Origin of the sequence: Paraburkholderia steynii, from assembly GCF_900100565.1 — a bacterium.
Lineage (GTDB): Bacteria > Pseudomonadota > Gammaproteobacteria > Burkholderiales > Burkholderiaceae > Paraburkholderia > Paraburkholderia terrae.
The window spans coordinates 1-57671 of record NZ_FNDI01000039.1; the positions used below are offsets into that span (position 1 = coordinate 1).

Annotated in this window: 47 protein-coding genes and 1 other RNA gene (1 of these 48 running past the window's edge); 13 read left to right on the forward strand and 35 right to left on the reverse strand. The window is 63.0% G+C overall.

The window, feature by feature from the left end; translation table 11 throughout:
• A partial coding sequence (locus BLT65_RS40655) for a transposase (RefSeq protein WP_143036658.1) occupies positions 1-201 on the reverse strand: 201 nt, incomplete at its 3' end.
• Positions 202-998: 797 nt separating this feature from the next.
• Positions 999-2015, reverse strand: coding sequence for a zinc-binding alcohol dehydrogenase family protein (locus BLT65_RS40660; RefSeq protein ID WP_091789393.1), 1017 nt, complete (start codon positions 2013-2015; stop codon positions 999-1001).
• A 166-nt stretch (positions 2016-2181) separates the two neighbouring features.
• Here BLT65_RS40660 and BLT65_RS40665 point away from each other — a divergent pair, with 166 nt between their 5' ends.
• On the forward strand, positions 2182-3138 hold the full coding sequence (locus tag BLT65_RS40665; protein WP_091789395.1) for a LysR family transcriptional regulator: 957 nt from the start codon (positions 2182-2184) through the stop codon (positions 3136-3138).
• A 55-nt stretch (positions 3139-3193) separates the two neighbouring features.
• Here BLT65_RS40665 and BLT65_RS40670 read toward each other — a convergent pair whose 3' ends face one another.
• The 5 genes from BLT65_RS40670 to BLT65_RS40690 form a co-directional block, all read right to left on the reverse strand.
• Positions 3194-3505 (reverse strand): hypothetical protein, encoded by a 312-nt coding sequence (locus BLT65_RS40670; RefSeq protein WP_091789398.1) that lies wholly within the window; start codon positions 3503-3505, stop codon positions 3194-3196.
• Between the two features lie 74 nt (positions 3506-3579).
• Entirely contained in the window at positions 3580-6447 is a 2868-nt protein-coding gene (gene ligD / locus BLT65_RS40675; RefSeq protein WP_091789401.1) for a DNA ligase D, read from the reverse strand.
• A 52-nt stretch (positions 6448-6499) separates the two neighbouring features.
• A complete protein-coding gene (gene ku / locus BLT65_RS40680; protein ID WP_091789480.1) occupies positions 6500-7474 on the reverse strand; it encodes a non-homologous end joining protein Ku in 975 nt (324 codons plus the stop codon).
• Positions 7475-7676: 202 nt separating this feature from the next.
• Positions 7677-8918, reverse strand: coding sequence for a cytochrome P450 (locus BLT65_RS40685; protein ID WP_091789483.1), 1242 nt, complete (start codon positions 8916-8918; stop codon positions 7677-7679).
• A gap of 126 nt (positions 8919-9044) precedes the next feature.
• Positions 9045-11009, reverse strand: coding sequence for a glycoside hydrolase family 28 protein (locus BLT65_RS40690; protein WP_091789404.1), 1965 nt, complete (start codon positions 11007-11009; stop codon positions 9045-9047).
• Positions 11010-11402: 393 nt separating this feature from the next.
• Here BLT65_RS40690 and serB point away from each other — a divergent pair, with 393 nt between their 5' ends.
• On the forward strand, positions 11403-12242 hold the full coding sequence (serB, locus tag BLT65_RS40695) for a phosphoserine phosphatase SerB (RefSeq protein WP_091789486.1): 840 nt from the start codon (positions 11403-11405) through the stop codon (positions 12240-12242).
• A gap of 93 nt (positions 12243-12335) precedes the next feature.
• Here serB and BLT65_RS40700 read toward each other — a convergent pair whose 3' ends face one another.
• The 12 genes from BLT65_RS40700 to BLT65_RS40755 all read right to left on the reverse strand — a co-directional run bounded on the left by BLT65_RS40700 (position 12336) and on the right by BLT65_RS40755 (position 27244).
• Positions 12336-13520 (reverse strand): cystathionine beta-lyase, encoded by a 1185-nt coding sequence (locus tag BLT65_RS40700; protein WP_042312218.1) that lies wholly within the window; start codon positions 13518-13520, stop codon positions 12336-12338.
• 40 nt (positions 13521-13560) lie between these two features.
• Positions 13561-14163 carry a hypothetical protein gene (locus tag BLT65_RS40705; protein WP_091789408.1) on the reverse strand — a complete coding sequence of 201 codons (603 nt, stop codon included), beginning with the start codon at positions 14161-14163 and terminating at the stop codon, positions 13561-13563.
• A 148-nt stretch (positions 14164-14311) separates the two neighbouring features.
• On the reverse strand, positions 14312-15496 hold the full coding sequence (gene bktB, locus BLT65_RS40710; RefSeq protein ID WP_091789411.1) for a beta-ketothiolase BktB: 1185 nt from the start codon (positions 15494-15496) through the stop codon (positions 14312-14314).
• 157 nt (positions 15497-15653) lie between these two features.
• Positions 15654-16580, reverse strand: a complete 927-nt coding sequence (locus BLT65_RS40715; RefSeq protein WP_091789489.1) for a sugar kinase — start codon at positions 16578-16580, stop codon at positions 15654-15656.
• Positions 16581-16583: 3 nt separating this feature from the next.
• Positions 16584-17975 (reverse strand): 30S ribosomal protein S12 methylthiotransferase RimO, encoded by a 1392-nt coding sequence (rimO, locus tag BLT65_RS40720; RefSeq protein WP_091789414.1) that lies wholly within the window; start codon positions 17973-17975, stop codon positions 16584-16586.
• A gap of 249 nt (positions 17976-18224) precedes the next feature.
• Positions 18225-19277 (reverse strand): DUF3800 domain-containing protein, encoded by a 1053-nt coding sequence (locus BLT65_RS40725; protein ID WP_244186987.1) that lies wholly within the window; start codon positions 19275-19277, stop codon positions 18225-18227.
• Between the two features lie 412 nt (positions 19278-19689).
• Positions 19690-20268, reverse strand: a complete 579-nt coding sequence (phaR, locus tag BLT65_RS40730; protein ID WP_007742570.1) for a polyhydroxyalkanoate synthesis repressor PhaR — start codon at positions 20266-20268, stop codon at positions 19690-19692.
• Positions 20269-20416: 148 nt separating this feature from the next.
• Complete coding sequence (locus tag BLT65_RS40735) at positions 20417-21157, reverse strand: 3-ketoacyl-ACP reductase (protein ID WP_091789420.1); 741 nt, start codon at positions 21155-21157, stop codon at positions 20417-20419.
• A gap of 178 nt (positions 21158-21335) precedes the next feature.
• A complete protein-coding gene (locus BLT65_RS40740) occupies positions 21336-22517 on the reverse strand; it encodes an acetyl-CoA C-acetyltransferase (RefSeq protein ID WP_007586439.1) in 1182 nt (393 codons plus the stop codon).
• A 191-nt stretch (positions 22518-22708) separates the two neighbouring features.
• The gene (phaC, locus tag BLT65_RS40745) at positions 22709-24697 is read right to left on the reverse strand and encodes a class I poly(R)-hydroxyalkanoic acid synthase (protein ID WP_208545885.1); all 1989 of its coding nucleotides are present in this window, start codon (positions 24695-24697) and stop codon (positions 22709-22711) included.
• A 427-nt stretch (positions 24698-25124) separates the two neighbouring features.
• The gene (gene pgeF / locus BLT65_RS40750) at positions 25125-25964 is read right to left on the reverse strand and encodes a peptidoglycan editing factor PgeF (protein ID WP_091789426.1); all 840 of its coding nucleotides are present in this window, start codon (positions 25962-25964) and stop codon (positions 25125-25127) included.
• Positions 25961-27244 carry an RluA family pseudouridine synthase gene (locus BLT65_RS40755; RefSeq protein WP_091789429.1) on the reverse strand — a complete coding sequence of 428 codons (1284 nt, stop codon included), beginning with the start codon at positions 27242-27244 and terminating at the stop codon, positions 25961-25963. The genes pgeF and BLT65_RS40755 overlap by 4 nt, the downstream gene beginning before the upstream one ends.
• 38 nt (positions 27245-27282) lie before the next feature.
• Between BLT65_RS40755 and BLT65_RS40760 the strand changes: the two genes are divergently transcribed.
• Positions 27283-28140 carry an outer membrane protein assembly factor BamD gene (locus tag BLT65_RS40760; protein WP_042312200.1) on the forward strand — a complete coding sequence of 286 codons (858 nt, stop codon included), beginning with the start codon at positions 27283-27285 and terminating at the stop codon, positions 28138-28140.
• Between the two features lie 114 nt (positions 28141-28254).
• Here BLT65_RS40760 and rlmD read toward each other — a convergent pair whose 3' ends face one another.
• Positions 28255-29679 (reverse strand): 23S rRNA (uracil(1939)-C(5))-methyltransferase RlmD, encoded by a 1425-nt coding sequence (rlmD, locus tag BLT65_RS40765; protein WP_042312285.1) that lies wholly within the window; start codon positions 29677-29679, stop codon positions 28255-28257.
• Positions 29680-29762: 83 nt separating this feature from the next.
• Between rlmD and BLT65_RS40770 the strand changes: the two genes are divergently transcribed.
• The gene (locus BLT65_RS40770) at positions 29763-30626 is read left to right on the forward strand and encodes an endonuclease/exonuclease/phosphatase family protein (RefSeq protein ID WP_091789432.1); all 864 of its coding nucleotides are present in this window, start codon (positions 29763-29765) and stop codon (positions 30624-30626) included.
• Between the two features lie 787 nt (positions 30627-31413).
• Here the strand turns inward: BLT65_RS40770 and BLT65_RS40775 are convergent.
• Genes BLT65_RS40775 through surE form a run of 5 tightly spaced genes read right to left on the reverse strand, consistent with a single transcriptional unit; the run spans position 31414 to position 36083 of the window.
• Positions 31414-32190, reverse strand: a complete 777-nt coding sequence (locus tag BLT65_RS40775; protein ID WP_042315127.1) for a 3'-5' exonuclease — start codon at positions 32188-32190, stop codon at positions 31414-31416.
• Between the two features lie 6 nt (positions 32191-32196).
• Entirely contained in the window at positions 32197-33291 is a 1095-nt protein-coding gene (gene rpoS / locus BLT65_RS40780) for an RNA polymerase sigma factor RpoS (RefSeq protein WP_042315126.1), read from the reverse strand.
• Positions 33292-33307: 16 nt separating this feature from the next.
• A complete protein-coding gene (locus tag BLT65_RS40785; RefSeq protein WP_091789435.1) occupies positions 33308-34246 on the reverse strand; it encodes a peptidoglycan DD-metalloendopeptidase family protein in 939 nt (312 codons plus the stop codon).
• A gap of 5 nt (positions 34247-34251) precedes the next feature.
• Positions 34252-35328, reverse strand: a complete 1077-nt coding sequence (locus BLT65_RS40790; RefSeq protein WP_091789438.1) for a protein-L-isoaspartate(D-aspartate) O-methyltransferase — start codon at positions 35326-35328, stop codon at positions 34252-34254.
• On the reverse strand, positions 35325-36083 hold the full coding sequence (gene surE / locus BLT65_RS40795) for a 5'/3'-nucleotidase SurE (RefSeq protein WP_042315123.1): 759 nt from the start codon (positions 36081-36083) through the stop codon (positions 35325-35327). The genes BLT65_RS40790 and surE overlap by 4 nt, the downstream gene beginning before the upstream one ends.
• 290 nt (positions 36084-36373) lie before the next feature.
• Between surE and BLT65_RS40800 the strand changes: the two genes are divergently transcribed.
• Complete coding sequence (locus tag BLT65_RS40800; RefSeq protein WP_091789492.1) at positions 36374-37348, forward strand: NADPH:quinone oxidoreductase family protein; 975 nt, start codon at positions 36374-36376, stop codon at positions 37346-37348.
• 78 nt (positions 37349-37426) lie between these two features.
• Here BLT65_RS40800 and BLT65_RS40805 read toward each other — a convergent pair whose 3' ends face one another.
• The 8 genes from BLT65_RS40805 to ffs all read right to left on the reverse strand — a co-directional run bounded on the left by BLT65_RS40805 (position 37427) and on the right by ffs (position 45458).
• Entirely contained in the window at positions 37427-38251 is an 825-nt protein-coding gene (locus BLT65_RS40805; RefSeq protein ID WP_091789441.1) for an ABC transporter permease, read from the reverse strand.
• 1 nt (position 38252) lies between these two features.
• Entirely contained in the window at positions 38253-39077 is an 825-nt protein-coding gene (locus BLT65_RS40810) for an ABC transporter ATP-binding protein (RefSeq protein ID WP_091789444.1), read from the reverse strand.
• A 136-nt stretch (positions 39078-39213) separates the two neighbouring features.
• Positions 39214-40251: an ABC transporter substrate-binding protein gene (locus BLT65_RS40815; RefSeq protein ID WP_007586488.1), complete on the reverse strand. Its 1038-nt coding sequence runs from the start codon at positions 40249-40251 to the stop codon at positions 39214-39216.
• A 72-nt stretch (positions 40252-40323) separates the two neighbouring features.
• Positions 40324-41568 carry a CaiB/BaiF CoA transferase family protein gene (locus BLT65_RS40820; RefSeq protein WP_091789447.1) on the reverse strand — a complete coding sequence of 415 codons (1245 nt, stop codon included), beginning with the start codon at positions 41566-41568 and terminating at the stop codon, positions 40324-40326.
• 71 nt (positions 41569-41639) lie between these two features.
• On the reverse strand, positions 41640-42236 hold the full coding sequence (gene recR, locus BLT65_RS40825) for a recombination mediator RecR (protein ID WP_042315131.1): 597 nt from the start codon (positions 42234-42236) through the stop codon (positions 41640-41642).
• A 142-nt stretch (positions 42237-42378) separates the two neighbouring features.
• Positions 42379-42705 (reverse strand): YbaB/EbfC family nucleoid-associated protein, encoded by a 327-nt coding sequence (locus BLT65_RS40830; RefSeq protein WP_007182071.1) that lies wholly within the window; start codon positions 42703-42705, stop codon positions 42379-42381.
• A 73-nt stretch (positions 42706-42778) separates the two neighbouring features.
• The gene (dnaX, locus tag BLT65_RS40835; protein WP_091789450.1) at positions 42779-45169 is read right to left on the reverse strand and encodes a DNA polymerase III subunit gamma/tau; all 2391 of its coding nucleotides are present in this window, start codon (positions 45167-45169) and stop codon (positions 42779-42781) included.
• Between the two features lie 190 nt (positions 45170-45359).
• Positions 45360-45458, reverse strand: an RNA gene (gene ffs, locus BLT65_RS40840) — signal recognition particle sRNA small type.
• Positions 45459-45892: 434 nt separating this feature from the next.
• Here ffs and trxA point away from each other — a divergent pair.
• The 7 genes from trxA to BLT65_RS40875 all read left to right on the forward strand — a co-directional run bounded on the left by trxA (position 45893) and on the right by BLT65_RS40875 (position 53232).
• Positions 45893-46219, forward strand: a complete 327-nt coding sequence (gene trxA / locus BLT65_RS40845; protein WP_007586494.1) for a thioredoxin TrxA — start codon at positions 45893-45895, stop codon at positions 46217-46219.
• A gap of 285 nt (positions 46220-46504) precedes the next feature.
• Positions 46505-47770 carry a transcription termination factor Rho gene (gene rho, locus BLT65_RS40850; protein WP_007586495.1) on the forward strand — a complete coding sequence of 422 codons (1266 nt, stop codon included), beginning with the start codon at positions 46505-46507 and terminating at the stop codon, positions 47768-47770.
• 157 nt (positions 47771-47927) lie between these two features.
• A complete protein-coding gene (locus BLT65_RS40855; RefSeq protein WP_091789453.1) occupies positions 47928-48428 on the forward strand; it encodes a MerR family transcriptional regulator in 501 nt (166 codons plus the stop codon).
• A gap of 71 nt (positions 48429-48499) precedes the next feature.
• The gene (locus BLT65_RS40860) at positions 48500-49336 is read left to right on the forward strand and encodes a M90 family metallopeptidase (RefSeq protein ID WP_091789456.1); all 837 of its coding nucleotides are present in this window, start codon (positions 48500-48502) and stop codon (positions 49334-49336) included.
• Between the two features lie 179 nt (positions 49337-49515).
• Positions 49516-49779, forward strand: a complete 264-nt coding sequence (locus tag BLT65_RS40865) for a type B 50S ribosomal protein L31 (RefSeq protein ID WP_042315117.1) — start codon at positions 49516-49518, stop codon at positions 49777-49779.
• A gap of 316 nt (positions 49780-50095) precedes the next feature.
• Entirely contained in the window at positions 50096-51850 is a 1755-nt protein-coding gene (locus BLT65_RS40870) for an ArnT family glycosyltransferase (RefSeq protein WP_091789459.1), read from the forward strand.
• 2 nt (positions 51851-51852) lie between these two features.
• Positions 51853-53232, forward strand: a complete 1380-nt coding sequence (locus BLT65_RS40875) for an MATE family efflux transporter (RefSeq protein WP_091789462.1) — start codon at positions 51853-51855, stop codon at positions 53230-53232.
• Positions 53233-53443: 211 nt separating this feature from the next.
• Here BLT65_RS40875 and BLT65_RS40880 read toward each other — a convergent pair whose 3' ends face one another.
• A complete protein-coding gene (locus tag BLT65_RS40880; protein ID WP_091789465.1) occupies positions 53444-53854 on the reverse strand; it encodes a carboxymuconolactone decarboxylase family protein in 411 nt (136 codons plus the stop codon).
• Entirely contained in the window at positions 53851-54264 is a 414-nt protein-coding gene (locus BLT65_RS40885; protein ID WP_091789468.1) for a MerR family transcriptional regulator, read from the reverse strand. Before BLT65_RS40885 ends, BLT65_RS40880 begins: the two co-directional genes overlap by 4 nt.
• A 173-nt stretch (positions 54265-54437) precedes the next feature.
• On the opposite strand from BLT65_RS40885, the gene BLT65_RS40890 reads away from it, so the two are divergent.
• Positions 54438-57671, forward strand: partial view of an alpha-2-macroglobulin family protein gene (locus tag BLT65_RS40890; RefSeq protein ID WP_091789495.1) — the 5' portion only. The gene runs 2820 nt beyond the window's last position; 3234 of the gene's 6054 nt are visible here — the first part of the coding sequence; it begins with the start codon at positions 54438-54440; its stop codon lies beyond the right edge, outside the window.

The window sequence follows — 57671 nt, forward strand, 5'->3', positions numbered from 1 at the left end:
AATGCGGGTCTGGGCAGGCGTCGCGCCTGCCTTTGGCGGTTCGGTCACCGCACCCTGCGGCTGGCGATCACCAAGCCAGCGACGCAGCGCCGTCTCGCCAATACCCAGCCCTCGTGCTGCCTTGGTGACCGTATAACCTTGTTGCAGTACCAGATTAACTGCATCTTCCTTGAACTGCGGCGAGAATTCCCTTCGTCCCATCGAACACCTCTCTGTTGGCTAGAAGTCTACCTTTTGAGGTGTCCAGGATCATTGGACCACTACAGCACCTACTTTTCTTTGCCGCCGCAAAGAAAAGTAGGCAAAAGAAAGCGGCTAACACCGCCAGTTCTTCTTCCTGCCTGAGGGCCCCCACAGGGTCTTACGCTTCACACGGCAATCACGTGACCCATGTTCGTTGCCGACGCTCTTGCGCTGCGCCTCACCCGCTTCACGCACCCGCGCTACTCCATGCCGTGCCAGGTATTCCACGGCCGCCCAGGTGGCAAACTGTGTGTAGGTTGTCGCGTCGTATAGCTTGGCGCTCTTACAGCGTGGAACGCCTGCGCTATCCGTCCGAAGTGAGGCATGTGAGGCACCACGGCCTACACACAGTTTGCCACCTGGGCGGCACATACCATTCGCTGCCGCTTGCCCGGGTAAGCGTGTTCGAAGCGGGTGAGGCGTTCGTTCGAAGCGATGGCAACCAGCACCGACCAGGGCACTGTCGTGTGAAGCGTGGGGACGTTGGGGGCCCGTGGATAAGAACAAGGGCTGGCGGTGTTAGCCGCTTTCTTTTGCCTACTTTTCTTTGCGGCGGCAAAGAAAAGTAGGTGCCGCCCCGCACAGGGGCGACGCCTGAAGCGCGCTAACAATTCGCGGATGCCAGCGCAAAGCCAAATAAACCAAACAGCGTGCGCAGCAAAACACCGCCTCGCGAAGGGATAAAAAATCAAACCGCAGGCGCCATCACCCCTCGCCGCACACGAAAAACCAGAAAAATCAGAAAAACAAAAAAATCAAAACCCACTCAACACGAGTTTCCCAATCGCCCGCCCCTCCTCCAGCATCTGATGCGCGCGCCGCAAATTCCCCGCATTGATCTTGCCAAGATCCTCACCCACAGTCGTCCGCAATGTCCCAGCATCAATCAACCGCGCAACCTCAGTCAGCAGCTTATGCTGCTCAATCATATCGGGCGTCCCGAACATCGACCGCGTGAACATGAACTCCCAATGAAACGCGGCGCTCTTCGCCTTCAGAAGCTCAACGGGAACAGGCCTCGCATTCTCGACAATCGTCGCAATCCCGCCCTGCGGCTTGATCACCGCAGCAGCCGCCGGAAAATGCCGATCAGTGTCGTTGAACATCAATACATAATCGACCTGCTCAAAACCGATCTGCTTCAACTGCGCAGGCATATCGCCAAAATGATCGACGATATGATCCGCGCCCAGCTCCTTCGCCCATTTCGCCGATTCCGGCCGCGACGCCGTCGCGATCACGGTCAGCTTCGCCAGTTGCTTCGCAAGCTGAATGCCAATCGAGCCAACCCCGCCCGCGCCGCCGATAATCAGCACCGACTTGCCCGCATCCACGCCCTGCGGTGACACGCCAAGCCGGTCGAACAACGCTTCCCACGCGGTGATCGCCGTCAGCGGCAGCGCTGCCGCATGCGTGAAATCGAGCGTCGCGGGCTTGCGGCCGACAATGCGCTCATCAACCAGATGAAACTCGCTGTTCGCGCCCGGCCGCGTGATGCTGCCCGCATAGAACACAGGATCGCCCACCTTGAACAAGGTCACGTCCGGCCCAACGGCTTCGACCGTGCCCGCCGCGTCCCAGCCGAGCACGCGCGGCGTCTTCTCGACCGTCTCCTTCGGCGCGCGCACCTTGGTATCCACCGGGTTCACGGAAATCGCCTCCACCTTCACGAGAATGTCGTGGCCGGCCGGCTGTGGTTTATCGAGTTCGATGTCGACGAGCGACTCGGGGTTGTCGATGGGGAGATAACGGGTCAGGCCAATAGCTTTCATGACAGCTCCTTGATTCGTTTGACGTTTTTCCAGAGATTTCGAAGACAACGGCGGGCAACGCATCTGAAACACCGCGCCAATCGCGTTGACTCAACTGTAGGAAATTCTTTACGCTGCGAAAACCAACATAATGACTGAAACATCTTCTGGAATTTCCGAATAATCAATGGATCCGATTCCCCAGGCGTCACCCGATGAACGCGACCGCCTCGATCTGCTCGACGTCGCGCTGTTCGTGCGCGCCGCGTTGCTCGCCAACGTATCCGCGGCGGGACGCGAGTTCGGGTTGTCACCCGCCGTCGCGAGCGCCCGTATCGCCAGTCTCGAACGACTGCTGGGCGCGCGACTGCTGCACCGGACCACGCGCCGCGTCAGCCTCACGCAGGAAGGCGAAGTCTTCATGACGCGCGCCGAAACGCTGCTCGACGCGGCCGCCGCCGCGCGCGCGTCAGTTGGACGCGGCCAGGCCGAGCCGCAGGGACGGCTGCGCGTGTCGATGCCGTCGTCGTTCGGGCGGCAGCATGTGTCGCCGGTGATTGCGCAGTTTCTGCGCCGCTATCCGGGCGTGAGCGTCGATCTGCGGCTCACCGACAAGATCGTCGATCTCGTCGATGCCGGCGTCGATGTCGGCATCCGGCTGGGCGCGCTGAAGGACTCGACGCTCATCGCGCGGCGGCTCGCGGCGAACCGGCGCGTGATCTGTTGCGCCCCGTCGTATCTGAAGGAGCACGGCACGCCGCATCATCCGTCCGATCTCGCGCAGCACGAATGCGTGATCCTCTCCGATCAGCGCGACTGGTCGTTCGTCACGCCAGCGGGACCGTTGACCGTGCGCGTCGGCGGCCGCCTGGCGACGGATAACGGCGAAGTGATCCGCGACGCGTTGCTGGCGGGATTCGGCATCGCGTTGAAATCGACGTGGGATGTCGCGCCATATTTGCGCAGCGGCGAACTGGTGACGGTGCTCGACGCGTATCCACTCGGAGAAACGGTCGCGATCTGGGCTGTCTATCCGTCGCGCGCGTTCGTACCGCCGAAAACGGTCGCGTTCATCGACTTCCTCGCCGCGCATTTCGGTGATCCGCCCTACTGGGACATCGAGCGGGACCGCGAGGCGAGCTAAGGCGCGCTACCGTAATGTCGTTGCCGTGCCCGTTGCGCGCGTATCGGTTTGCGGATCAGCGGCGCTTGCCTGTTTCGGCGGAATTCTCGTTGGCCTGCGCGTCGTTCTGTGTGCGTTCCTGATACTCGTCGCCGCCGCGCCGGTCGGTATCTTCGAGCCCGCGTTCCAGATCGCGATGCGCCTGCTTGCCGACGCCGCGCGGCTCGTGCTCCTGCTGCGAATCCGTGCTCTGATCTGCTTCATGCGGCAACGGCGCAGCCTGCTCGTTGAACGGACGTTTCAGCACGTTGGACTGATCGTTGCCTTCGGGGCGCGCGGTCTGCGCTTCGTGCTCGTCGCCCGTCGCATGTTGTTGCGATGTCTTCATGATCCTCTCCCTGATGTGCTCACGATGACGCTGATGCGTCTCGTGCTTTGCCGCTCGCTCCGTGCAAGCAGCGGTCAATCGTGCTCCGCCATATCCAGCCTACGCCGCATGGCGGCCGTGATGCGCTGCTTCGTCTTCGCGTAGCCGGCCCACGGGTCACTTTTCAGCGCGTCGAGCCGCTCGTGCAGATTCGCGATGTTCCATTGATCGCCCGCCGTCGTGCCGGGCACTTCGTCCCATGCGAGCGGCACCGATACGCCCAGCCCCGGCCGCGCGCGCAGCGAAAATGCGCAGACGGTGCTCGACCCACGGTTGTTGCGCAGATAGTCGACAAAAATCTTGCCCTGCCGATTCTGCGCGCCCATCTTCGCGGCAAAGTGCTTCGGCAGCGCCGCCGCCATGTGCTGCGCGACGGCTTGCGTGAACGCCTTCACCTCGTCCCAGCCGAGCTGCTTCGCGATCGGCACGACGACGTGCAGTCCCTTGCCGCCGCTCGTCTTGCAAAACGACGCGAGGCCAAGTTCTTCGAGCAGCTCGCGCGTGAGCTGCGCCGCTTCGATCATCCGCTTCCAGTCGAGCGCCGGGTCCGGGTCGAGATCGAACACCATGCGGTCGGGTTTCTCGATGTTCGCGGCCACGGCGTTCCATGTATGCAATTCGATCGTGCCCATCTGTGCGGCGCCGACCAGCGCCGCTTCGCTTTCGATAGTCAGCAGTGGTGGATGGTCCGGGTCCAGCCCGGGATGCTGCGTGATGTTCGGAATCGCGAGCTTCTGGCTGTGTTTCTGAAAGAACAGTTCGCCGCCGATATCCTCCGGTGCGCGCACGAGCGCGACCGGGCGATCCTTTAGAAACGGCAGCATCCACGACGCAACCGACGCGTAGTATTCGGCGAGTTCAATCTTGCGCGCGCCGGTGCTCTTGTCGATCACGCGGTCCGGGTGCGAAATGCGCACGCCGGAAATCGTCACGGTGGCTGTCTTGCTCGTCGATTTCGTGGCCGCCTTGCCTCGCGATTCCACGCCGCTTGTCTTCGCGCGCTTCGTTGCGGGCGTTGGCTCGACATCCGCAGTCTTCGACGCGCGCTTTTTCGCCGTCGATGTCTTCGCCTGACCGGCGTTCATCTCTTCCGTCATCTGTTGCACGTCGGCTCCTTTGCTTGGCGCTTCGTGGACGATCTGCTTCGCGGGCTTGTCGCTGCGCAAGCTGACGAACGATGCCTGCCGCACGACGCCGTCGCTCGTCCATTCCGCGAAGTTGCATTCGGCGACGAGTTCCGGCTTCACCCAATGCACGGGCGTCCGGCTTCGTTCGCGCGGCTCGCTTGCGAACGGCATTTTCTCTGTTTCGCGCGCGTCGAGTTCTTTCTTGATCGAACGCAGTTTGGCCGCGTCGAAACCCGTGCCGACGCGCCCCGCGTATTGCAGCTTGCCCTTCGTGTCGTAGACGCCCAGCAGCAGCGCGCCGAATGCCTCGCGGCTGCCCGCCGGTTCCGAATAACCGCCGATCACGAATTCCTGGCGGCGCCGGCACTTGAGCTTGATCCACGCAGGCGAGCGGCCCGACACGTAATAGCTGTCGCGCCGCTTGCCGATGATGCCTTCGAGTTGCATGTCGCATGCGCTCTTCAGCAACTGGTCCGCGTCGAAACCGAAGTCCTCGGAAAAGCGCAGCGTGTCGTCGTCGACGGTTTCGAGCAGCGCGTGCAGGATCGCGCGCCGCTGTTCGAGCGGCACGCCGCGCAGGTCGTAGCCGTTCAGATACGGCAGATCGAACAGATACAACGTGATGTCCTGCGGCCGCTGTGCGTCGAATGCGTTTTGCAGCGCCTGGAAGTTCGGCACGCCGTTGCTGTCGAGCACGACCGCCTCGCCGTCGAGCCACGCGCTATCCAGTCCGATGCGCGCGATCGCCTTGACTTGCTTGCTGAACTTCGCGGTCCAGTCGTTGCCTGCGCGCGTGAAGATCTTCACCGAATCTTTCGACGCGTGATCGATGCGCGCCAGCACACGGTAGCCGTCGAATTTGATCTCGTAGACCCAATCGTCGCCAGCGGGCGCGTTGTCGACGAGCATCGCCAGATGCGGCTTGAGCGCGGCGGGAAGCTTTGCCTTGACCGCCCCTTCTATCGACGGATGACTGGCCAGTTCGCGAAGCGATTCGGCATTGCGCGTCGCGACGATGTCGGGGCGGTCGGCGGGCGTGCCTTTGGATCTGCGTGATGCGGCGGCTTTCGTCGCCTTGATCGATGCGTTGGCGCGCTCCTCTTTGCTCTTCGATTTGCCTGCGGCGGCTTTGCCGGAGCTGCTTGTGCCGTTCATGCCGCCGCGCGCGCCCGGCGCATCCGACAGCACGCTGCCCTGCCGCTCTTCGAGCACGTCGAAATCGGCTTCGCTGCGCGCGTCGTCGTCGCGTTCCTTGATGAGCAGCCACTGTTCCTTGTCGCCGCTGCCGCGCATGTGGCTGCGCACCAGCGTCCACCCGCCGTGCAGCTTCTCGCCGTTCAGGTGGAATTTGAGCTTGCCTGCCTTGTATGCGTCGCGCGCGCCCGCTTCGCCGCCGGTCGGTTCCCACGTGCCGCGATCCCAGACGATCACCGAGCCCGCGCCGTAGTTGCCTTCGGGAATCGAGCCTTCGAACGAACCGTATTCGAGCGGGTGATCTTCGACATGCACGGCAAGCCGCTTGACGGACGGATCGAGGCTCGGTCCTTTCGGCACAGCCCAGGATTTGAGCGTGCCGTCGAGTTCAAGACGGAAGTCGTAGTGCAGGCGTCGCGCGTCGTGTTCCTGGATCACGAACGACAAGCTGTGCTGCTTCGTGGTCTTTCTTGCGGCTGTCGTTGTAACCTTCGCACGCTTCGCGCGCGCAGCGGTCCCCGACGGCTCCGGCGTTACATCGAAGCGGCGCTTGCGCTGATAGGTATCGAGCTTGTCGGCCATGATCGGTGTGCGCTTTGCGTTGCGTGGGCTTCGTCAGCAGCGCGATCCGTGATCAGGCTGCGCGGCGCTTGCGCGCAGCCGCGCTTGTGGTTTTGCGCGCGGTTGTCTTCGCGGTTGCCCCCGTCGCGCGGCGCGCCGCTTTCTTCGCGGGCGCGCGTCGTTTCGCGGGTGCCTCGTCTTCGTCGTCCGTGTCATCGCTGATCGCTGCGCGCGTGGCGGTCTTGCCCTTGCCGCCGCGTCCGAGGCTGCGCTTCAGCAGATCCGACAAGTCGAGAATATCCGCCGACCGAGGCGCTTCGCGCGGCGTTTCGATATCCATCACTTCTTCCGTCTTGCCGGCCTGCACCTTCTTGTCGACCAGCGCGAGGATGTCGTCGCGGAACGTGTCTTTGTATTCGGAAGGGTCCCATGTGTCGCTCATGTCGGCGATCAGTTTTTTCGCCATGTCCAGCTCGCGAGACGTCACGCCGGATTTCTTCGCGCTTTCGTCAGGCACCTTGAATTCGTCGAATGGACGTACTTCCGAGGCCCAGCGCAGCGTGTTGAGCGCGAGCATCGGACCGACAGGAATCAGCGCGGCCAGATGCTGCTTGTTGTGCATCACGACATTCGCGACGCCGATCTTGCCCGTCGCCTTCATCGCATCGCGCAACAACGCGTACACCTTCTCGCCCTTGCGGTCGGGCGTGAGGTAGTACGGTGTTTCGAGATAGAGAAACGGGATATCGGGAGCGTCAACGAACGCAAGGATGTCGACGGTCTGCGTCGACTCGGGATTCGCCGCGCGAATTTCCTCGTCGGTCAACACGACGTAGCGATCTTTCTCGTACTCGTAGCCCCGCACGATGTTCTCGCGCGTCACTTCCTTTCCCGTGCGCTTGTTGATCTGCCGATAGCCTATGGGATCGATCGAGCGCTTGTCGAGCAGGTTGAAGCCGACTTTTTCGGACTTGGTTGCCGGATACAGTTGCACCGGCACATGGACGAGACCGAAGCTGATCGCGCCTTTCCAGATCATATGAGCCATCGCGCGCTCCCGGAAGTTGAACTCCATGCGAAGCAGCAAGCGTGCCCAGCGCCGATGCGGGCCGCTATCCACGCCGCGCTATGCCACCAAGGGACGGTCGCAGCTACGCGACGCAATCCCGCTGTAAGTCTTGCCTCAGAGGCGGAAAAAGCTACGGATGCCGGAACACCGCTTTCCAGTCTGCGCTATCGGCCCGCAGATTTCACTCGACCGTACACGGCACGGCCGCATAGCCACGAAAGCGCACACGCCCGCCGCGCGTCGGCTCGCCGCTGATTCGATATGAAGGAAAGCGCCGCACAAAGCGTCCAATGGCGATGCGCGCTTCGAGGCGCGCAAGCGACAGTCCCGCGCATTGATGAATGCCGAAGCCGAATGCGAGATGCCGGTTCGGCGTGCGACGGATGTCGAAGCGGTCCGGTTGCGCAAACTGTTCGGGATCACGGTTCGCCGCGCCGATGCACAGCGTGACGGGCGTGCCCGCCGCCACCAGCACGCCGCCGATTTCCGTATCGAGCATCGTCATCCGGTTGCCGAGCTGGTTCGAACTCTCGAAGCGCAAGCATTCCTCTACGGCGCTTTCGATCAGCGCCGGCTCGCGCAGCAACGCATCGCGTTCGTCCGTCCATTCGCTCAACGTGACGAGGCCGTAGCCGATCAGATTGGTCGTCGTTTCATGGCCGGCGTTCAGGATGAAGATGCAGTTCTGCAGCAGTTCGACTTCGGACAACTGCTCGCCGCCCTCGCCCTTTTCGCCTTGGATCAGGCGTGTGAGCACGTCGTGCTGCGGGTCGCCAGGCGCGGCGCGGCGTCGCGCGACGAGATCCTTCAGATACGCGACGAATTCCGTCACCGCGCGATTGCCGCGCTCATGTTGCGCCGGCGTGAGCGAAGGTTCGAGCGCGCCGAGAATTGCAAGCGACCAGTCGCGCAACGGCTCGCGTTCGTCGCGCGGCACGTCGAGCAGATTGCCGATCACTTCGACGGGAATCGCCGCCGCGAAGTCGGCGATCAGATCGATCTCGCCGCGCTCCGCCGCATGATCGAGCAAGCCGTCGACGAGACGCACCAGCCCGTCCTCCATCGCGGCAATCGCGCGCGCTGTCAACGCGCCTGCGATCAGCTTGCGCACGCGCGTATGCAGCGGCGGATCGTTGAAGACGAGGCTCGTCGTGTGATGCTCGAAGAGCGGCGTGGCGCCGTACTTCGGTGCGAACTCGACTTTCTTGTCGGAACTGAACGTTTTCGGATCGCGATAGACGGCCTGCACGTCGCGATAGCGCGTGAGGAAGAGCGAGCCGTCCGGCATGCGCTTGACGGGCTCGTGCGTGCGCAGCGCGTGATAGACGGGATACGGGTCCGCGTGAAACGACGCGTCGAGGTGTCGCAAATCGAACTGGCGGGCGATGTCGGCATCGTTCGACGTCGCGTTGGACGGGTGCATGGGTGTCTCCTTTTTGATCTTCGCCGCGAGCGCGGCTGAATGTTTTGAGCCTTCAGTATGAACCATGCCGACGGCGTATCGCTTGCAGGGCGTGACGTCGATGCGCGTCACGCCCGCCTCGTTATGTTACGACTTCGCTGGGAACGGCACGAACGCCTTGCTGCAATCGACAGGCGACACCTGCGCGTCCGCCGCGCGCGTCAATGTCACCCCGCTGCCCGCCTGCAACGGCAACGTCGTGCCGCCTTCGCCAATCGAGAACTGTGCGTCCGCAACGGTCATGCTGAGCGGCGTCACATCCGCGACGACGTTGTTCAGCGAGATCAGCAACGGACTGACCACAGGCGGACTCGGGAATCCAACCGTTCCCGCCGACCAGCCGGAGCCGAGCAGAACCGGACTCGCCGAATTGAAGCCCTGGAACGTGTAGTTCGATGCGTTCACGATGCGTATGCCGTCGAGCGCGATACCTTGCAGGTTCGGATACAACCCGAGGCTTTTCGTGGGACTGTAGTACGGCGAGAAAATCAGCGCCTGCGGGTTCGACGTCTGGTTGCCGGTGCGAATGCACACATTCGAATAACGGATGTTCGACACGAGGCCGCCGCGGCTCCAGTCGGACTTGATGCGCAAGCCATTGTCCGCGCCGTCGATAGTCAGGTCATACACGTTCACGTTGCTCACGCTCGGGTACACGCCGCCCACGGGCGTCACGTCCGCGTTGGCCACGCCGTTGTCCGAGCCCGCCGACTCGCTGCCGATCGACATCCCATGCCCTTCGTAAAAGTGGCTGTGCGCGACGGTGATGTTGTACGTGCGGCCGTTGACGGGCGCGGTGCCGCCCTTGATCGCCATGTTGTCGTCGCCCGTGCGGATCGATGTGTACGCGATCAGCATGTTGCTCGCGTCGCCTGTGAGCTTGCCCGGGTTGCCCGGATTGCTCGTGATCGGCCCGGAACTCGCGGGGTCGATGCCGTCGGTGTTCTTTGCGTTGACGGTGCTGTACGGCACGCCTTTGTAGTTGTTCATCGCCTCGTAGGCGGCCGTCGGCGTGTAAATCTTGACGCCCCATGCAGTGAAACCCTGCACACCGCTCGGCACGACGTGAAACTTCGGCGCGTTCTGCAACGTCACCCGATACAGCGTGAAATTGCTGCCATTGTTGATCTGGATGAGACGCGGGTTGTTCTGCGACTTGTTCTGCACAACGTTCGCCTCATAGCCGATGTCCCACCAGCTCATCGCGGAGCCATCGGGGCGCTTGAGCAGATTGGGATCGTCGCGCACGCTGCTGACAAGCTGGCTGCCGCCGCGCCCGTCGATTGTGCCGTCGCCGACTACCGCGCTGTTGCTCGTCTTGGCGGCCGTGATCAGCGCGTTGCAGCCGTTGTCACTGGCAGTGATCAGGCCGCAGCTCGCCGTGCCCTGGGTCTTGTCGAACTGGCGCGGATCGCGCGATGCGAACAAGGTCACGCGCCTGTCGATCCACAGCGTGACCCCGCTCGGCAGATTCAGCGGGCCGGACAGGAACGCGTTCGCCCCATTCGCGCCCGACGTCAGACGCACGACCTTGTTCGTCGAAAGGCCTGTGCTCGCGGCGTTCGCGCATGCCGTCAGCGCGGCCTGGATGCGCGTGGTGTCGGGGGCCGTGTTGGCAGTGTCGGCGCTTTCGGGCAGCAGGCCGTTCGCCTGCGCTGTCAGTGTGGCGGGCAACGTCTGACAGATTTGTGCGGACGTCGGCAACGTCGGTTCGGGTGGCAGTGCGGCATCGAATGTAGCCGTGCCGACCTGGAAGCCTGGCGCGGGCGTGCCGCTTGCATCGCTGGCGGGGGCTGTGTCGGAGGCAGGCGTGGCGTCGGAGGCCGGCTGATCGGGTGTCGTAGCGCTGGCGTCACTTGCGCTGGAAGCAGCAGCGGGCGCAACGGCGCCGTTGTTGTCCACGTTGCCGCCCGATACGTCCGACGCGGCCGGCCCCGACCCACCGCCGCAGGCCGTGAGAATCAGCGCCGTCGACAGCGACGCAAGCCACGCCGAGGGCGCTCGCGCGGGTCGTGTCGGCGTCGATGCAAGATGTTTGATGCGAGTGTTCATGATCGCTCTGTTTTCCCTGGAATTTTCTAAGTCGTGCAATCGCGTCAGCAGACTTCCGACAGGCGCATCACCTTCGCCCGTCATCTGACAAGCCGTGCCATTTGCCGAGATGTTGTCAAACAACGCAGAGAATATTAGCGATCCGAATCAATAAAAAGCCATGTGGTAAACCCCGCTTGGTCCATCCATTCATTCCGTAGTACCAAGTATTATTAGCGGGATATTTATGAGATAACCTCGACCACTACGATCGCGTTCCTTGAAACTAAAACGCACTACGCGTCGATACCATCTGCAAGACGCACCACCCTCGCCTGCGCGGCCGCGTCGCACGGAACCGTTACAATGGGCGTTTCCCGTGCTTTCTTGCTGCTGCCCATTTCCCGCGTCGACATGAATCTCGTCATCCAAAGCCTCACGCCGCTTGCCGCCGAACATCACAAGCCGCTCGTCGCGCTGTCGCGCGGCTCGAAACTGTCCGTCATCGATCCGAGCGCGGTGCGCATCGAAAACGCCGACCTCGGGCAGCGCGCCGACCTCGACGTCTACTGCGGAACGCATGCGCTCGACTACGCGTTCGTCGAAGCGGGCCGACGTTTGACCGACTTCGGCCTCGTCGCCATGGACATGGATTCGACGCTGATCACGATCGAATGCATCGATGAAATCGCGGATTTTTGCGGCCTGAAGGCGGAAGTGGCGGCGATCACGGAAGCGTCGATGCGCGGCGAGATCAAGGACTTCAACGAGAGCCTGACGCGCCGCGTCGCGCTGCTGAAAGGCCTCGACGCAAGCGCGCTCGAAAAGGTCTACGAGCAACGTCTGCAACTGTCGCCCGGCGCAGAAAAGATGCTGGCGGGCGCAAAGGCGGCGGGCATGAAGACGCTGCTGGTATCGGGCGGCTTTACCTTCTTCACCGAGAAGCTCCGGGCGCGTCTCGGTCTCGATTTCACGCGCGCCAACACGCTGGAAATCGTCGACGGCAAGCTGACGGGCCGTGTGCTCGGCGAGATCGTCAACGCCGACGTGAAGGCGCGCACGCTGCGCGAAGCCTGCGACAAGCTCGGCATCGAGCCGACCCGCGCGATCGCGATGGGCGATGGATCGAACGATCTGAAGATGATGGCGGCGGCTGGCCTGTCCGTTGCGTTCCGCGCGAAGCCGGTTGTGCGCGACGCGGCGAGCGTCGCATTCAATCACGTCGGACTGGATGGACTGTTGCGGCTTTTCTGACCGGACGAAAACAAAAAAGGCCCGCTCGAAACCGAGCGGGCCTTTTTGCTTCTGGCTCGACGAAGCGCTACGAGCGCTTCACGCGCGACAGGTTCAACCCAGAGCGACGAGGCAACGCTCGATATCCGCGCGCAGATCCGCTTCGTCTTCGAGACCGACGTAGAACCGCACCAGCGTGCCGCGATGCGGCCATTGCGATTCGGTGCGCATCGACGCGACGTTGTACGGCATCGCCAGACTTTGCGCTCCGCCCCAGCTCCAGCCGAGCGAGAACAGTTCCAGCGATTCGCAGAACCTGTCGATCTGTTCCGGCGTATAGCGCGCGTCGAACACGACCGAGAACAGCCCGCCCGCGCCCGTGAAGTCGCGTTCGTAGAATTCATGGCCGGGACAATCGGGCAAGGCCGGATGCAGCACCACGGCGATTTCCGGGCGCGTCTTCAGCCACTTCGCGAGTTCGAGCGCGCTTTTATCGTGCTGCTCGAAACGCACTTTCATCGACGGCAGGCTGCGCAGGATCAGCGAGCAATCGTCCGCCGACACGCCGATGCCCATGCGCATGCGCGCCAGCTTCAGCTTCAGATGCAGATCGCGGTCGACGGTGATCGTCGCGCCCATCAGCACGTCGCTGCCGCCCGACTGGTACTTCGTGAGCGCCTGCATCGAAATATCGACGCCGTGATCGAACGGACGGAACGACAGACCCGCCGACCACGTATTGTCGATCGCCGTGACGACGCCGCGCGCGCGGGCCACGGCCGTGATCGCGGGAATGTCGGACACTTCCATCGTCACCGAGCCTGGCGCTTCGAGCCAGATGAGCTTCGTGTTCGGCTGGATCAGGTCGGCGATGCCCGCGCCGATCATCGGATCGTAGTAGCGCGCGGTGATGCCGAAGTCCTTCGCGAGCCACTCGGCGTGATCGCGGTTCGGCGAGTAGACGTTGTCGGGAATCAGCACGTCGTCGCCCGATTTCATCAGGCCGAAGTACACATTCGAAATCGACGACAGCCCCGACGGCTGCAACAGCGCATGGTTGCCGCCTTCGAGGGCAGCAAGGCGCTGCGCGAGGGCGATCGACGTCGGCGTAGCGTGCAAGCCGTAGCGCCATTGGGCGTCGTTGCGCCAGTCGAGCGCGCGCATCGCCGCGAGGTCCGGAAAAACGACCGTCGAGGCGCGCGCGACGGGCACCGAGAACGATTCCCAACCGGGCGTCAGCTGATCGGACGGCTGGACGATGCGGGTCTGCAAGCCGTGCTTCGGAGTCTTTTGAGTCATGGTCAAAGAAAGTTGGATTCGTCAGTGATGCGCGCGGCGCCTATTCGCCGATCGTCAGATTGTTCACGCCGTTGACGGGCTGGCCGCCGGTGCGCGGCTGCGCGGGTTGCTGCGTTGGCTGTTGTGTCGGCTTCTGAGCCCGAACGGGCGCGGCCGACGGCGCTTTCTGCCCCGCTGCGAGCGGCCGCAACGAAAATTCCAGCGGATTGGAATCGTCGACGTTCATCCGTTCGCCTTCGATCGAGCCATCGGCGGCGAACTTGCCGACCCAGTTGCCCGTAATATGCGTGCCGTCATTCGACTCTTCGACTTCGAGCGTGTCGCCGTCGCGGTCGCCCGCAATCAGGATCACTTCGCCCGTGTCGGCGAACTGATATTCGCCGTGTACGCCGGAGGGATCGTCGGTTTTCGCGCCCAGCCGCAGCACGATCTGGCGCGTGCCGAGCGTGCCCGCGTACTGCGGAAACTTCGCGAACTCGGGGCTGGGCTTGAGCGGCAGCTGGATCGGCGGCGGCGCCGCCAGTGCCTTGACGGCGTCGCTTTCCGCGTGCGTCGCGACGGGCATCGCCGCCGCGACAGCCAATGCCGCAGCCGCGATCATCGCGGGCCACGACGCCCTGTGTTTCGACCTGGTTTCCTGCATCCGTTGTTTCCTTTCAACCGGCTTGATGGCGTTTTGCTAACGCCTGATACCTCGATAACCCGCTTCGACCGGTTATACCGCAAGTTCGTTCAGAGACGGGGCGGCGGAACACCACGTCGCCGCCGCCCCGTCCCGTCTCCCGAACGGATCAGATCCGCTCGAAGATCGCTGCAATGCCCTGCCCGCCGCCGATGCACATCGTCACGAGCGCATAACGGCCACCGATACGCTGCAACTCGTACAGCGCCTTGACGGTGATGAGCGCGCCCGTCGCGCCGATCGGATGACCGAGCGAAATGCCCGAGCCGTTCGGGTTCACCTTCGCGGGATCGAGGCCCAGCTCCTTGCTGACGGCGCAGGCTTGCGCCGCAAACGCTTCGTTCCCTTCGATCACGTCGAGATCGCCGACCTTCAGGCCGGCGCGCTCCAGCGCCTTCTGCGTCGCCGGCACGGGGCCGATGCCCATGTAGTTCGGGTCGACGCCCGCATGCGCGTACGCGACCAGCCGGCCGAGCGGCTTCGCGCCGCGCTTCTCGGCGACGCTGCGCTCCATCAGCACGACGGCCGCTGCCGCGTCGTTGATGCCCGAGGCATTGCCTGCCGTGACCGTACCGTTTTCTTTCGCGAACACGGCCTTCAGTTTTGCGAAGTCGTCGGCCGTCGCGTTCATGCGGACGTGCTCGTCCGTGTCGAAGACGGTGTCGCCTTTCTTCGACGCGATCGTGATGGGGAGAATCTGTTCCTTGAAGTAGCCGCTTTCGATCGCCTTCGCCGCGCGGCGGTGCGATTCGAGCGCGAGCGCGTCCTGCACGTCGCGCGAGATGTCGTACTTCTTCGCGACGTTCTCGGCGGTTACGCCCATGTGGATCGACTGAAACGGGTCGTGCAGCGCGCCGAGCATCATATCGACGATGCTCGCGTTGCCCATGCGTTGGCCGAAACGCGCCGACGGCATGATGTACGGCGCGCGGCTCATGCTTTCCGCGCCGCCGCCGATCGCGATATCCGCGTCGCCGAGCAACACGGATTGCGCCGCCGATACGATTGCCTGCAGGCCCGAGCCGCACAACCGGTTCACGGTCAGCGCGGGCGCATGCTGCGCGACGCCACCGTTGAGCGCCGCGACACGCGCGAGGTACATGTCCTTCGGCTCGGTATGGATGACGTTGCCGAACACGACATGGCCGACTTCGTCGCCGGAAACGCTTGCACGCGACAACGCCTCGCGCACCACGCGCGCGCCGAGATCCGTCGGCGCGAAATCCTTGAGGCTGCCGCCGAAGTCGCCGATTGCCGTGCGCACGCCGCTCACTACCACCACTTCACGTTGCATCGCTTGCTCCTCTCTGTTGTCTCAGATGAATGTCATGCGCTTCGTTGAAGACGCGCATGACCTTGCCTTGCTGAACATACCCGAGTTGCCGGATTTCCGCGCTGAATCTGACGCCATTGTGCTGCGGTGCTGGCGAACTTCGCGCTTCAGTGTGCGCTCAGGCGCCGAGAAGCTGTTCGACCGTCGCGCGATCGGGAATCGGCGCGACGGCGCCGAAGCCTTGCGTCGACAGCGCCGCCGCGACGTTCGCGTAGCGCGCCGCCTGGAAGGGATCGTCGCCCGCAGCAATGCGCGCGATGAATGCGCCGCCGAAGCAGTCGCCCGCGCCCGTCGCATCGACGGCGTTGACGACGTGACCGGGCACGACGCGGCGCTCGTCAGGCGTCGCGATATACGAGCCTTCCTTGCCGAGTTTCAGCGCGACGACGCGCGGCCCTTGGGCGAGCAGAAAATCGACGATGTCGTCGCGTTCCGTGAGGCCCGTCAGTTCTGTGACGTCGTCCCAGCTGGGCAGGCAGATATCCGTCTGGCGGATCGCTTCGAGCATCACGGCGCGCGCCCGCGCGAGCGGCCACAGCTTGAGGCGCAAGTTCGTGTCGAAGCTCACGAGCACCTTGTTCGCGCGCGCGTGCGTGATCGCGGCGAGCGCGGCATCGCAGGCGCTCACGCTAATCGCGAGACTGATGCCGGACAGATGGATGACCTTCGCGGCGGCGATCGCGTCGAGCGGCAGATCGCGCGGCGCGTAGCGGCTCGCTGCCGAACCCGCGCGCAGATAGTCGAACTGATGACCGGACGGACCGTGCGACACGAAGTACACGCCCGTCGGCGCCTGATCGTCGACGCGCACGAGCGAGGTATCGACCTGCTCGCGCTGCCACAGATCGAGGAGCAAACGCCCGAACGGGTCATTGCCGACAGCCGATACGAAACCCGTCGACGCGCCCTGCCGCGCGGCCGCGATGCAGAAGTTCGACGTGTCGCCGCCGAAGCCTTGCAGGTACGTGGGCTGGTCTTTGCCGGACTGGTTGAATTCGACCATTGCCTCGCCTAGCGCGAGGATGGACGGTGTGTTCGAGAGCATCACTTAGACCTCGCCCCACAGATCGTGGCCGTCGGCACCCGTGATCTTCACCGACACGAAATCGCCGACCTTGTAGCGCTTCGACGCCTTGGTCGCGGGCGCGATATAGACCACGCCGTCGATCTCCGGCGCATCCGCCGCCGTGCGGCCGATGCCGCCATCGGCATTGATTTCGTCGACCAGCACCTTCAGCGTCTTGCCGACCTTGCGCGCGATGCGCTTCGCCGATACTTCTTCCGCTACTTCCATAAAGCGCGCGCGGCGCGCCTCGCGGACTTCGTCGGGCAGCGCGCCGTCGAGCTCATTGGCACCCGCGCCTTCGACGGGCGAATATGCGAAGCAGCCGACGCGATCCAGTTCCGCCTCGCGGATGAAGTCGAGCAGCGTTTCGAACTGCTCTTCCGTCTCGCCGGGGAAACCCGCGATAAACGTGCTGCGGATGGTCAGGTCCGGGCAGATTTCGCGCCATGCGCGCACGCGCTCGATCACTTTCTCGGCGTTTGCAGGACGCTTCATGCGCTTGAGCACTTCGGGATGCGCATGCTGGAACGGCACGTCGAGATACGGCAGCACGTGGCCCTTCAGCGGGCCTTCCGCCATCATCGGAATTACTTCGTCGACGCTCGGATACGGATACACGTAATGCAGACGCACCCACGCGCCGTACTGCGCGGCGAGTTCGCCGAGCGCGCCGACGAGGTCCGTCATGCGCGTCTTGATCGGCTTGCCGTTCCAGAAGCCGGTGCGGTATTTGACGTCGACGCCGTACGCGCTCGTGTCCTGCGAGATCACGAGCAGTTCCTTCACGCCCGACTTGAACAGGTTCTCCGCTTCGAGCATGACTTCCGCGACGGGACGCGACACGAGGTCGCCACGCATCGACGGGATGATGCAGAACGTGCAGCGGTGGTTACAGCCTTCGGAAATCTTCAGATACGCATAGTGACGCGGCGTGAGCTTGACGCCCGCGGCGGGCACGAGATCGACGAACGGATCGTGCGGTTTCGGCAGATGGCTATGCACGGCCTGCATCACTTCGCCAAGCGCATGCGGGCCCGTCACGGCGAGCACCTTCGGATGCACTTCCTCGATCAGATTCGAGCCGCTCGCGCTCTGCTTCGCGCCGAGGCAGCCGGTGACGATCACTTTGCCGTTTTCCGTGAGCGCTTCGCCGATGGCATCGAGGCTTTCCTGGACGGCTTCGTCGATAAAGCCGCAGGTGTTGACGACGACGAGGTCCGCGCCGTCATAGGTGCCGGAGATTTCGTAGCCCTCCGCGCGCAGTTGCGTGATGATCTGTTCGGAGTCGACGAGGGCTTTCGGGCATCCGAGGGAAACGAACCCGACCTTCGGAATCGAAGCGGTCGGCGCGGTGGGGGTCGAAGTCTGCGACATAGAGAATGGTCCGGCGAGAGCGATGAGTGACGCGATATAGGAGGGCTTGGGCGTGCAGCCCGGGCGCCGGAATCGCGGCAAACGTGGGCGCACCGTGCGACGGTGCCCTCGTGGCGAGGACCGTCGCGAAATGGGGCCATGTGGATCTTGTGGGAAGTCGGTTGGGCCCGCGCAAGCAACCTCGGATTATACCGTGAGAGGGATGTGCAAGCGGTGCTCGACGGGCCGGAAGCATGATGCGGCGCTAACTCAAGCGACGGGGGCAGTGATCCGCACAGAGACAGACTGCAGTCTATCGCCGTAGCGCCCGGCAGGAATCGCTATGCAGCGCGTTCCCAACTCAGGTTGAAAATGGTCGGTCGCAGGCTGGACCTTGACGGGCGGGACGACGAATAATGCCGCCGACGAACGCCTCTCGTGATGATCGACGACGCCGATGCTCCACCGCGTATCTGACTTGAACTGAAGTTGCTTCAGGCGCTTTGCATATCGCCGGCGAATGACCAGATCGCGACCATTGACGTGGACGCCTGTCACGCGCCCGAAGCAGTACGCCGACGAGGCCATCGGAAACAGAAGCGCACTTGACAGGACGTCTGTCAATTGAAGTCCAACGTGGTTATTGCTGATCCCGAACGTGGGCAATTCAAGCAGGCGGTCGAATGGATCGCCCCTGGCACGGTACTTCTGCGTGAAGATGGAATGCGCGACCTGATCGTTCAGTTGCGTCGTCCGGAAATCCGCCACCATGAGGCCGCGCGCCCTCCGTTGTTCAAGGAAAGATTGAAACCCGCTACACGCGTATTGGACCGAGCGCGTGTAAGTTTCACGCGCCCTGAACGGGGTAGCGATACCTTTGATCCGGACTGTACCTAGAACGTGGCATTGAAAATTCTCAAGCAGGGCCAACGTCTCGTCGATGAATCTGAACTCGGTCCTGGCTTGATGACCGCGCTTTCGAATTGCCCTTCGCAAGTCGGACCCTTTGATCTCTTCGCGGACATCATCAAGCGGATGGGGTGATTTAAATAAACCGGGGAAATATGTCCGCTTTAATGTCAGAAAGTCGCGCGTTATATCAGCAAGCGCCTCCTGATGGATTATCAGGCCGGCAATGACGAGCAATGGTTGAATATTGGTTTTTCCTGCTGGAAGAGGAGCGCTGCATCCTGCTTCGTCGATATAGCAGATATATGACAATGCGACCTCCTCGCAAAATGAAAACAGCCGCTTGAGCGGCTGTTTGGCGGCCTTGGGCCGTATTTGTCGCCGAGGATTATCCCCGTTCGACGAGCGATTCAAGCTAGGCCTGAACGTGAAATGATATTAAATGCGCCGCGTTACTTATGTCAACATCAGAGATTCTGAAAATTCAACACAGAAAATTAGGAGATTCCATTAAGCGAAGATGAACACCGAATAAATCACGAACACTAATCTTTGCGCCCAAAAATTCTCAAACCCGTCTTATTAATTTCGGATTAGTTGGATATTTGTGCCGGTAAATATTATTCAATCAAATGGACAAGACGCAGCCCGTGCCACCGGAAGGCGGGCGAATCCGACGCGTCCGCTCCCGAGAGTCACGCATGGGACGGAACAAGCCGGAAACCAGCGCCGTCTGCAACGAAGACACTTCCACAGCGACTGGCCGCCCGGCGCGATGCCGGGCGATCTCTTGCCGCTTTCGTTCCCTCGAACGACGCTCTTCGCCCTACTTCTTCTCCGGCTCCGGATTCCCTTGCGGCGTCGGCTGCGTAAACGGGAACGTGCTGAACATCGTCTTCGCCTGGTTCTGCATCTGCTCCTGCATCTGCACGAACATGTTTTTCGACTGCTCGATATAGCTGGTCATCATCCCCTGCATCATCGGGGCTTGCATGTTCATGAACTGCGACCAGACCTCCGGATTCATCGTCTTGCCCTCGTACAGGCCCTTCGACTGATCCGCGAGTTTGCTCTGAATGTCGATGAACGCCTGGATATTCTTTTCCAGGTACGTGCCCATCATGCCCTGCATCGCGTGCCCGTAGAAACGGATGATCTGCGACAGCATGATCGACGAGAACATCGGCAGGCCACCGCTCTCCTCTTCGAGAATGATCTGAAGCAGGATGCTGCGCGTCAGGTCTTCGTTGCTCTTGGCATCGATGACCTTGAAATCCTCCTGATCCAGCACGAGCTGCTTCACATCGGTCAACGTGATGTAAGTGCTGGTCTCTGTATCGTACAGTCGACGGTTCGGATATTTCTTAATGAGTCGTTCGGCTGTTTTCTTTGTAGTAGTGGTCATGTAACGCCTTTGAGCGCGAATGAAGCGCAGAAACGGCGTCCTGTCGCACGCACAGCGAAACGCTGCGCGTACGAGACGCCGCCAGAAACATCTGAACCATGTAACGTCCCGCTTCGTTCTCGCTGCGACAAAACAGGACGCTCACGGATCAGCCCATATGCAGGCCGCCGTTCAGCGAGAAGTCAGCCCCCGTCGAGAAGCCCGACTCGTCCGACGCCAGCCATGCAACGATCGACCCGATTTCATCCGGCGTGCCCAGACGGCGCACCGGAATCGTTGCGACGATCTTTTCCAGCACATCGGCGCGAATCGATTTCACCATGTCCGTGCCGATGTAGCCCGGCGAAACGGTGTTGACCGTCACGCCCTTGGTGGCCACTTCCTGCGCGAGCGCCATCGTGAAACCGTGAATCCCCGCCTTCGCGGTCGAATAGTTCGTTTGACCGAACTGGCCCTTCTGGCCGTTCACCGACGAGATGTTGATCACGCGGCCAAAGCCACGCTCGACCATGCCGTCGATCACCTGTTTCGTCACGTTGAAAAGGCTGGTCAGGTTCGTGTCGATCACGGCCGTCCAGTCTTCATGCGTCATCTTGCGGAACACGACGTCGCGCGTTATGCCCGCATTGTTCACCAGTATGTCGATTTCACCGACCTCGGCCTTGACCTTGTCGAACGCGAGCTTGGTCGACTCCCAGTCGCCCACGTTGCCTTCCGACGCAATGAAGTCGAAGCCCAACGCCTTCTGATCTTCGAGCCACTTGACGCGACGCGGGGAATTCGGGCCGCAGCCTGCGACCACCTTGTAGCCATCCTTCAGCAGACGCTGGCAAATGCTCGTGCCGATGCCACCCATGCCGCCCGTTACGTACGCAATTCGTTGTGACATAACACACACTCCATTATCGTTTTACGAGACGCCAGCCGCCTCGTGCTTCGCCTTCCAATATCCGATGCGTTCGGCGCGTTCGATGCAGCCAACCGCGCCAAAGTATCGGACCACGCCGCGCCGCCAGTCGCCGTTGGCGACACCGGCACGCGCGGCGGCCTCCTTGTGAAACGACCGCTTACGGACGCTCGAGCGCGAGCGCCACGCCCATACCGCCGCCGATACACAGCGACGCGAGGCCCTTCTTCGCATCGCGTTTCTGCATTTCGTGCAGCAGCGTGACGAGAATCCGGGCACCGGACGCGCCGATCGGGTGGCCGATCGCGATCGCGCCGCCGTTCACGTTGACCTTCGACGTGTCCCAGCCCATCTGCTTGTGTACGGCCAGCGCCTGCGCCGCGAATGCCTCGTTGATTTCCATCAGGTCGAGGTCGTTCACGCCCCAGCCCGCACGCTCCAGACAACGGCGCGATGCCGGCACCGGGCCCATGCCCATCACCTTCGGATCGACGCCCGCGTTCGCGTACGCCTTGATGCGCGCGAGCGGCGTGAGACCCAGCGCCTCAGCCTTCTTCGCCGACATCACGACAACCGCCGCCGCGCCGTCGTTCAGCCCCGACGCGTTCGCCGCCGTCACGGTGCCTTCCTTCGAGAAGGCCGGCTTCAGACCCGCCAGCGCTTCGGCCGTGACGCCGTGGCGCACGAATTCATCCGTTGCGAACGACAGCGGATCACCCTTACGCTGCGGAATCTGGATCGGCACGATTTCATCATCGAAGCGACCGGCCTTCTGTGCGGCTTCCGCCTTATTCTGCGAAAGCGCCGCGAACTTGTCCTGGTCTTCGCGCGAAATGCCGTATTCCTTCGCGACGTTCTCAGCCGTCACGCCCATGTGGTACTGGTTGTACACGTCCCACAGGCCGTCGACGATCATGCTGTCAATCAGCTTGGCGTCGCCCATGCGGAAGCCATCGCGCGAGCCCGGCAACACGTGCGGCGCCGCGCTCATGTTTTCCTGGCCGCCCGCGATGACGATGTCCGCGTCGCCCGCGATGATCGCGTTGGCGGCCAGCATCACGGCCTTCAGGCCCGAGCCGCACACCTTGTTGATGGTCATGCCGGGCACTGCCATCGGCAGACCGGCCTTGATCAGCGACTGACGCGCCGGGTTCTGCCCAGAACCCGCCGTCAGCACCTGACCCAGGATGACTTCGCTAATCTGCTCGGGCTTGAGGCCCGAGCGCTCCAGCACGGCGCGAATCACCGTGGCGCCAAGTTCCGGCGCCGCAATCTTCGCCAGCGACCCACCGAATTTGCCGACAGCCGTGCGGGCCGCCGATACGATCACTACGTCAGTCATTTTCGTTTCCTTCGGGGCTGCGGCGACATGCTCCACAGTACCCCGTCAAAAGTTGTTAATCCGGTCAAGTCAGCATTACTGCGATACAGCGTCTGTCTCACTCCATCCGTCGTCACTCGTTATCCGTCAGGCGGAGGTCGCTCTTTTGACTTCGACGGCGACCCTATGCGAATGATTCGGCACCCGAACGATTATTCGCGCTCCTGCACGTAGCGACCAGGCGCGGGTTCGATCACCGGGAACTCGGCCGAGCCCGCTTGCGCCGCGGGCTTCACCTTCTTGCCAGCGAACTGGTCGAGCCAGCTCGTCCATTCGGGCCACCAGCTGCCAGGCGTTTCCGTTGCGCTTTCGAGCCAGTCGGCGGGGTTCTCGGGCAGCGTTTTATCGTCGCCCGCTACCGACCAGAAGCTGCGCTTCTTCTTCGACGGCGGATTGATCACGCCGGCGATATGGCCCGACGCGCCGAGCACGAACTTGCGCGGCCCCGTCAGCAGCGGCACCGACGCATACGCCGTTTCCCACGGCACGATGTGGTCTTCGCGCGAGCCGTAGATGAACGTCGGCACGTCGATGCGCGTCAGGTCCACCTTCTCGCCGCACGTGGTCAGCGCGCCCGGTTCGCGCAGCTTGTTTTCCAGATATGTGTTGCGCAGATACCAGCAATACATCGGACCCGGCAGGCTCGTCGAATCGCTGTTCCAGTACAGCAGGTCGAACGGCATCGGCGTGCGGCCCTTCAGGTAGTTGTCGACGACGTAGTTCCACACGAGATCGTTCGGGCGCAGGAACGAAAACGTGTTCGCGAACTCGAGTCCGCGCATCAGGCCTGGCGGCGTACCGTTCTTGCCGCCGATGGTCTGCTCGCGCATCTGCACATGTGCTTCGTCGACGAAGATGTCGAGGATGCCCGTGTCGGCGAAGTCGAGCATCGCCGTGAGCAGCGTCATCGACGCCGCCGGATGCTCGCCGCGCGCCGACGCCACGGCTAGCGCCGTCGCGAGCAACGTGCCGCCGATACAGAAACCGAGCGTGTTGATCTGCTCGCGGCCGCTGATCTGACGCGTGGTTTCGATCGCGGCCAGCACACCGTCGCCGATGTAGTCGTCCCATCCCTTCTCGGCGATCGACTGATCCGCGTTGCGCCACGAAATCAGATACACCTGATGACCCGACTCGACCGCGTGCGCGACGAGCGAGTTCTCAGGTTGAAGGTCGAGGATGTAGTACTTGTTGATGCAAGGCGGCACGATCAGCAGCGGCCGCTCGTACACGGTCGCCGTGCGCGGCTTGTACTGGATCAGCTGCATCAGCTCGTTCTCGAACACGACGGAACCTTCCGACATCGCCAGATTCTTGCCGACGACGAAACGCGATTCGTCGGTCTGCGAGATCTTGCCGCGCTGCATGTCGTTGAGCAGGTTCATCACGCCCTGGCGCAGGCTTTCGCCGTTGCTTTCGAGCAGCGTCTTTTGCGCTTCGGGATTCAGCGCGAAGAAGTTGCTCGGCGAAGCGGCCGCCGTCCATTGCTGCACGGCGAAGCGGATGCGCTCGCGGGTTTTCTGGTCGGTTTCGAGCGCATCGACCAGTTCCTGCAGATAACGCGCGTTCAACAGATACCACGCTGCCGTGTACGCGTAGACGGGCGTCGTCTTCCACGCCTCCGAACTGAAGCGCCGGTCCTTTAGCTCGATACCCGTCGAGCTTGTCTGCGTCGACTGTTGCAGCAACTGCATCGCCTCGCGCGAATAGTCGGACTGCAACTGCTGAAGACGCGTGGACGGGATCGATGCGCTCGGCACCTTCAACCCGGCAAGCTGCTGCGTAAACTGTTGCGCGAGCTGAGGATTGAATGCCTGCCCGAAGAATGCGTTGAACGGCTGGCCTTCGGCCGGACCGTTCGGTTGAGCTTGCGTTTGCGCAAACTGTTTGGCGATTTGCTCGAAGAAGGGATTCGCGAACGGCAGCGAACCGGCCTGCGCCGTCGCCGCTTTCGCGAAGTCGGGCATAGCGGGGACACTAAAAGGATTGCCGTTCGCTGCAGCCTGTGCGCCTATCGAACGCCATGCGTTCATCCAGGCATCGAACCATTGATGGACCCCTGCCGCATCCGCTTGCTGCTGCGTGCGGTCCGACGAGGTGTCCGTGCGAGAAGAAGTCGAGGAAGTTTGAGATGCAGCCATGCCTGCTTTTAACCGAAAGGTCCTCGCGGACGGGTTGAGAGGCAGGTACTTGCGCGGCAGGCGCGAATGGATCGCGACCGCGTTACGCCCTTGCCCGGTGGAGAACATTCTTGCGCCCCATCGCAAGGCATGTCAATGCTTGTTCCCGATTTTGCCGCACTGCGATAATTTTTTCATCATCGTTTTCCCGATGTATATGAAATCGAATTGCCGATGGAAGAAACGATCGTGCTGTGCAATGCAAAACGAGCCCGTTACTACGGGCTCGTCTGGGTCATGGGGGAACGCGCGGAACGCTTATGCACTGCGCAACCGCGTAGGCCTTCTTATTTTCGCGCAGTGCAGCATAAGACTGCATAAGACCCCGCTCGACGTCGGGCCGCGCGCAGCAAAATTGCCTTTGCGCAGCGGCAGTTAGCCGCTTTCGTCATTGGTCCGCGAGCCAGATCAGCGCGGCCATGCGGCCCGTCTCGCGATCGCGTCGATAGGAGTAGAAACGCTCGCGTTCGGTGACCGTGCAGTGGTCGCCGCCCACCACGTTCGTGATGCCGATCTGCGCGAGACGCCAACGCGCGAGCCGCGGCAGATCCGCGAGGAACTTGCCGGCATTCAGCGGGTGCTCGACGAAGGCGCTGGCGACGATATCGCGTTGTGCGCCGCCGACACCCTTCATGAAGGCGTCACGCACGTCTGGTCCGACCTCGAAGGCCTGCGGGCCGATGCATGGGCCGAGATAAGCATGCAGTACTGACATGTCAGTACACGCGAGTGATGCGACACGCTGCGCCGTATTCTCCACGACACCCGACGCGAGACCACGCCAGCCCGCGTGCGCGGCACCCACCGCGCGGCCTTGCGGATCGCATAGCAGAACGGGCATGCAATCGGCGATCATCACCACGCATACCGTCCCCGTCCGGTCGGTCACGCTGGCGTCGGCTTGCATCAACGGCTCGCCGCGCTGTGTGGCGGCCAGCACGTCGTCGGCATTCACGACGGTCGCGCCATGAACCTGCGAGAGCCACGCGGCTTCATCGTGCGCTGTCAGCTTCATCATCCGCGCGCGGTTTGCTTCCACATGCGCGGGATCGTCGCCCGACTTCCTGCCGAGATTCAGCCCGCCCGCACCATCGACGCCATCGCGCCATGTGCCGAACGGCGGCAGGCTCACGCCGCCGTTGCGCGTCGTGACGAGCGCTCGCACGCGCGACGACACGGACCACTCGGGGCGCAGCACGTCGTTCGTGGTCAGCTCAGGCAGCGTCATGCGCGGTCGTCCTTGTCGGGTGAGGCTTCGTCGTCGGCATCGTCTTCATCGTCGTAGTCGTCTTCGATCGATGCTTCGGCTTCGTCATCGTAGTCGTCGTCATACTCGTCGAAATCTTCCTGGTACGCTGCTTCGTGCTCGCGGCCAAGGCCCAACGCTTCGGACAGTTCAGCGATATCGTCGGGCACGTCGGCGCGCCATTGCATCGTGCGGCCCGTGCGCGGATGAACCAGCGCGAGCCGCCATGCATGCAGCGCCTGGCGCGCGAAGCCGCCCGGCAGCGGCGCCACCGAACGCTTGCCGCGCGCGCGTCCATAAACCGGGTCGCCCAGCAGTGGATGACCAATGTGCGCGCAATGCACGCGGATCTGATGCGTGCGGCCCGTCTCCAGATCGCAGTGAATCGCTGAAACGGGCTGCCGCTCCCAGATCGCCGAATCGATGCGCCGGAAGTGCGTGCGCGCCGGCTTGCCCGATGCGCCCGTCACCACGGCCATGCGCGTTCGCTCGCGCGGATCGCGGCCGATCGGCGCGTCGATCGTGCCTTCGTCGCGCATGTTGCCCCACACGAGCGCGAGATAGCGGCGTTTCACGGTGCGCGCCTGCAGCTGGCGCACGAGATCGGTTTGCGCTTCGAGCGTGCGCGCGACGACCATCAGCCCCGATGTCTCCTTGTCCAGCCGATGCACGATGCCCGCGCGCGGCAAGCCCGCCGCCGCGTCGCCATAGCGATGCAGCAGGCCGTTGAGCACCGTGCCGCTCCAGTTCCCCGCAGCGGGATGCACGACGAGACCGGCCGGCTTGTTGATCACGACGAGCGTGTCGTCTTCATAGACGATATCGAGCGGCACGGGTTCCGGCGTGAACGCGAGCTGCTCGGGCAGCAGATCGGGCACGAGCTCGATCGACGCGCCAAGTGGCACCGGATGGCGGATCTTCGCGGGCTGTCCGTCGACGCGCACACGTTGCGCCTCGATCCAGCTTTGCAGCCGGCTGCGTGAAAACTCCGGAAAGACTTTGGCGAGCACCTTGTCGAGCCGCTCGCCAGCAAGCTCGGACGGCACCGTGACGACGCGCGGCGTTTCGTCCGCGCGCCGCGCGGAGCCTTGCTCCGCGGCGGCTACAGCCTGTGGGGCAAGCGCGTCGTCGACGAGATCGTCGTCGAGGGTATCGGCGCCCGGGTCACCTGCCGATACGTTGGCGGGGTCGGCGCTTGGGCTATAATCTTTGTTGCTCTTCCGCGCGCCCTGACCGGGGCGCGGAGTATTGGAACGGGTCATCGAGACTGGGTCACCTGGACGTAAAGCTAGACTGGAAAATGCGAGCCTTGAACATCATTACTCAAACTGTTCGAAAGACGGTGGCCCAAAAGCTGGCCAGGAAAGCAGCCCTCTATGGCGCTTCCATGGCGGCCGTTACGCTGGTAGCGGCCTGTCACGGCCTGCCGGAAAAGACCGACGAAACGGCCACGTGGACCAACAACAAATTATATACGGAGGCGCAAGACGCCTTGAGCGGCGGCGACTTCGGCAAGTGCGCGAAATACTTCGAAGCACTCGAAGGCCGCGACCCGTTCGGCCATTTCGCGCAGCAGGCGCAGATCAACGTTGCGTACTGCAACTGGAAGGACAGCGAAACGGACGCCGCCGACCAGGCCGTCAACCGCTTCATCCAGCTTCACCCGGATCACCCGGACATCCCCTACGCGTACTACCTGAAGGGCATGATCCACTTCAACGACGATCTGGGCCTGTTCGGCCGCTTCTCGGGCCAGGACATGAGCGAGCGCGATCCGAAGTCGCTGCGCGAGTCATATGACGCGTTCAAGGTCGTCGTCGACAAGTATCCGCAGAGCAAGTACGCACCGGATGCAGCCCAGCGCATGCGCTATATCGTGAACGCGCTCGCGTCGCACGAAGTGCATGCAGCGGACTACTACTACCGCCGCGGCGCGTATGTGGCCGCCATCAACCGTGCGCAGCTCGCGATCAAGGAATACAAGAACGCGCCCGCGATCGAAGACGCGCTGCACATCATGATGCTGTCGTATCAGAAACTGGATCAGCCGCAGCTTGCGGACGACACGAAGCGCATCCTGGCCGGCACCTTCCCGGACAGCCCGTACATCACGGGCCGTGCCCGTCCGGGCAAGGAAAAGTCGTGGTGGCAGTTCTGAGCCGCCTGACCCTGACCAGATAAAAAACGCCACGGTTACATACCGTGGCGTTTTTGCTTCTGGCGTCCGCATTTCCGCGTTTCCGCGTTGGGCGGACGCTTCAGCCCGTCGCGTTCAGTCGCGCTCGAAGAGCGCAATCGACTCGACGTGCGACGTATGCGGGAACATGTTCACCACGCCCGCACCCTTCAACCGGTAGCCCGCTTCATGAACGAGCAGGCCCGCGTCACGCGCGAGCGTCGCCGGGTTGCACGACACGTAGACGATGCGCTTCGGCAACGGCCCTTCGCCGCTCTGCGCAATATCCGCCAGCGCCTTCGACACCGCGAGCGCGCCTTCGCGCGGCGGATCGATCAGGTACTTGTCGAAGTGGCCGAGCGCGCGAATGTCGTCGGCGGTGACTTCGAACAGGTTACGGCTCGCGAACGACGTATGGCTGTCGACGCCGTTTTCCTTCGCGTTGTCGAGCGCGCGCGAGGTCAGCACCTCGCTGCCTTCGATACCGACCACTTCCCGCGAGATCCGCGCGAGCGGCAGCGTGAAGTTGCCGATGCCGCAGAACAGATCGAGCACGCGGTCGGTCTTCGCGGGCGCCAGCAGGCGCAGCGCGCGGCCGACCAGCACACGGTTGATCTGATGGTTGACCTGCGTGAAGTCGGTCGGGCGGAACGGCATGCGGATGCCGTATTCGGGCAGCGTGTAGTCGAGCTGCGCATCGAGCGGATAGAACGGATAGACCGAGTCCGGACCCTTCGGCTGCAGCCAGAACTGGACGTTGTGCTGATCGGCGAAATCGCGCAGCACCTGTTCGTCGGCTTCGTTGATCGGCTCCAGAACGCGCAGCACGAGCGCCGTCACCGACGAGCCGACGGCCAGTTCGATCTGCGGCATGCGGTCGCGAATCGACAGCGCTTCGACCATGTGCCGCAGCGGCACCAGCATGTCGGACACATGCGGCGGCAGCACTTCACAGCTCGTCATATCGGCGACGTAGCTGCTCTTCTTTTCGTGGAAACCGACCAGCACGCCGCCCTTCTTCGCGACGTTGCGCACAGTCAAACGCGCGCGATAGCGGTAGCCCCACGACGGGCCGTGGATCGGCCGGAACACGGTTTCCGGGCGCAGCTTCGACAGATGCATCAGATTGTCTTCGAGCACGCGCTGCTTGACGGCGATCTGCGCGCGTACGTCGAGATGCTGCATCGAACAACCGCCGCAGATGCCAAAAAACTTGCACTGCGGGCGGGTACGGATCACGCTCTCTTTAAGGATATCGACGACCTGCGCCTGTTCGAAACTCGGCTTCTTCCGGTAGCTCGAATAGGTGACGCGTTCGCCGGGCAGCGCGCCCTCGACGAAGATGACCTTGCCGGGCGAGCCGTCTTCCGTGACGGTGCGGCCGACGCCGCGCGCTTCCATGTCGAGCGAATCGATATCGAGTTCGGGCGCCTTGAAGGGACCAGCGGCTGCGTCTTCGCGCGCCTGCTTGCTCTTTCTGGACGAGCGCGTTTTACCAATGTGGGGGACAGTTTCGGACACCTGCGACTTCCTGACAGACTGTGTAAAAGTGGGACCAAACACGAGATTGTAGACGAACGACACACACCGACGGAGATTTGACGATGCGACTGATCAGCTGGAATGTCCAGTGGGGACGCAGTGCGCACGGGGACGTGAACCTGTCGCGCACGATCGACGAGGCGCGGCGGCTCGTTGATTTCGACGTGCTGTGCCTACAGGAAGTCACGCGCGGCTTTTCGGTGCTGGCGGGCCATCCGGGCGACGACCAGTTCGCCGAGATCGCCGACGCCCTGCCCGGCTTCACGGTGCTGGAGGCGATCGGCGCGGATCTGCCCGCGCTGAAGCTGGACGCGCCGGCTGCGCCGCGGCGGCAGTTCGGCAATGCGATCGCGACGCGGCTGCCTGTTGAGCGTGTGATCCGGCATTCGTTGCCGTGGCCTGCCGATTCGGAGGCGCCGTCGATGCAGCGCGTCGCGCTTGAGGCTGTGCTGCGCGCACCGGGCGGGTCGGTGCGGGTGATCGTTACGCATCTGGAGTTTTATTCGCTTAAGCAGCGGATTGCGCAGGTTGATCGGCTGCGCCAGTTGCAGCAGGAGGCTGCGGGGCATGCGGCGCACCCCGTACCCGCCGAGAACGCCATTGGGCCTTTTGCTGATACCGGGCGGCCTGTCAGTGCGCTCGTGTGTGGCGATTTCAATAGCGCATACGATAGTGAAGCCTACCGGCGGATGCTGGAGCCGCTCGACGGTAGTCCTTCTTTTATCGATGCGTGGACTGCGTTGCATCCTGGGGAGACGCCGCCTATGACGGCGGGTGTCTATGACAAGGTCCAGTGGGCAGATGGGCCGCTGACGTGTGATTTCGTATTTGTCACCGAGGATTTGCGGACGCGGTTACGAAGGTGTGAGGTCGATGGCGCGACCCGCGCTTCGGATCATCAGCCGATTGTCGTAGAGATGGGTTGAGTTTTGTTGTCTGCGACGCTGGGGTGGTTTGCTGGTGTTTGCGCTGGCATCCGCGATTTGTTATCTAGCTTCACGCGTCGCCCCTGTGCGGGGCGGCACCTACTTTTCTTTGCCGCCGCAAAGAAAAGTAGGCAAAAGAAAGCGGCTAACACCGCCAGTTCCTGTGTTTGCCTGAGGGCCCCCAAAGGGTCTTACGCTTCACACGGCAATCACGTGACCCATGTTCGTTGCCGACGCTCTTGCGCTGCGCCTCACCCGCTTCACGCACCCGCGCTACTCCATGCCGTGCCAGGTATTCCACGGCCGCCCAGGTGGCAAACTGTGTGTAGGTTGTCGCGTCGCACAGGGTAGCGCTCTTACAGGGTTGAACGCATGCGCTATCGGTCCGAAGTGAGGCGAGTGAGGTGCTACGGCCTACACACAGTTTGCCACCTGGGCGGCACATACCGTTCGCTGCCGCTTGCCCGGGTACGGGCATTCGAAGCGGGTGAGGCGTTCATTCGAAGCGTTGGCAACCAGCCCCAACCAGGGCACTGCCGTGTGAAGCGTGGGGACGTTGAGGGCCCGTGGATAAGAACACGGGCTGGCGGTGTGAGCCGCTTTCTTTTGCCTACTTTTCTTTGCGGCGGCAAAGAAAAGTAGGTGCCGCCCCGCACAGGGGCGACGCTTGAAGCACGAAGACATCGCGCGGATGCCAGCAAAACACAAGCAAACCAAACAGTCCGCGCCGCAAGCCGAAGTCGCAATACCGCGCGCAACCCACCCAGCGCCGCAGACACCAAACCCACTAATTATCAAACGCAGCGAGATACTCAGCCCAATGAGGCGCCGCCTCCTGCGCAAGGGAGTTCTTCACGAGTGCGATTTCATCCGCATACTCCTCCGGCGAAAACCCACCCCGCATCAACTGAAACCGACAATAAAGCAGATAAGTATTAACGACATCCGTCTCACAGTAGTTACGAATCTCATCGATCCGCCCCGCCTGAAACGCATGCCACACCTGCCCACCATCCATCCCGAGCTTGCCGGGAAAGCCACACAACTTGGCAAGCGCATCGAGCGGCGCATTCGCCCGCGCCTGATACATCGCCAGCACATCCATCAAATCAGTATGCCGCGCGTGGTATCGGCTGATGTAGTTGTTCCACTTGAAATCGCGGTCATCCTCGCCAAGATCCCAAAACCGGTTCGCGCGAATGCCATTCACCATCGCACGGTAATTCAGCACCGGCAAATCAAAGCCACCACCATTCCACGACACGAGCTGCGGCGTGTACTTCTCGATCGTGCGATAAAACGACTGCACGAGCGAAGCCTCGCCATCCGAAGTCGTGCCAAGCGAACGCACCCGAAAACCATTGTTGTCGCGGAACACGCATGAAATCGCCGCGACACGTTGCAGGTGATGCGGCAGAAAATCACTGCCCGTCTTCTCGCGCCGCGCCGCAAACGCGTGTTCGGCCACTTCTTCGTCGGACATCGTTGCGGGAAGACTTTCAAGCCGGCGAATGCCGGCGACATCGGGAATCGTCTCGATGTCGAATACCAGAATTGGAGTCATCAGTTTCTAGAGAACAGCGTCCTTCCGAACGCCATTGGACGCAAAGAAGCGCTTCAGACGCACCAGCGCCTCTTGCTGGATCTGGCGCACACGCTCGCGCGTGAGGCCCATTTCGTCGGCGAGTTCTTCGAGCGTGGCCGGTTCGATGTGATTCAGCCCAAAGCGGCGCTCGATCACATGACGATGTTTGTCCGACAGCCGCGCGAGCCACGCGCGCGTCAGCGTCTCAAGCTCGCGGTGCTGCACCTCGGCATCGGGCGACTGGCTCTGGTCATCCGACAACAGATCGAGCAGGCTGCTCGCCGGGTCGAGATCGAGCGGCGCATCGAGCGACGCGGTGTGCTCGTTCAAGGCGAGGATATCCGTGACTTCGTCCGTCGTCTTGCCCGTGAGATACGCAATGTCGTCGATGCTTGCGTCGCGGCGCTCGGCCGCTTCGCCCGAATTCATCGAATTCTTTTCGAGGTGGCGCTTCGCGCGCAACACCTGGTTCAGCTCGCGGATCACATGCACGGGCAGTCGCACCGTACGCGCCTGATTCATGATCGCGCGCTCGATGCTCTGGCGAATCCACCAGGTCGCGTACGTCGAGAAACGGAAGCCGCGCGTCGGATCGAACTTTTCGATGGCGTGCATCAGGCCGAGGTTGCCCTCTTCGATCAGATCGAGCAGCGGCACGCCGCGATTCAGATAGCCCTTCGCGATGCTGACCACCAAGCGCAGGTTGCGCTCGATCATCACCTGGCGCGCTTCGAATTCGCCCGCCTTCGCGAGACGCGAATAGCGCTGCTCTTCCTCGACGGTGAGCAGCGGCTTCACGCTGATCCGGTTCAGGTAGTGCTGGATCGTGTCGGCCGTGAGTTCGGCCTGCAGCAGCGCGCGGAAATCGTCGGCGTCGGGAGCGGAATCGTTTGCGCTTTCGCGCCCCTCAGATTCCTCGTCGCGACCCGACGCACGCTCTTCGGGATCGTTCGCGTTGTCGAGGTCCTCGACGTTGTCGTCATCGACCTCCGAAGCGCCAGCGTCGTCCACCGAAACAGGCGTGGCACGGCTCACGGACTCAGTCTCTGCTTGCGACGGGCGGCGCTTCGATTTCGGCATGGTCGTATCGCTTGGCTTATTGCGGCGGCAAATACTTCATTGGGTCGACAGGCTTACCCTGGCGGCGAACTTCGAAATGCAACATCACGCGGTCCGAATCACTGTTGCCCATTTCGGCGATCTTCTGACCTTTGGTCACCGCGTCACCCTCTTTTACCATCAAAGCACGATTATGTGCATACGCTGTGAGATACGTCGCGTCATGTTTGATGATAATGAGATTGCCGTAACCGCGCAGCCCATTTCCTGCATAAACCACGCGACCATCGGCGGAAGCCTTTACCGCTTCACCCGCCGATCCGCCGATGTTCACGCCTTTGTTCTTCGAATCATCAAAGCCGTTCAACAACGGACCACGCACGGGCCACGCAAACGTCACGTTGCCGTTCGACGCCGTCGCGTCGCTGGCGGCGGGCGGCGGCGTGATCGGCTGTGTACCTGACGCGCCCGGCGCCGCACCGTAAATGGGCGGCTGGTTGGCCGCGCCCGCCGACGGCGCCGGCTGCACGCCCGCAATTGGCGCGTTCTGCACCGCGCCACCGCCAATCGGCGCGGTCGCGACACCCGGCACCACTGGCGCGCCGTTCGCGCCCGGCGGCGCCACGCGCAGCAACTGGTCGACTTCGATCTGGTTCGGGTTCGTCAGGTTGTTCCACGCGGCGATGTCGCGATAGTTTTGACCGTTTTCGAGCGCGATCCTATACAAGGTATCGCCAGGCTTCACTCGGTAGTAGCCCGGAGGCGGCGGGCCGAGCGGCACGGCCGGCTGCGCGCCGGGCGCGGCGCCCGCCTGCGTGACGGTGCCGAGGGTGCCGGAGCGATCGACGACGGGCGCGTTATCGAGCCGCGTTGCACATGCGGCCAGGACGGACAGCATGGCCACGCAAACGCTGCGCTGAGCGACGGACAACGGGACATTCAGGCTTGTTCTTTGCATCGCGCGAAACATACTCATCGGGGTTAAATCACTCCGGATTTTAAGGGGACAAAGAAAACGCGATCAAGCCGCGATTCGCGCCACTGCGCGGGCCCCGTGCGCTCGACGAGCGTGAGTACCTGCGACTGTCCGTCCTGCGATCCGACAGGCGCCACGAGCCGCGCACCAATGGCAAGCTGCTCCAGCAGCGCCTGCGGCACATCGAGTCCAGCTGCCGCGATCACGATCGCATCGAACGGTGCAGCGGCCGGCAAACCGATCCGTCCGTCGCCGTAGTGCAGGCGGATGTTCGGGATGCGCAGCGGACGCAGGTTCGTCTTCGCGCGCTCGTAAAGCGGCTTGATGCGTTCAATCGAATACACGTCGCGCGCGACGTGGCTCAGCACCGCGGCCTGATAGCCACAGCCGGTGCCGATTTCCAGCACGTTCGCGAGCGTGCGGCCCTGCGCGGCCAGCTCGATCATCCGCGCGACCACGGAAGGCTTCGAGATCGTCTGGTGATGGCCGATCGGCAGCGCCGCGTCCTCGTAAGCCTGCGTCGCGAGGCCAGGATCGACGAACATATGACGCGGCACCATCGCCATCGCGTCGAGCACGCGCGGGTCCGTGATGCCGTTCGCCCGCAGCCTTTCGACCATCCGCTCGCGCACGCGTTCTGACGTCAGCGTGACGGCGCTCGTCAACGCGACGTTGGGCGCGCCCGTGCGCTCGAACACCGCCGTCACGGGACGCGGCAACTGGTTGCGCGCGCCGTCATTGCGGATCGTGGTTGCGCCTTTCGTATTGACGATTGCGGACGGACTTTTTGTAATCGCGGGCGTGCGCGCGGACGAACCGGCCGTTTTCGCGTTCGAATTGAGGATGCCTGTCGCGCCCTTCGCGCCCGCCGGCGTTTTTGCGGCTACGGTGCCGCTCACGCCGTTGCGCGTGCGGCCTGCTGCCGGCGCGTTCAGATTGGGTACGGCCGTCTTGGTTGCGGCAGGCTTCGATGCAGCCGACTTGGCCACACCTGCTTTCGCGCCGCGCGCGTCCGCCCGGCGCGGCTCGCGCACCAGGTCTTCGAGTCCAAGCGGAAAGCGCTTTGCGCGCTCGCCCGTCATGAAGCGCCGCTCCCGGCGCTCAGCCAGTCGCGCGCCGCGGGCAGCATAGCCGTATGGGTCAGATCGAGTTGCAGCGGCGTGATCGACACGAGGCCGTTGGCCACCGCGTGGAAGTCGGTGCCTTCGCTGGCATCGCGCGCGCCGCCCGCCGGCCCGATCCAGTAGATCGGCTCGCCGCGCGGATTGCTCTGCCGGATCACCGGCTGCGACGGATGTCGCTTGCCGAGGCGCGTGATGCGCCACTCGCGCAACTGCTCGTAAGGCAGGTTCGGAATGTTGACATTCAGCAACGGATAACCGGGCAACGGACGCTCGAGATAATGCGCGACGATTTCGGCGGCAACACGCGTCGCGTCTTCGAGATGCACCCAGTCTTTATCGACGAGTGAAAACGCGATGGCGGGCACGTTGAACATGATGCCTTCCGTCGCCGCGGCGACGGTGCCCGAGTACAGCGTGTCCTCGCCCATGTTCTGCCCGTTGTTGATGCCGGACACGACGAGATCGGGCGTGTGATCGAGCATGCCCGTCAGCGCGATGTGGACGGAATCGGTCGGCGTGCCGTTCACGTAGTAGAAGCCGTTGGCCGAGCGCAGCACCGACAGCGGGCGCGACAGCGTCAGCGAATTCGACGCGCCGCTGCAATTCTGTTCGGGAGCCATCACGGTGACATCGGCGAGCGGCTTCAGCGCTTCGTAAAGCGCAGCAAGGCCTGGCGCCAGATAACCGTCGTCATTGCTGAGTAGGATTCGCATCCGGCGATTGTAACCGAGGAAACAAGGCACGCGAACGACACACGGGCCCCGCGCATGCCTATGCTTTCATGCAGCGTGGCATGTGTGCAGCAGCCTGGCGAAAGCGCACGGTCGTTCGAGCTTGCTTTACACTGCTTCGCTATAAGGGTTCGGCAAGATGGCGACTGATTTGCTTCGTTGCTGCGCACCCGTTGCGCGAAGCACGCGACCGGCACGCACTCGAAAGCACGCTTATGAAACATGCATGAACCCGTGAAGCCTGCAACGCACATTGACCGATGGGAGACACGATGCGCGCAATCCGCTGCAACCAGTACGGCCCGCCTGAAAGCTTGAGCATCGAGGAACTGCCCGATCTCGTGCCGCAAGCCGGACAGATCGCAATCGACGTCAAAGCGGCAAGCGTCAACTTTCCCGACGTGCTGATCATCCAGAACAAATATCAGTTCAAACCGCCCCTGCCCTTTACTCCCGGCGCGGAAGTCGCGGGTATCGTGCGCGCCGTCGGCGACGGCGTCACGCAGTTCAGGCCGGGCATGCGCGTGGTCGCCTACACGCAGCAAGGCGGCTTCGCCGAGCAGGCCGTCGCGGACGCGAGCGCATGCGTGCCGTTGCCCGAAGACGCCGACCTCGAAACGGCAGCCGTCTTCACCCTCGCCTATGGCACGTCGCATCACGCCGTGGTCGATCGCGCGGCACTGAAAGCGGGCGAGACGATGCTCGTGCTCGGCGCGGCCGGCGGCGTAGGACTCGCCGCCGTCGAAATCGGCAAGGCGCTCGGCGCACGCGTGATCGCGGCGGCATCGAGCGACGAGAAGCTCGCGACCTGCGTCGCGCACGGTGCCGATGCAACCATCAACTACGCGACGGAAGACCTGCGTGAGCGCATCAAGGCGCTCACGGACGGCAACGGGCCCGATGTGATTTACGACCCTGTCGGCGGCAGTTATGCGGAGCCGGCATTTCGCAGCATCGGCTGGCGCGGGCGCTATCTCGTCGTCGGCTTTGCGAACGGCGAGATTCCGAAGCTGCCGTTCAATCTCGCGCTGCTGAAAGGCGCGAGCATCGTCGGCGTGTTCTGGGGCGATTTCGCGCGGCGTGAGCCGCAACGCAATGCCGCCGCGTTTCAGCAGATGCTCGGCTGGATTCGCGAAGGCAAGCTCACGCCGCTCGTGTCGGCGCGTTATCCGCTCGAAGACACGGCGCGCGCGCTCAACGACATGGCGCAGCGGCGCGTGCTCGGCAAGATCGTGATCACGCCGTAGGCATGCGTGGAAACACCAGGCAAAACGGCGCGTGACCTTCACAGGTCACGCGCCGTTTTCAATTGGAACGTCAGGCGATCAGAGCTTTTCGGTTTCGCCGCTCTTCGGCTGCCACTTCATCAAGCGCTTTTCCAGCGCGCCGACGATCGCATCGAGTATCAGCGCGAAGGCCGTCAGCACGAGAATGCCGGCAAACACGGTGTTGATGTCGAACGTGCCTTCGGCCTGCAGGATCAGATAGCCGACGCCGCGCGCCGAACCCAGATACTCGCCCACCACCGAGCCGACGAACGCCAGCCCGACCGACGTATGCAGGCTCGAGAACACCCAGCTCATCGCGCTCGGCAGATAGACGGCGCGCAGCAGCTGCTTGCGGTTCGCGCCGAGCATGCGTGCGTTCGCGAGCACCACGGGGCTCACTTCCTTCACGCCCTGATAGACGTTGAAGAACACGATGAAGAACACGAGCGTCACACCGAGCGCGACCTTCGACCAGATGCCGAGGCCGAACCACACACCGAAAATCGGCGCGAGAATTACGCGCGGCATCGAGTTGGCGGCTTTGATATACGGATCAAACAACGCGCTCGCGAGCGGCGACAGCGCGAGCCACAAGCCCACGCCCAATCCGAGCACCGTGCCGAGCGCGAACGCGAGCACGGTTTCGATCAGCGTGATCCACAGATGCAGATAGATTTCACCGGACGCGAACCATTCCCAGATCCGCATGAGCACTTTCTGCGGCTCGCCGAAGAAGAACGCGGCCTTGTTCGCGTCGTCGAAATAGAACGCGGGTAGCAGCGTCGGGCTTGTCAGCACATACCAGAGCACGAAGCACAGCACGAGCAGCAGCCACTGCCAGATCACGAGGTTCGCGCGGTTCGGGCGCAATGCTTTCCACATCTCAGTTGCCCTCCGGCGCGACCGTCAGTTGCTGCTGATAACCCTTGAGCACTTCATCGCGCAGCACGCTCCAGATCTGCGCATGCAGTTCGACGAAGCGCGGATGCGAGCGCACTTCGGCGACATCGCGCGGGCGCGGCAGATCGATCGTGAACTCACCGATCGGCCGCGTGCCCGGCCCCGCCGACAGCACCACGACGCGGTCCGACATCGCGATCGCTTCATCCAGATCGTGCGTGATGAAGAGCACGGCCTTGCGCTTCGCGGCCCACAGGTCGAGCAGTTCGTTTTCCATCAGCTGGCGCGTCTGGATGTCGAGCGCGGAAAACGGCTCGTCCATCAGGATGATGTCGGGATCGAGGATCAGCGTCTGCGCCATCGCGACCCGCTTTCTCATGCCGCCCGACAACTGATGCGGATAACGGTCCCCGAACCCGCCGAGACCAACGCGCTTCAACCATTCATCGGCGCGCGCGAGGGCTTCGGCGCGCGGCACGTTGCGGAACAACAGTCCCGCCAGCACGTTGTCGAGCGCCGAGCGCCACGGCATCAGCGCGTCGGCCTGGAACATGTAGCCCGCGCGCCGGTTGATGCCCTTGAGCGGCTCGCCAAACACCGTCACCGCGCCCGAGGACGGCTCCAGCAGCCCCGCGCCGACGTTCAGCAAGGTCGACTTGCCGCAGCCCGTCGGGCCGACCACGGAAACGAACTCGCCCGGCGCGATGCGCAGCGTTGTGTCCTTGACGGCGGTGTAGCTTTGCCCGCGCTTCTCGCGCGACGCAAACGTGCAGGTGATGTTTTCGAGCGCCAGGGCGGCAACGGTCATCGTTCGGCTCGCTTGTTTCGATGCTTTGGTGGTTCGATGTCGCTACGTCGTGACACGGCCGGGCTACCGCCCGCACGCGCGTCGCCGGGCGAAAGCCCGGCACGGATCGAGGTTGAATCGAAGTTTAGATCGCGCGTTATGCCTTGACCGTCGCGAGCGCCTTCTTCACGAAGTCGTTCGTCCAGGTCTTCGACAGATCGATCGGCTTACCCTTTATCGTCTCGTCGAACGCCTGCAGCGTCTTCAGCGACGTTGCGGGGCCGTCGGCGGGCATCAGGCCATCGGGCGACATCGCCTCTTTCACGTGCTGCCACGCATCCAGATACAGCGCGCGGTCGCCGAGCAGGTACGACTCGGGCACGGTGTTGATCAGCTCGGTCCCCGTCGCTGTCTGCAGCCACTTGAGCGCGCGCACCATCGCGTTAGTGAGCGCCTGCGTCGTGTTCGGATTCTTGCTGATGAACGATTGCGAGGCGTACAGGCAGCCGGCCGGCATGTTGCCGCCGAACACCGTGCGCGTGTCGCTGAGCGTGCGCGTATCCGACACGACGCGAATCTCGCCCGAGCGTTCGAGCTTGGTCATCACGGGATCGAGATTGGCGAGCGCGTCGATCTGGCCGGACTGCAACGCGGCGATCGCGCCCGCGCCCGCACCGACGCCGATGAACGACACGTCCTTCGCCGTCAACCCGGCTTTGGCGAGCACGAAGCTCGCCATGATCGACGTCGACGAGCCCGGCGCCGTTACGCCGATTTTCTTGCCCTTCAGATCTGCGATCGACTTGTAGTTCGCCATCGTCTTCTTCGACACGGCGAGCACGATCTGCGGCGCGCGTCCTTGCAGCACGAATTCGCGGAAGTACTGGTTTTTCGCCTGCAACAGCAGCGTATGCTCGAACGCGCCCGACACCACATCCGCGCTGCCACCGACAGCCGCCTTCAACGCCTGCGAGCCGCCCGCGAAATCGGAGATTTCGATTTCGAGCCCTTCGTCCTTGAAGAAATTGCGGCGCTCGGCGATGGTGAGCGGCAGGTAGTAGAAAAGATTCTTGCCGCCGACAGCGATCGCGACTTTCGACGTCTCCAGCTTGCTTTGCGCGAACGCGAGCGGCGAGCCGACGAGCGAGGCGCCCGCGAGTGCCGCGCCGCCTGCGAGGAAGCTTCTTCGTTGCATGGTCCTGTCTCCGGTTTTTTGTTCTGTCGCGGGCTGATCCGCCCCGTCTTCGTGCGCTAGCGTGTGTGCCCGCTACACGATCTGTTGCGCGTGCAACCTTGCAATGTGGTCCGCATCATAACCCAGCGTTTGCAGAACTTCATCCGTATGTTCACCCAGTTCCGGCCCGAGCCAGCGTGTCTCGCCGGGCGTCTCCGAGAGCTTCGGCGTGACGTTCGGCAGCGTGATGTCGCGGCCGTCCTGCCACTTGAACGTCTGGATCATCTGGCGCGCGACGTACTGCGGATCGGTGAACATGTCGGCCACGCTGTAGATGCGGCCGACGGGCACGTCGGCGGCGTTCAGCACGTCGAGCGCTTCGTCGATCGTGCGGCTGGCTAGCCAAGCGGCGATCGCGCCGTCGATCTCCTGCGTGCGCGGCACGCGGCCATCGTTATGCGTCAGCGCCGGATCGTTCGCGAGATCTTCGCGGTCGATCGCGAGCATCAGGCGCTTGAAAATCGGATCGCTATTGCCGCCGATCACGATGCTGCCGTCGCGGCACGGATACGTGTTGGAAGGCACGATACCCGGCAGCGATGCGCCCGTGCGCTCGCGCACCATGCCGTACACGCCGTATTCGGGCACCACGCTTTCCATCATGTTGAACACGGCCTCGTACAGCGCGACATCGACGACCTGCCCTTTGCCGCCGTTCACCTGCCGGTGATGCAGCGCCATCAGCGCGCCGATCACGCCATGCAGCGCCGCGATCGAATCGCCGATCGAAATGCCGATGCGCGGCGGCGGCAAGTCGGGATAACCGGTGATATGCCGCAGCCCGCCCATCGATTCGGCGATCGCGCCAAAGCCGGGACGGTCGCGATACGGGCCCGTCTGACCATAGCCGGACAGACGCACCATCACGAGACCGGGATTCTCCGCCGACAGCGCGTCATAGCCGAGCCCGAGCTTTTCAAGCAGGCCTGGCCGGAAATTTTCGACCACGATATCCGCTTCCTTCGCGAGCTTGCGGACGATTTCCTTGCCTTCGTCGGCTTTCAGATTGATCGTTACGGACTTTTTATTGCGCGCCTGCACGGCCCACCACAGCGACGTGCCGCCCACTTCGGGATACAGCTTGCGCCACTTGCGCAGCGGATCGCCGCCCTTCGGATCTTCGATCTTGATCACGTCCGCGCCAAACTCGCCGAGAAAACGCGCTGCGAACGGACCCGCGATCAGCGTGCCGAGTTCGAGCACCTTGACGCCCGCGAGCGGTCCCTTGGGCTTTTCCGCTTCGGTTTTTTCCGTTGGCGTTGAAGTGGATGCGCTCATGTGTCTCCTGATCTTCGTTGTGCTGGCCGGGCGATCCTGTTGTCACGCGTCGTGGTTCGGACGACGCGCCGTTACATCGAACGCCTGTCGAGCATTGCGCGCGCGATCGTGCCCGCGTCGACATATTCGAGTTCGCCGCCCACGGGCACGCCACGCGCGAGCCGCGTGACGGAGAGGCCGCGTGCCTTGAGCGTCTGGCCGAGATAATGGGCCGTCGCCTCGCCTTCGTTGGTGAAGTTGGTCGCGAGCACGACTTCCTTGACGATGCCGTCCGACGCGCGTCTGACGAGCCGGTCGAAATGGATTTCTTTGGGGCCGATGCCATCGAGCGGACTGAGGCGCCCCATCAGCACGAAATACAGCCCGCGATAAGTCATGGTCTGTTCGAGCATGATCTGGTCGGCAGGTGTTTCGACGACGCACAGCAGCGTCGGATCGCGCTCGGCGTCACTGCAGACCTCGCAGATCTGCGCTTCCGTGAACGTGTTGCACTTCTCGCAGTGCTGCAGATGCTCGGTGGCGAACAGCAGCGAGCGGCCGAGCTTTTCGGCGCCTTCCCGATCGTGCTGCATCAGGTGATACGCCATGCGCTGCGCGGACTTCGGACCGACGCCGGGCAGCGCGCGCAGCGCTTCGACGAGCGCCGACAAGGCGGAAGGTTGTTTCATGCTGGTACGGCGGCGTCGACGTGTAGTGGGTTGAATCGCGGATGTGTTCCAGCGAGCGAAGCCGCGCCATTCGACAACGAACGGCGAACGCGCGGGCCTATGGCCATGAGGCCATGCGCCGCGCGCGACACGCTGCGCGTTGTTAGAACGGCAGCTTGAATCCCGGCGGCAACGGCAGGCCGGAGGTCATACCGCCCATCTTTTCCTGCGCGGTGGCTTCCGCCTTGCGCACGGCATCGTTGAAGGCAGCGGCGACGAGATCTTCGAGCATGTCCTTGTCGTCGGCGAGCAGGCTCGGATCGATCGATACGCGGCGCACGTCGTTCTTGCAGGTCATCGTCACCTTGACGAGGCCCGCACCCGACTGCCCCTCGACTTCGATCAGCGCGAGTTGCTCCTGCATCTTCTTCATGTTTTCTTGCATCTGCTGGGCCTGCTTCATCAGCCCGGCGAGTTGACCTTTCATCATGGACTTGCTCCTTCGTAATAATGGATTCGGTTGGGCGCGTGCGCGTCGGCGTGACGGGAGGCGCGCGCGGAAGTCAGTGGCCGGCCGCGCTCTGGCCGCCTTCGGCGCCCGGCGCGAGCGGGCGAACGGAGCCCGGCACGATGCTCGCGCCGAATTCGCGGATCAGCGACTGCACGAACGGATCGGCGCCGATCTCGCGCTCGGCTTCCTGCTGGCGTTTCGCGCGTTCGATCGAGTCGAGCACGGCGGCCGTGCGCCGCACCGGGCCGACTTCGACCTGCACGTCGATTTCGCTGCCCAGCCGCTCGGCCAGCGCCGCCTTGAGCTTCGCGACCTGCGCGGATTCGGTGTAGAGCTGGACCGCGACGTTGAGCTTGAGCGTCTTGCCCTCGACGGCCATCAGTTCGCTGTTGAACGCGAGCTGATAGGAGATGCCCTTGAGCGGCAGCGTGACGGCAAGCGCCGGCCAATCGCCTTCGACGCCGATCGCATCGAGCGGCACGGCGGGCGGCAGCGTGCGGATATCGACGACGGGCGCGGCTGTCGCGACGGGCGCAGCGGGCGCATTGCCTCGCCCGACTAGCATGTCGTCCGGGCCGCTGTCGAAGACGGGAATGAAGTTGTCGTCGGAAGCCGCGAAGAACGCATCGTCCGACGATGCGGGCATGTAGTCGTCGGGCGGAATGTCATCCCACGGCGGGACGCCAGAGGCGCCCTGCGGCTGTGCGGCACGCGGCGTCTGCGTGCGCGCGGCGTTTTCCTGTTGCGCGGCGGCCGCGGCCGCGGCGCGGCGGGCGGGATCGGGCGTCGGCACGCGCACGGCGACGCGCGGCGCGGCGGGTTTGGCCGGTGCCGCAGGCGTCGCTGACGCGGGCGCGGCGGAGGCCGGACGGCTTCCCGTCGATACCTTCAGGCCCGCATTGCGCAGCACGTCGAGCGCGGCGCTCGCACCACCTGCGCGGCGCGGAGCGGATTCGGTCTGCGTGGAGGAATCATCTGCCGGCGCAGCGTTATCTTGTTGCCCGATCGACGCAACCGGCGAATCGACGTTCGCTGTCGATTCGGCTGAGGTCGAAGCCGCAGCCACCGACAGCGGCGTGACGGCGGCATCGACAGGCGCGGCCTGAATTTCAGGCGCAGGCTCTGGCGACACGGCCGGCTCAGGAACGGCTTGCGGCTGAACCGGCGCCGGTTCGGGTTTCGCCACCGGAGCGACGCGGGGTGCAATGGCAACGGTAGTAGCCGCTGGCGCATCGCTCGTGCGAGCCTGCGGCGCGGCAGCAGCAGCCGCCGCGACAGGCGCGCCCGTCCGCTTTGCTCCAGCAGCCGGGACGCTCGAGCGGCCAGCCGGCGTCACGCCGCCTCCGCCGCCACCGTTCGGGGCCGGTTCGAACGCGAGCATGCGCAGCAGCGTCATCGTAAAGCCTGCGTATTCGTCAGGCGCAAGGCCCAGCTCGCTTCGGCCGATCGTGGCGATCTGATAGAACAGTTGCACCTGCTCGGGACTCAGCGTGTCAGCGAAACGGCGCAGGTCGGCGGCTTCCGGCCACTCATCCAGCACCGACGACGGCGAAAACTGCGCCCACGCGATCTTGTGCAACAGGCTCGCCAGATCCTGCAGCGCGGTCGAGAACGACAGACTGCGCAATGCCATTTCGTCGGCAACCGACAGCACGGCCGCGCCCTCGCCCGCGACGAGCGCGTCGAGCAGGCGGATCAGATAGCTTTGATCGAGCGCGCCAAGCATGCCGCGCACGGCTTCCTCGGTGACCTGGTTCGCCGAGTAGGCGATGGCCTGATCGGTCAGCGACAACGCATCGCGCATCGAGCCGTCTGCGGCGCGCGCGAGCAGGCGCAGCGCCTGCGCTTCGTGCGGAATGTTCTCTTCGCCGAGAATGTGCTCGAGGTGCGACACGATATGCCCTGCCGGCATCTGCTTCAGGTTGAACTGAAGACAGCGCGACAGCACCGTGACGGGAATCTTTTGCGGGTCGGTCGTGGCGAGGATGAACTTGACGTGCGGCGGCGGCTCTTCCAGCGTCTTCAACATCGCGTTGAACGCGTGGTTCGTCAGCATGTGTACTTCGTCGATCATGTAGACCTTGAAGCGCGCATCGACGGGCGCGTACACCGCGCGCTCCAGCAGCGCAGCCATTTCATCGACGCCGCGATTGCTCGCCGCGTCCATCTCGACATAATCGACGAAGCGCCCTTCATCGATCTCGCGGCACGCACGGCACACGCCGCATGGCGTAGACGTGACGCCCGTTTCACAGTTGAGCGCCTTCGCGAAGATCCGCGACAGCGTCGTCTTGCCGACGCCCCGCGTGCCGGTAAACAGATAGGCGTGGTGCAGACGGCCGCCGTCGAGCGCGTGCGTGAGCGCGCGCACCACGTGCTCCTGTCCGACGAGCGAAGCGAAATCCTTCGGCCGCCATTTGCGTGCGAGAACTTGATAGGTCATCCGGAAATTGTATCAGCAAGACTGACGCGTAAAGACGAATCGATAACGCGCCCGATAGCGCGTTCAAGCGAGGCGTGACAACGCTCTGACGCTTCATTGAATTTCGCTAAGGGAGCGATAGAAGATGCCGCGTTTCGAACGACGCCGCAAAGAGAACAAACAGGGGAAATAAAGCGAAGGAAAAAAGGAAGGTGACGAGCCTGACCCTCGGCACTGGCGGAAAACGGCTGTGGCTGCTTCGTTCCCGACCTGACCAGGTTGACCGCACCTCCATGCGAGGAGGCCCGTCACGTCGTATTCTAACATCGCTCGTTGCGCCGCGCGAGAGGCTCGCAGACAAAACGCGCAGAAACCCCGTTCAAACTTCGTCGCCACCCTCTTGTGTTCGCGCGCGTGAACTCCAGATAGGTGATGTCACGAGGGAGCTGCCGCGCTTCGCATCGACACAGGCATCACGTGAAGTGATGTAAAGGCGCGGCGCGAAACCCTACTGTCGGAATGCGTACTATCACGACGGGCAACGCATAGCAATTTAGGCTAAACTGACGTTCAAGTGGCCCGCAAAGCCAAGCCAGCCCGCCCTCCTGAAGGTGTCCCCACGATACTTCCCGCGGCGCGTTTCATGGTTTGTCCTGTGGCAAAGCGAACGGAAAGTTTTCTGATTTTGTTGTATCGTGGCGGGCATTCAAAGCAGGCCTCGAACCGAAAGAGGTATTCACACAAATGAGCGAACACATCAAGCATATTAGCGACGCGTCGTTTGAACAGGACGTCGTCAAATCCGACAAACCCGTACTGCTCGATTTCTGGGCGGAATGGTGTGGCCCGTGCAAGATGATCGCGCCGATCCTCGACGAAGTTGCGAAGGACTACGCTGATCGCCTGCAGATCGCCAAGATCAATGTCGACGAACATCAATCCACGCCCGTCAAGTTCGGCGTGCGCGGCATCCCCACGCTGATCCTCTTCAAGAACGGCGCGGTCGCTGCACAAAAGGTCGGCGCACTGTCGAAGTCGCAACTCACCGCGTTCCTCGACGGCAACCTTTAATCTGCATACACGGCACGCGCCAGCCAGCGCGTGCCCGGCTCGCGCAGTGCGTCGGCAATGAAGCAACGCCGCGCATGAGGCGAGCCGCATGATTCTTGTTGTCGCTGGACAACAATGACAACAAGAATCATGCGCCGACAAAGAACCGGCCGCGCAGGCTGGTTTTGGCGTGTGCTATGCTAGAATCCACAAAACGTCGAAAAGACGGGTAAGTCCTTGAGCGGTTCCGCTCACTTCTCCTCCCAGATTTCATTTCAGGTCGCACCTTCTCTGCGGGTTCTCCGTATGCATTTATCCGAGCTTAAGACTCAGCACGTTTCCCAATTGATCGAGATGGCCAATGGTCTCGAGATCGAAAGTGCGAACCGCCTGCGCAAGCAGGAACTGATGTTCGCCATTCTAAAAAAACGCGCCAAAACGGGCGAAACGATCTTCGGTGACGGCACCCTCGAAGTGCTGCCGGACGGCTTCGGCTTCCTGCGCTCGCCGGAAACCTCGTATCTCGCCAGCACGGACGACATTTACATCAGCCCGTCGCAGATCCGCCGCTTCAACCTGCATACAGGCGACACGATCGAAGGTGAAGTCCGCACGCCGAAGGACGGCGAGCGCTACTTCGCGCTGGTGAAGGTCGACAAGGTCAACGGCCAGCCGCCGGAAGCCTCGAAGCACAAGATCATGTTCGAGAATCTGACGCCGCTGCACCCGAACAAGGTGCTGCTGCTCGAACGTGAGATGCGTGGCGAAGAAAACGTCACGGGCCGGATCATCGACATGATCGCGCCGATCGGCAAGGGCCAGCGCGGTCTGCTCGTCGCGTCGCCGAAGTCCGGTAAGACCGTGATGCTTCAGCACATCGCGCATGCGATCAAGCAGAACCATCCGGACGTGATCCTGTTCGTGCTGCTGATCGACGAACGTCCTGAAGAAGTGACGGAAATGCAGCGCTCGGTGGCGGGCGAAGTCATTGCTTCGACCTTCGACGAACCGGCCGCGCGTCACGTGCAGGTCGCCGAAATGGTGATCGAAAAAGCCAAGCGCCTCGTCGAAATGAAGAACGACGTCGTGATTCTGCTCGACTCGATCACGCGTCTCGCACGCGCCTACAACACGGTTGTCCCGGCATCGGGCAAGGTGCTGACGGGTGGTGTCGACGCGAACGCGCTGCAACGTCCGAAGCGCTTCTTCGGCGCGGCCCGTAACATCGAGGAAGGCGGTTCGCTGACCATCATCGGCACGGCGCTGATCGAAACGGGCAGCCGCATGGACGACGTGATCTATGAAGAGTTCAAGGGCACGGGCAACATGGAAGTGCATCTCGAGCGCCGTCTCGCGGAAAAGCGCGTCTATCCGTCGATCAACCTGAACAAGTCCGGCACGCGTCGCGAAGAACTGCTCATCAAGCCCGAGATCCTGCAAAAGATCTGGGTGCTGCGCAAGTTCATCCACGACATGGACGAAGTCGAAGCAATGGAATTCCTGCTCGACAAGATCCGCCAGACGAAGAACAACGCCGAGTTCTTCGACATGATGCGTCGCGGCGGCGGCTAAATAGCCATCGCACCCGTCGACGTTCGCGTCCACAAAAAACGCCTGCTTTCGAGCAGGCGTTTTTTTATTTTCACGCTCTGCGCCTGCGCAAGCGACAATGCGATCGCGCACCTATCTCTATAATGCTTCACGTCCCGCCGACCAGTGAAGCATCACCATGCCGATCGCCGATTCCCCCACTCTGCTGACCGTGCGCGACGCCGCCGAACGCCTCGCCGTCACGCCGCGCACGCTCAAATACTACGAAGAACGCGGGCTCGTTACGCCCAGCCGCAGCGAAGGCCGCTATCGCCTGTACGACGAGAGCGACCTCGAACGCTTTTCGCGCATCCTGCGTTTGCGCGCGCTCGGTTTTTCGCTGGCGGGCATTACCGAAATGCTGAAGCGGCCGCTCGAAAACACCGAAAGCGGACGCCGCGGCTATTCGATGGAATCACTGCAGCAGATACGCGACGGTCTCGCGCAGCAGGTCGAATCGCTCGACGCGCGGATCGAATCCGTGCAGCGCGAACTGAAGGAAGCGCAGAAGCTCAAAGCCGAACTGAGCGACGACCTGGATTACGTGCAGCGCCGTCTCGCCGGCGAGAGCGCCGACGAACTGATCCAGAAGCGGCGCGCATCGGCCGCGTTGAAGCGCACCAAAGGCACGAAAGCCTGAACGCCGCACGTGCGGCCCCGCATGTCTCGCAACCGCCCGACATCGATCACTCAAACGAATCCAGGCACGCGATGTTTTCGAAACTCACTCGATGGCTCGACACGCGCCGCCGCGACCGCGCGCTGCGCACCTACGCAATCGACGACGCGCTCTGGCAGGCGACGCTCGACGGCCTGTCGTTCCTGTCGCATCTCGCGCCCGCCGACCTTCAGCGCCTGCGCGAGATAACGAGTCTCTTCATCGCGCAAAAGGAATTCTCGACCGCGCACGATCTCGAACTGACCGAACAGATCACCGTCGCGATCGCCGTGCAGGCCTGCCTGCCCGTGCTCAATCTCGGGCTGGAACTGTATCGCGGCTGGGTCGGCGTGATCGTGTATCCGGGCGAGTTCGTGATCCGCAAGACGGTCGAAGACGAAGACGGCGTCGTGCATGAAGTCGAGCACGACGCGAGCGGCGAAGCGTGGGAAGGTGGACCCGTGATCCTGTCGTGGGAAGACGCGCAGATGACAGACAGCTCAGATGCCTACAACGTCGTGATTCACGAGTTCGCGCACAAGATCGACATGGTGACGGGCGAAGCGGATGGTCACCCGCCCCTCTTTCGCAAGCTGCATGCGCCGCTCGATTCCGCGCAATGGGCGGACGTGTTCGATCACGCATACGACCAGTTCTGCGCGAAGGTGGACGCCGTGCCGGATCGCCGCTGGGCGCGCTTCGAGCGTGAATCACTGATCGATCCGTATGCAACCGATCATCCATCGGAATTTTTTGCCGTGTGCAGTGAGGCGCTGTTCGTGAAGCCGCGCGAGTTCGAGGCGGAATATCCCGAGCTTTACCGGTTGCTCGCGCGTTATTACCGGCAGGACCCGGCGCGCACGGGTGCGCTCGGCGACGCAAGCATTTGATCCGAAAGGAAAAACGACTAAAAGCAACCCGCTGCCGCGCCTGCTAAAAAACCGCCGCAAACCTCGTCAAAGGTCTGATTTTCTGGCATAATCGCCGTTTTTCGACCTTAGGCAAGTGGCTCGCGGTTGCGGAATTCTCCGGCTCCCGGGTTGGCTACCGCCAGACTAAAGGAAAGACCATGAAAGAAGGCATTCACCCGAATTACCGCGAAGTCCTGTTCGTCGATATGTCGATCGACTTCAAGTTCGTGACGCGCTCGACGATCCAGACGCGTGAAACGGCCGAATTCGAAGGCAAGACGTACCCGCTGGCGAAGATCGAAGTCTCGTCGGAATCGCATCCGTTCTACACGGGTCAGCAAAAGATCATGGACACGGCAGGCCGTGTCGAGAAGTTCAACAAGAAGTTCGGCGCCCGCGCTTCGGGCAAGGCCGGCAAGTAATACCCCGCCGGTTACACGTGCGTGCCCCGACTCCCGTCCGGGCCGCAACGATGCAAAAAGGGCAGCGCAAGCTGCCCTTTTTTGTCGGTGGACGCTTTGTCGACACACTGCCCGGGTCCGCATCGACACCGCCCGCCCCTCGCCCGCCTGCTTGCCTTGCAACCCGCCATGCAACTTGCGTGCAACCGTCTGTAAGGCAGCGTGTGACGCGCACCGCGCCACCCGTCTACAATGCCGCATGTCTGAATCCGAGACGCCTCCTGCGCTCCACCAATAACTCACGGCTGCCACGCGCGCGGCCCCACACGAACACCGCATGAGATCTGTCGTTCGCCTCACTGCCTCCGCCACCAGCGCGCTGCCGCGCTGGCTGCTGCTTACCATCTGCGTCGTGTATGCGTCGTTCGGCCTGTTCGGGCGCGATCCGTGGAAGAACGAAGATGCAGCCGGCTTCGGCGTCATGTGGACGATGGCCAACGGCTCGCTGCACGACTGGCTGCTGCCGAATCTGGTCGGCAAGTACATGACGTCGGATGCGCCGCTCGGCTACTGGCTCGGCGCGAGCGCGATCCGCGTGCTGGACCCGCTGGTCGACGCAAGCAATGCGTCGCGCGTGTTCACGGGCCTGCTGTTCTGCGCCGCGTGCGCGTTCGTCTGGTACGCGGCCTATCTGCTCGGCCGCCGGCCCGAAGTACAGCCGTTCAAATATGCGTTCGGCGGCGAGCCCGAGCCGCGCGACTATGGCCGCACGCTCGGCGACGGCGCGCTACTGATCCTGCTCGCCACCTTCGGCCTCGCCGAACGCGGCCACGAAACCACACCGCAGATCGCGCAGTTCGTCTGCATCGCGATGCTCATCTACGGCCTCGTGCGGATGGTCGACAAGCCCGTTCAGGGCGCCCTGATCTGGGGTGCCGCGATCGGCCTCGTCACGCTGACGAGCAGTCCTGTGCTGGTCGGCGCGCTGCTGATCGGCACGTTCGCGATGATGGTGATCGTCCACGAGACGCACTGGCGCACGCTGATGCTGGCCGGTCTGCCTGTCGCGCTGGCGCTGTCGGTTGCGTGGCCGCTCGCGGCCATCGCCCTTTTTCCCGACGATGCCGTCTGGTTCCTCCAGCAATGGATGCGCGGCAGTCTGCACGCGTTCGCGGGCCCGTATGGCTCGACGCTGCTCTACGCCGTCAAGAATCTGTCGCTCTACGCGTGGCCCGCGTGGCCGCTCGCGATCTGGGCGTGGTTCAGCTGGGCCGGGCTGCGACGTGCGCCGCACATTGCGATTCCTCTGTCGGTGATCACGCCGCTGCTGGTTCTCGTCGTGCTGCAAAGCCATGGGTCGAACCGTCTGTTCATCCTGCTGACGCCCGCGCTCGCGGTGATCGCCGCGTTCGCGCTGCCGACGCTCAAGCGCGGCGCGATCAATGCCATCGACTGGTTTGCGGTGCTCAGCTTCACCGTGCTTGGCTCGTTCGTCTGGCTGGTGTGGCTCGCGGGCATGACGGGCTTTCCGCATCAGCTGGCGCGCAACCTTGCGCGCCTCGCGCCGGGCTTCACGCCGCAGTTCAAGATCCTGTCGTTCGTCTGCGCGGTTGCCGTGACCGTCTGCTGGTTCGTGCTGGTGCAATGGCGCGTGGCGCGTCATCCGAAGGTACTGTGGCGCAGCGTCGTGCTGTCGAGCGCAGGCACGACGCTGATGTGGGTGCTGCTGATGACGCTGTGGCTACCCGTCGTCAACTACAGCCGGACCTACAAGGACGTCGCCCAGCAGATCGCCGCGCACCTGCCGTCCGACTACAACTGCATTTCGCCCGCGCGCCTGGGCGACGCGCAGATCGCCACGTTCGCCTACTTCGGCGACATGCATTTTTCGTTCGACGATGATTGCGACGTGCTCCTGCGCCAGGACACGCAGGACTTCGGCGAGCCGAGCGCGATGTCGAACTTCGTCTGGAAGCTCGTCTGGGAAGGCCGCCGCGTCGCCGACCGCGACGAACGCTTCCGCCTGTACGTGCGTATCGACCGGCCACAGCCGCCCGTCAAACGCCCGTGGCGTCCGAAGAAAGCCGGCTGACCATGTTCGCCGATGTGCGGAAAATCGCCGGGCTCGCGTGGCCCGTGCTGATCGGCCAACTGGCGATCATCGCGTTCGGCGTGATCGACACGGCGATGGTCGGCCGTTTTTCGGCAACCGATCTCGCCGCGCTGGGCCTCGGCTCGTCGATCTACATTTCCGTGTATATCGGTCTGACGGGCATTCTCACGGCACTGCAGCCGATCGCCGGTCAGCTGTATGGCGCGGCGCGCTACGAGGAAATCGGCGAGGAAGTGCGCCAGGCGCTGTGGCTCGCGCTGGCGCTCGCGACCATCGGCTTTCTGATTCTCTACTTCCCTCACCCGCTGCTGCGGCTTGCGCGCGCGCCCGAGGCGCTGCGCGAGCGCACCGTGTCCTATCTGCAGATACTCGCGTTCGGCTTGCCCGCGAGTCTCGCGTTCCGCGTCTATAGCTCGCTGACGAATGCCGTCGGCCAGCCGCGGCTCGTGATGATCCTGCAGATCGGCGCGTTGCTGCTGAAACTGCCGCTCAACGTATTGCTGATTTTCGGCAAGCTCGGCTTGCCGGCGCTCGGCGGTCCGGGTGCCGCGCTTGCCAGCATTCTGATCAACTGGACGCTCGCCGTCGTCGGCATGACGGTGATGACGAAGCTCGACGTGTTCCGGCCGTTCGCGATCTTCCGGCATTTCTGCTGGCCCGTCTGGCGGCGTCAGGCGGCGCAGTTGAAGCTCGGCGTGCCGATGGGGCTGTCGTATCTGATCGAGGTCACGTCGTACACGTTCATGGCGCTCTTTATCGCACGCTTCGGCACGACGACGCTCGCCGGTCATCAGATCGCGGGCAACATCGGCGCGGTGCTGTACATGACGCCGCTGTCGATCGGCATCGCCACCTCGACGCTCGTCGCGCAGGCGCTCGGCGCGCAACGCTACGAAGCGGCGCGCACACTGGCGCGGCACGGTATCGCGATGGCGGTTGCGATCGCGTGCTGCTACGGCGTGATCGTGCTCGCGCTGCGGCCCGTCATCATCGCGGGCTACACGCCGAACGCGCAGGTCGTGCAAGCCGCGATGCCGCTGGTGCTGATCGTCGTTTTCTACCATCTGTGCGACGCGTTGCAGATCACGTCGGCGTTCGTGCTGCGCGCGTATCGCGTGGCTGTCGTGCCGACCTTGATCTATGCCGTTGCGTTGTGGGGCGTCGGGCTGGGCGGCGGTTATGCGCTTGGGTTCGACGTCGGCGGATGGGTGCCCGAATCGTTCACGGGCGCGCGCGGATTCTGGCTCGCGAATACGGCCAGCCTGCTGATTGCGGGCATCGGCCTCGCCATCTATCTGCGTACGATCAGCGCACGGTCCGTGCGGATGGGCGCTGTGAAGCAGGCGGATAGCGCGGCCTGATTCCACTGCAGCCTGTGTTGACGTAGTAGTGCTGGGCCTCCGTGCTGGCCGAAACCCAGCACTGATCTGCTTCTCCGTAAGCCGACGACCTCCCTTTACAGACCGAGCGTTTGGAAGGCCCCGCAACCGCCTTTTCGGAGAAGGTCGTTAAAACAGACCGTTAGTTGCATTCTAACCCTTCTGCGAATCCGCCGCCGATCACCCCATCGACTCAGACCGCAGCCTCCGCCGCTTCCTCCTCATCGCGCCGCTCGAACACCTCACGCGCCGCGAACAGCGCATTCAACGCAGCCGGAAACCCCGCATACACGGCCATCTGCATAAACACCTCGACGATCTCCTCGCGCGTGCAACCGACGTCCAACGCCGCCTCGATATGCACCTTGAGTTGCGGCTGCGCGTTGCCAAGCGCGGCCAGCGCCGCGATCGTCGCGATTTCCCGCGCACGCAGGTCCAGTTGTGGTCGGCTATACACATCGCCGAACGGAAACTCGATCAACAGCCGCGCGAAATCCGGCGCAATCGGCGCGAGCGATGCGATCACCTTCTCCCCTGCCGTGCCGTCGATTTCCTTCAGCTTGTCCCAACCGCGTGCGTAGCGATCGTCGTGTGTGTGATTCATGGCGAGTCCTTTACATATGAGTTGTCGATGCGTCCTGTCGATGCTTCACGCTCGGCCGCCTCATAAAACACGATCTTGTCGCTGATCGCTTCGAGGTTGGTCTGCAACTCCGCGATGCGCGCGAGCACGGCGTCGCGATGCTCGATCAGCATCGCGCGCCGCGCGCCGTATGTTGAGTCGCCTTCGGCACGCAGCGCGGCGAAAGCCTGCATGCCCGCAATCGGCATCCCCGTTGCTTTGAGGCGCATCACGAATTGCAGCCAGTCGAGATCGGCGGGCGCATACAGGCGATGCCCCGCGTCCGTGCGGCCGATGGACCGCAACAATCCCGCCTGCTCGTAGTAGCGCAGCGTATGCGTGGAGACGCCGCTCGTCGCGGCGACCTGACCGATGGTGAGAGCTTTCGACATGACGGAACTCAGGTTAGGACTTCGAGTGAACTCTAAGTCAAGTGCTATCTGACAATGCGTGACAATACGTGGATATCAGCGTGATCCTACCTGTGAAGCAGGTTGGGAACGTCGTAAGCGTCAGTTAGAATCGGCGGCGATCCGAAAGAAAAATGAAACCGGGAGCGCAGTCGATGCTAAGCGGCACCATCAAACGTCAAGCGATATGGGCAGCCGCTGCGGCTGCGATGCTCGGTCTTCTCATTGGCGTCACATGGCGCGCCGATGCAGCACGCATCACGCAAGTCACGCCACAAGGCAAGGTTGCGCAAGTCCGCCAGGTGGTCGTCAAGTTCGACGAATCGATGGTTGCGTTCGGCGCGCCCGATCTGCCCGCGCCCGCGCGCATCAAGTGCAACGACGCGTCGGCGAGCGCCGGCCAGCCGCGCTGGATCGACGACAGAACCTGGGCATGGGATTTCACCGCTGATCTGCCGCCCGGCGTCGCCTGCTCGGTGGATCTGAACGACGGGCTGAAATCGTCGGCGGGCCAGGCGTTGACGGGGCCGCGCCACTACGCGTTCGAAACGGGCGGCCCGTTCGTGCAGAACGTGCAGCCCTACGGCGGCGAAATCGAGGAAGACCAGGCGTTTGTCGTGCGGCTCAACGGTCCGGCGACGGATGCGTCCGTGCAACAGCACGTCTGGTGCGAATCGAGCGGTCTGGGCAACCGGATTCCCGTGAAAAACGTTGACGCAACAACACGCACCGAACTGCTCAAGCGCTTCCGTCTGCAGAAGGAAGCGGCGCGCGTGCTGACGCTGCAATGTCAGCAGACGCTGCCGTCCGGCGCGAAGGCGCAACTCGTCTACGGCAAGGGCGTCGCGAGTCCGAGCGGCATTGCGAACGACGTCGAACGCCGCTTCGACTTCAATGTGCGCGAACCCTTCGCCGCGAGCTTCAGTTGCGAACGCGAGAACGCGAAGGCGCCCTGCACGCCGTTGCGGCCGTTGCGCGTGCAGTTCAACGCGCCCATCCTGCGCACCGATGCGGAAAAAATCCGCATCAAGGGGCCGAACGGCGAGATCAAGCCAACCTTCTCCGCTGACGACAAAGACCCGCAAACAAGCACTGTCGAATTCGCCGCGCCGCTGCCCGAACGCACCGACCTGACCATCGAGCTGCCGCCGAATCTCAAGGACGTTAGCGGCCGCGCGCTGACCAACGCCGACCTCTTCCCGCTCAAGACCGCGACGGCACCGATGCCGCCGCTCGCGAAGTTTTCGTCAGGCACGTTCGGCATCATCGAGCGCTTCGCGGAACCGGACATGCCGGCGCTCGTGCCCGTTACGCTGCGCAACGTCGAAGCCGATCTGCATATCGCGGGGCTCAATGCGGGTAACGCGCAGTTCACGAAGCTGCGCGTCGACGCAGACAGCGATATCCGCCGCTGGATGCGCAACGTCGACCGTTTCGACGGCTTCATGATGGACCGCCAGTCGATCAACCAGCAGATGCCGCAACTGCTCGCGCACAATCCGCATCCCGTGATCGTGCCGCGCAAGTCCGACGACTCGGACCCAAAGGAAGACCGCAAGAATCCGCTGATCGACGTGCGCTCGTTGTCGCTGCTCGCGGGACAAGCGAACGTCGAAACGCTCGCGCTGCCGAAGGCCGATCCGAAAGCGCTGCGACCTTTCGAAGTGGTCGGCGTGCCCGTGACGAAGCCCGGTTTCTATGTGATCGAGCTCGCGTCGCCCGCGCTCGGTACATCGCTGCTCGGCAAGCAGGCACCGATGTATGTGCGTACGGCTGTGCTCGTCACGAACCTCGGCGTGCATTTCAAGCAAGGCCGCGAGAACAGCGTCGTGTGGGTCACGACGCTCGACAAGGGCCAGCCCGTGCCGAACGCCGACGTACACGTGAGCGATTGCAACGGCGACGAACTTGCGTCGGGCAAAACCGACGCGCACGGCGTGCTGACGATCAACCAGTCGCTGACGTCCCGCAACGAATGCAAGGAAGACAGCTTCGAAGGCTTCTTCGTGTCGGCGCGCATCGACGATCCGAAGACGGGTCACGACATGGCCTTTGTGCGCTCCGACTGGAATCGCGGCATCGAAGCGTGGCGCTTCAACGTGCCGACCGACACGAGCATCGAGCAAACGGTGCGCGCGCATACCGTGTTCGATCGCACGCTGTTGCGCGCGGGCGAAACGGTGTCGATGAAGCACATGATCCGCGTCGAGACGATGAACGGTCTCGCCTTCCCGAAGACGTACCCGACGCGCCTGACGATCCGCCATCTCGGCAGCGGACAGACCTGGCATATGCCGCTCAAGTGGACCGCCGATCACACGGCGGATTCGACCTTCGCGATTCCCGCCGCGGCGAAGCTCGGCGAATACAGTGTGTCGCTCGATGACGGCGATGCGAGCGCGGCATCGAACGACACATCGAACAACGACGGCGACGACGACAGCAGCGCCGACTCGGCCCGCCATAGCTATTCGTCGGGCAGCTTCCGCGTCGAAGAGTTTCGCCTTCCGGTTTTCAAAGGCACGATTGCAGTACGCGACGAAAAGAATCACCCGCTCGTTGCTGCGAGCGAAGCGCCCGTCATGCTGCAGATCGACTATATGTCGGGAGGCGGCGCGTCTGGTTTGCCCGTGCAGGTATCGGCGCTGATGAAGAGCACGACGCCCGCGTTCGCCGGCACGTATCCGGAGTTCAGCTTCGCGCCGTACAAGAAGCGCAACGACGCCAACGCGTCGTCTTCCGATGACGAAGAGAGCGAACAGGCCGCCGACGACGACACGTCGAAGCTGATCGCCGACAAGGAACCCGTCACGCTCGACCGCAACGGCGCGGGCAGCCTGAGCCTGAAAAACCTGCCGCAAGTAGACGCACCGAAGCGTCTCGCGCTTGAAGCCACGTTCGCTGATCCGAACGGCGAAGTGCAGACGATCAGCGGCAACGCGACGTTATGGCCCGCTGCCGTCGTCGCGGGCGTGAAGTCGGGGCAATGGGTGTCGGTCGGCAACGCGGTACCCGTGAAGGCGCTCGCCGTCGATCTGCAAGGCAAGCCGCGCGCGGGCGTGCCGCTCGAAGTGCGCGGCATCGCGCGCATCACGATCACGTCGAGAAAGCGCATGGTCGGCGGCTTCTATGCGTACGACAACCACACGGAAACCAAGGACCTCGGCACGCTGTGCAGCGGCAAGAGCGACGACCACGGCCTGATGACCTGCGACGCGAAGCTCAAGGAAGCGGGCAACGTCGATCTCGTCGTCACCGCGAAGGACGGCGAAGGCCATGCATCGACGGCCGCGACGTCCGTGTGGGTCACACGTGAGGAAGACCTGTGGTTCGGTGGCCAAAACACCGACCGCATCGACGTGCTGCCCGAAAAGAGCGCGTACGAACCC

What these genes read in the sequence shown, in the direction of transcription:
- BLT65_RS40660 (WP_091789393.1), bottom strand. Translation starts at nt 2,015, where the DNA reads ATGAAAGCTATTGGCCTGACCCGTTATCTCCCCATCGACAACCCCGAG.
- BLT65_RS40665 (WP_091789395.1), top strand. Translation starts at nt 2,182, where the DNA reads ATGGATCCGATTCCCCAGGCGTCACCCGATGAACGCGACCGCCTCGAT.
- BLT65_RS40670 (WP_091789398.1), bottom strand. Translation starts at nt 3,505, where the DNA reads ATGAAGACATCGCAACAACATGCGACGGGCGACGAGCACGAAGCGCAG.
- ligD (WP_091789401.1), bottom strand. Translation starts at nt 6,447, where the DNA reads ATGGCCGACAAGCTCGATACCTATCAGCGCAAGCGCCGCTTCGATGTA.
- ku (WP_091789480.1), bottom strand. Translation starts at nt 7,474, where the DNA reads ATGGCTCATATGATCTGGAAAGGCGCGATCAGCTTCGGTCTCGTCCAT.
- BLT65_RS40685 (WP_091789483.1), bottom strand. Translation starts at nt 8,918, where the DNA reads ATGCACCCGTCCAACGCGACGTCGAACGATGCCGACATCGCCCGCCAG.
- BLT65_RS40690 (WP_091789404.1), bottom strand. Translation starts at nt 11,009, where the DNA reads ATGAACACTCGCATCAAACATCTTGCATCGACGCCGACACGACCCGCG.
- serB (WP_091789486.1), top strand. Translation starts at nt 11,403, where the DNA reads ATGAATCTCGTCATCCAAAGCCTCACGCCGCTTGCCGCCGAACATCAC.
- BLT65_RS40700 (WP_042312218.1), bottom strand. Translation starts at nt 13,520, where the DNA reads ATGACTCAAAAGACTCCGAAGCACGGCTTGCAGACCCGCATCGTCCAG.
- BLT65_RS40705 (WP_091789408.1), bottom strand. Translation starts at nt 14,163, where the DNA reads ATGCAGGAAACCAGGTCGAAACACAGGGCGTCGTGGCCCGCGATGATC.
- bktB (WP_091789411.1), bottom strand. Translation starts at nt 15,496, where the DNA reads ATGCAACGTGAAGTGGTGGTAGTGAGCGGCGTGCGCACGGCAATCGGC.
- BLT65_RS40715 (WP_091789489.1), bottom strand. Translation starts at nt 16,580, where the DNA reads ATGCTCTCGAACACACCGTCCATCCTCGCGCTAGGCGAGGCAATGGTC.
- rimO (WP_091789414.1), bottom strand. Translation starts at nt 17,975, where the DNA reads ATGTCGCAGACTTCGACCCCCACCGCGCCGACCGCTTCGATTCCGAAG.
- phaR (WP_007742570.1), bottom strand. Translation starts at nt 20,268, where the DNA reads ATGACCACTACTACAAAGAAAACAGCCGAACGACTCATTAAGAAATAT.
- BLT65_RS40735 (WP_091789420.1), bottom strand. Translation starts at nt 21,157, where the DNA reads ATGTCACAACGAATTGCGTACGTAACGGGCGGCATGGGTGGCATCGGC.
- BLT65_RS40740 (WP_007586439.1), bottom strand. Translation starts at nt 22,517, where the DNA reads ATGACTGACGTAGTGATCGTATCGGCGGCCCGCACGGCTGTCGGCAAA.
- phaC (WP_208545885.1), bottom strand. Translation starts at nt 24,697, where the DNA reads ATGGCTGCATCTCAAACTTCCTCGACTTCTTCTCGCACGGACACCTCG.
- pgeF (WP_091789426.1), bottom strand. Translation starts at nt 25,964, where the DNA reads ATGACGCTGCCTGAGCTGACCACGAACGACGTGCTGCGCCCCGAGTGG.
- BLT65_RS40755 (WP_091789429.1), bottom strand. Translation starts at nt 27,244, where the DNA reads ATGACCCGTTCCAATACTCCGCGCCCCGGTCAGGGCGCGCGGAAGAGC.
- BLT65_RS40760 (WP_042312200.1), top strand. Translation starts at nt 27,283, where the DNA reads ATGCGAGCCTTGAACATCATTACTCAAACTGTTCGAAAGACGGTGGCC.
- BLT65_RS40770 (WP_091789432.1), top strand. Translation starts at nt 29,763, where the DNA reads ATGCGACTGATCAGCTGGAATGTCCAGTGGGGACGCAGTGCGCACGGG.
- BLT65_RS40775 (WP_042315127.1), bottom strand. Translation starts at nt 32,190, where the DNA reads ATGACTCCAATTCTGGTATTCGACATCGAGACGATTCCCGATGTCGCC.
- rpoS (WP_042315126.1), bottom strand. Translation starts at nt 33,291, where the DNA reads ATGCCGAAATCGAAGCGCCGCCCGTCGCAAGCAGAGACTGAGTCCGTG.
- BLT65_RS40785 (WP_091789435.1), bottom strand. Translation starts at nt 34,246, where the DNA reads ATGAGTATGTTTCGCGCGATGCAAAGAACAAGCCTGAATGTCCCGTTG.
- BLT65_RS40790 (WP_091789438.1), bottom strand. Translation starts at nt 35,328, where the DNA reads ATGACGGGCGAGCGCGCAAAGCGCTTTCCGCTTGGACTCGAAGACCTG.
- surE (WP_042315123.1), bottom strand. Translation starts at nt 36,083, where the DNA reads ATGCGAATCCTACTCAGCAATGACGACGGTTATCTGGCGCCAGGCCTT.
- BLT65_RS40800 (WP_091789492.1), top strand. Translation starts at nt 36,374, where the DNA reads ATGCGCGCAATCCGCTGCAACCAGTACGGCCCGCCTGAAAGCTTGAGC.
- BLT65_RS40805 (WP_091789441.1), bottom strand. Translation starts at nt 38,251, where the DNA reads ATGTGGAAAGCATTGCGCCCGAACCGCGCGAACCTCGTGATCTGGCAG.
- BLT65_RS40810 (WP_091789444.1), bottom strand. Translation starts at nt 39,077, where the DNA reads ATGACCGTTGCCGCCCTGGCGCTCGAAAACATCACCTGCACGTTTGCG.
- BLT65_RS40815 (WP_007586488.1), bottom strand. Translation starts at nt 40,251, where the DNA reads ATGCAACGAAGAAGCTTCCTCGCAGGCGGCGCGGCACTCGCGGGCGCC.
- BLT65_RS40820 (WP_091789447.1), bottom strand. Translation starts at nt 41,568, where the DNA reads ATGAGCGCATCCACTTCAACGCCAACGGAAAAAACCGAAGCGGAAAAG.
- recR (WP_042315131.1), bottom strand. Translation starts at nt 42,236, where the DNA reads ATGAAACAACCTTCCGCCTTGTCGGCGCTCGTCGAAGCGCTGCGCGCG.
- BLT65_RS40830 (WP_007182071.1), bottom strand. Translation starts at nt 42,705, where the DNA reads ATGATGAAAGGTCAACTCGCCGGGCTGATGAAGCAGGCCCAGCAGATG.
- dnaX (WP_091789450.1), bottom strand. Translation starts at nt 45,169, where the DNA reads ATGACCTATCAAGTTCTCGCACGCAAATGGCGGCCGAAGGATTTCGCT.
- trxA (WP_007586494.1), top strand. Translation starts at nt 45,893, where the DNA reads ATGAGCGAACACATCAAGCATATTAGCGACGCGTCGTTTGAACAGGAC.
- rho (WP_007586495.1), top strand. Translation starts at nt 46,505, where the DNA reads ATGCATTTATCCGAGCTTAAGACTCAGCACGTTTCCCAATTGATCGAG.
- BLT65_RS40855 (WP_091789453.1), top strand. Translation starts at nt 47,928, where the DNA reads ATGCCGATCGCCGATTCCCCCACTCTGCTGACCGTGCGCGACGCCGCC.
- BLT65_RS40860 (WP_091789456.1), top strand. Translation starts at nt 48,500, where the DNA reads ATGTTTTCGAAACTCACTCGATGGCTCGACACGCGCCGCCGCGACCGC.
- BLT65_RS40865 (WP_042315117.1), top strand. Translation starts at nt 49,516, where the DNA reads ATGAAAGAAGGCATTCACCCGAATTACCGCGAAGTCCTGTTCGTCGAT.
- BLT65_RS40870 (WP_091789459.1), top strand. Translation starts at nt 50,096, where the DNA reads ATGAGATCTGTCGTTCGCCTCACTGCCTCCGCCACCAGCGCGCTGCCG.
- BLT65_RS40875 (WP_091789462.1), top strand. Translation starts at nt 51,853, where the DNA reads ATGTTCGCCGATGTGCGGAAAATCGCCGGGCTCGCGTGGCCCGTGCTG.
- BLT65_RS40880 (WP_091789465.1), bottom strand. Translation starts at nt 53,854, where the DNA reads ATGAATCACACACACGACGATCGCTACGCACGCGGTTGGGACAAGCTG.
- BLT65_RS40885 (WP_091789468.1), bottom strand. Translation starts at nt 54,264, where the DNA reads ATGTCGAAAGCTCTCACCATCGGTCAGGTCGCCGCGACGAGCGGCGTC.